We start from the raw sequence: 57,671 nt of genomic DNA, 5'->3' as shown, positions 1-57,671 counted from the left end.
CGCGCAATGGACCAATAGATGCTGGCGTCCATCAGCAACCCTTCCTGCATGGATAAGCTGGCCAGCGTAAGCAGGTGGCCGCGGATGGCCGCGTTGATGGGCACCGCAACCGGCTGCCGGAGGTAAGCCAACGCACCGCGGGCATACCGGCGGGTCCATCCCCAATCCAATACGAAGGCAAAAAGCAGGTGCCGCCCGGGCCGTACTCCCACCAAATGGCTGCCTGGGCCAGAAAGCACACGGAGATGTTCATCGGCAGTAAGCTGCAGCGCCACACCGCCATCATGGTCGTAGATGGCGAACGCCCCTGATAGCGGGTAAAGCCAGCGTAGGTCGCGCCTAAGGCACTCCACCCCGAACCGCAGCGGCTGCTTGGTGAATACTTCAATGAGGTAAACGTAGGCATGGCGGGCATCGTACGTCTGCATGCTTATCCACCAATCGTCGCCGCGCCAGCTCCGCTTTTGCGAATAAGGCACGTGGTAGCTGGTACCGGCAGGAAGTCGGGCAGCGACGGTTGCCCGCGGATAGTATTCGGGTATGTGAATGCGCAAAGAAGGTAACATGTGTTTGCGGTTTGTAACTTGGTTGCGAAGCGGATACGAAATACGGCGGATCACGGCGGCTTTTCGGCCGACGTACCGGCTGTATTGGTGGACGACGTGTGGCATGCCGGCGGTTCGACCATGCTGGTTGCCGCTACGCCGGTATCCCTCCGGGCCTGCTCGGACGGTTCCGGCGGCAGACAAGTTGAATCTTTCAAATACGGAAAATAAAATGCGGTAAGGTTGAGCAAGATCATCAATCCGGAAAATGCGTAAAGACCCAAGCAAAGGGCAATGCCAACATGCATCGCTACCGTAGCACCCAATACCCAGGGCCGCGCGGGCCGCCACCAAACCAATACGGCATACAAAAGCTCCAATGCGACCACACCCCAGCCGAGGACAGTCCACAGCCAAGGTGCCGGCAACAGTGCCACGCCCTGAATAATCGGCTCGCCGATGGGCTGCTGTATGGCTTTCCATAATGCTTCTCCGTTGTGCCAGGTGGCACCGATGGCTTTGTTGAGCCCGCCGAAAAAATACACGAAACAGAGATGTACTTGCAACAACCTTAGGATATACATGCCCCATCGCACATGGTAAACGGCACAATAAAAAAGCGCGGATAGCGCCAGGAAATCAAACCCATAGTTGTAAATGGGTACGGCCATGAAAAAGATGCGGTGCAGGAGCAGGAGTGCCACCGCGGCCAACCGGACCCGCCACCCGGCGATGAGCGCCACGCAAGCACCGAGGTAACTGCCAGCAAAGGCGTATACGGTCAGGCTGGCCGGCAACCCGAGGTGGCGCCCGGCTAGCAGGGAGAAGTCGTATATCGATAGGCCCCCGCCGCGCGGGTGCACGCGCAACAATTCGGCATCAAACAGGCCGGAAGCGCTGAAAAGTTGCGGTGCGTACGGCAGCAGTGGAACAAATGCCGCAAAGAGTACCGCGCCCAGCATGCGGTGATACCAGCCGTACCACGCGCCGGGTAAGCCGCGATCCACCTTATCGCTCCGTCGGTATGGAAGTAGCAATCGGCTCATCAATCAGTAGTGTCGCGTAGGCGGAACGTGTGGTGTGTAGCCGGGGCAATCCCACCACGTAGGTACGCCACCTGATGGCATGCGCTGCGTGCGCATCGGCCATACCGACGGCCGCTTGGCGGGCCAGTACCCGCGTATAGCGGATATCGAGCGTATCCGTTTCGTATAGCCGTAGCTTTTCGGGCAGCAGATGCCGCAGCGAACTGGTAAACGCGCGGTAGCGCACGGCTCCCGCCCCCCGTGCCCATCCGGGGCGCGTCAGCGTATCGCATTTTCCAGTAGCGCCGGAGCGGGCAACTACTTCGATCACGTAGGGACTGGCTACCTGCGGCGCGTAGAACCCGTAGCCGGTCGCAATGCCCGTGAAGCGCGCATAGGCGGCGATGGGTGGCGCATGGCCCATGTACCGCAAGCGGTCGAAAAAGCGGCTCGACGTAGTGGTCTCAGCCGCGGTGACTACCATCACGGACTGCCGGAACCCCACCACGTTGTACAGCACCACCATTCCGATATGAAAAATACCGACCACCCAACCAAACCGCTTCCACCAAACCATACTACCTGCGCTCGTGGCTCGCTAATACCGCAAGTAGGGCTTCGCGGCGTTCCTGTTCAGCAGTAGCGGTAAGGTAACCTCCGGCACGCAGGGGCAAAAAGAATTTCGTATCCAGACAGGGGAACCCGTCGCTATCCATTGCTCCCTCCATTCCCGTGAAGACGGGGCCGTAATTGGCGGATGTATGCGCTGGCCTCATCCATCCGGATACGGCTCCCGTCAATAACAAAACAGCCAATGCCGCCGTAAATCCATACTTTTTCGTGTTCATGATCTATTGTTTTTGTTAATAATTAGCCTAAACTAAACCATTAACTAAGGCGCATTTTTTTTATGTGATGAACTCCATGGAACGGGGGACGGGCTGGTCTTTTTTTTGGATGTTTATTCCATTTGCTTTAACTTGGTCTGCTCGAAACTATAAAACCAACAAAAAATGGGGTATTATGATCAGAGCAATTGCCATTGAAGACGACCCTTTGGCCTTAACTCAACTGGAAGACCGCTTGCGTGCCGTACCGGATATCGAGTTGGTGGCCTCATTCTCAAAAACAGCCGATGCACTGAAATTCCTGCGCGAAAACGGTGATGTAGATTTGATTTTCTGCGACATCGAATTGCCGGAAGTAAGCGGCTTGGAAGCGGCCAGATGGCTGAAGAAACACTGTACCCACCTGGTATTCGTAACCGGCCACAGCAATTACGCTTTGGACGCGTTCGGCGCATTTGTACCCTACTTCATCGTGAAACCGATTACGGCGGCCGACCTGCAGGACCTGATGGAAGAGCTCTTGGGGGCAGATCCGGAACAACACCCCATCCGGCTGAAATTCGGCAAACTGCTTTTCTACGATGGCGGTACGAAAACATATACGCCCGCCTTGCCCCACGAGGTGGTTAAACTGATCCAGGAAGGAAATTACCTGAATGTGCATATCCGAGGCCGCGATGCGCCGGTAGTGATCCGTTACACGGCAACGGAGGCGGCTTCGTTGATGGAACCGTTCGGCCTGTTTCTCCAGGTAAACCGGGGTGCCATCGTCAACCTCGATGACGTCACGCAATTCGAGCCCGACTTGGTGCATGTCGGCTCCAAGTCTTATAGCGTAGGCATCACGTACAAAGAAGCCTACCAGCAATTCGTGAAAAGGTACCAAGTGGGCAAGGGCAACGGCATTCCTTAAGGCAGCATGAGCACGCTTACAGACCGGATACCCTTTCTGGGTTACCAGTTGATCGGCTGGCTGTTGTGGGGCGCAGTGCTTTGGGCGTATATGCACAAAGCGGTAGCTCCCCATGCATTTAACGGGGTGGGCGACTGGGCCATCATGATGGGTATCCACATCGCGACGGCCAATCTGACGGCCTTTTTAGTGGGGCCGCGCGTTACCGCCCATTGCCAGAACCACCGGTACATACGCGCCATACTGACGGGAATGCTGTTTCTAGCCGGCATTATGGTATTTGCCATTGGGCTGAGCATTGCGGTGCAGGCAATGACATTTAGCATTGGCGAACACGCTCCGCCGGAACCTGAGGTGGTCAATACTTGGCAAACGCTGCTCGTATTGTTTGTCGGCGTCATATTGGGGAGCCTATACTACGCGGCATTGTGGTTGCGCCAAGCCACCCGGCTGGATAAGATACAATACGAAGCCCTTGAACGGGAGCTCCAAAGTGCCATTGACGAGCAAACGCTCGAACGCCTAAACGGCCAACTGGTGCCGCACCTGATCAATAACCTGATGGACACCCTCAATTACACCGTGAAGTGGCGGCCGCACAAGGTGCCATTCATGGTGTATGCAATTACTGAATTTACCAAGGCCTATGGCCGCTTCGGCAGGCACAGCCTTATTCCACTTGCCGACGAGCTGGCCCTGCTTGAGTTGTATATCGACGTTATCCGCATCCGTCTTGGATACGCACCCCACATAAAGATCGATGCCGCAACGACAAATGGCCGGGTGCGCTGCATCCCCATGCTGCTAGTCTTATTGGCCGAAAACATGAAAAAATATGCCGTATTGAATGACAGTGGCCAACCGGCGGTAATCTCCGTCCGGGTGAATGGGAGGCGCCTCACGGTACACAGGTCCAATAAAAAAAGCCATGCCCGGGCCGTATATAGTACGCATACCGGCCTCCAAAACCTATCAGAGCGACTCAGGCTCCTTTGGGGCGAAGATGCCTGCATGAAGGTATCGGGACTTGCCGAGACTTCGGAAATCTTTTCGGTGGACATTTGTTGCCATACCGAGCTTTTCGCTTAATTTAGCATTCGGACGACGTTTTGGTTTTATCTGCCGGCCACCTTCCGAGCGGTGGCTACGGCTGCCTTGTGGCCTGCCGGAAGCGCCCGGCAACAAGCACATGTTACTTATGAACCGCATCGTAGACCTTATTTCAGCCTTGCTGAATACCATTATAGACATTCTGAAGAAGATACTTGAACAACTCATCCGCATGGAACAAGGGGGTAACAGCGGGGTTGCCGCCTTGCAGGAACCCGGCCCGCAGCGGCCCGACCCCGACCGATTATACAGTGCAAAATATGCCGCAGATCGCATCGGTGTGGGTGAACGTACCATTTACCGGCTCACCCAACGGGGTATGTTGCCGGTGGATTCCTACGCCTTAGGCATGCGCCAGTTCCGCCATAGTGATATCGAGCGGTGCAGGCGGTATTACCGCGGGGAGTAGGGTTCGGACCGGTTTCGGACAAGCTTCGGACCGGCTTCGGACCTCCATGCTGAAAACGTATGGATTTGATTTGTACTGAGACTGGACTTGGATTGGCGGCGCCAGTAGCTGTCCAAACCAAGGCCAGTCCTGGTTTAATCGCTTCACCCTAGCCGACCCGAAGGCAATCCGAAGCCAACCCCGCCAATACCCCAAGGCCGGTCTACAGCGCCCCTGAATCCTGACAGCATTGTGCCAAGATACTGTCCGAGTCGCTCGAAATCCTGTCAATATACTGACTATCAGCTATTTAATGTTGTATATTCCCAAAGGCATACCTACGTTTGTGTCGTTGGCGTTAGGCTGTCGGCAGACAGGACGCCCACATGAGTAGAAGTTAAATCTAAAAAATTAATAACATGGCAAAATTTCTCAACGGTGCAATTGGCACCTTTTCAGGAAAAGTAGGAAGCATCATCGGTAGCAGCTGGCGCGATATCCACTACATGCGGGGCCTATCGAAAAAGCGCACCAAGCCTTTCTCCGAGGCGCAGCTGGCGCAACAACAGCGATTTAAGTTGATGGGGAAGTTTCTGCTTCCGCTGAAGGGACTATTTGAAATCGGCTACGCCAAGGTCTATATGGGCCAGTCTACGCTGTTCAATCAGGCAATGGCGAACAACCTTCCGGCAGTAACGGGCGACTACCCGGATTTCACCATTGATTACAGCAGGGTGGAATTCAGTAAAGGCAGCTTGTTGCCCCCTCGGGGCATTACGGTAGCGGCCGGTGAACATGAGGTAACGGTAAGCTGGCGCCCTTCCATTACCACATTCGAGGGCAAGGCAGACGATGATGTCTACATCCTGCTGTACGATACCGAGCTGCGGCTTTTCTACACCACCGATGAGGTCGTGCAGCGGTCGGTGGGCCAGGCCGTCATCGCGGTCGATGACGATACGGTGGGCCACTCGGCTGAAGTGTGGCTGTTCTGTGTGAGCCGCGACAGCTCGCAGATCTCCAATACGGTGTATGGCGGATCGGTGGTACTGGCGTAAAAATCCAATTTATTTTATCAATAACGGACTGGGGCGCTTGCCCCAGTTCTTTAACTAAAAATGAACAATGGCAAGATTAGCAAATTTATTGGCTTTTTCGGGCGCCTTGGGGGATATTGTGGGTTGCAATGGCCCCACGGGATTCTATATCCGCAGCCGGCCGCAACGCTCAGAAAAGGCTCCGTCGCCCAAGCAGCGCGACGCAAGAAGCAGGTTGGCAGCCGTGATGCGGTTTCTCAAACCCCTTAAGGAAATCATCTATATGGGGTTTGCCCATGCACATCCCTCGCGCTCCCGCACCACAGCGATGAATGCGGCAGCTTCCCACATGCTTAATTACGCGGTGGAAGGTTCGTATCCGGATATAACCATCAATCCGGCAGCGGTAAGGCTGAGCCGCGGCACGTTGGCACCGTTGCCCAATGCTGCATATGAACAGGTTGGATCAGCAGTTACCCTTACGTGGCATCCCATGCTACCGCGGTTCAGTGGTAATGCGGACGACCTGGTTATGGCGGTATGCTACAACCTGCAAGAGCGGTCGGTCCTTGTCGTCGAGGCCATACGCAACGATGGTTTTGCTACGCTCGACCTCGTTGAACTGCCGCTTAATAGCACCTCGTTGATTTATGTACTGGTGGCCGACAGGGATAAAAAGCAGTTCTCGAACAGCCAGTTCTTGGGAAAGGTGGAGCGATGAACAACATGCGTATCATCCGCGTGGCGGAGGGGAAGCACAGTACCCTGAGCCACTTCTACATCGGTGATCTCTTTCGTTGTTACCTGCTGGAAGACCGTGTGCGTGAGGAGAAGGTCGCGGGGCAGACCTGCATCCCTCCTGGGGAATATGGCCTTTCGCTCAACTACTGGGCAGGGATGAACATTAAGTATGCCAAGCAGTACCCGGTGCTGCACGAGGGCATGGTAGAGATTACCGAAATCCCCAACTTCCAGCTGGTGTTCTTCCATACGGGTAACACGCATACGGATACGCGTGGCTGCCCACTCACGGGGTCGTACTGGTCCCTGTTGGATGGCGACTACCAGGTGCTGGGATCGCGGGCGGCGTACGAGTTTGTGTATCCGCTTTTGGTGAGTGAGATAAGGAAAGGAAATGATCGATTGGTGATTGAAGGTGCGTTTTAGCTGTTGCAACGCGACTGGGAGAGGGTGTTTTAGCTGTTGCAACGCGACTGGGTGCAAGCACCCTAGGCCGCTTGTGCGACAGCTAAAACATTGGGGAATAAAGGAATGGGTGTAGGGTGTTTTTGACTGACGCAACGCGTCTGGATGCAAGCATCCTAGGCCGCTTGTGCGATAGTCAAAAACACGAAAGGAGAGATATAGGAAAGGCAAAGAGCAAAAAAGCAAAACATGAAAGAAACAACAAAAACAGTCGACCTGCCCGAAGCTGGGCAGACGACACTTTACGACAGGATCAAGGAAACGCTGGCGGTGGCCAGCCAGTTAATTATCGCCTCACCGGTGAAGTTACCGCCCAAGGTGGTGGTCGTGGCGCGGTACCTCGCCCTGGCACTGGGTGTGCTGGAGGCGGTGGAAAATGGCGTGCGAATGAAAGAAGGAGAGGCTGATGAAAACGACTAACACCCAGCTGGGTATCGGCACGGGCGGCGGTGCACTGCTCAGCGTGTTGGCCCAACTCGGTATGCACGACATGGTCAGAACCGCCGTGTTGGCCGCTATCGGTGCAGCGGTAAGCTTCGCTGTAACGTGGGCTTTGCAGCGATGTTTCCGAAAACAATAGCCCGCTCAGCGATGAAGCCCATTAAACCTTAACCTCAGCCCCCGCCCTGCCCGGTGGGGGCTTCTTTCAAAGATGCGCTAGCGCCTGAAACACTCCCTGGGAAAAGTTACACAGGAACCGTTACAATAATAAACTACCGCTGTTTCTTCTTTTGGCCGAGATCAGCGCGGACTTTCTGGTTTTGGCAGAATTCGTAACTTGCGCGCGTTTAGTTTTTTACAAGACCATCTTATGGAAGAGATAACCATTACGCCAGGCGGCATCGCCGAAGATCACCGCGGCCGTATCCGGTTTGTCAATGATTTTGATATGACGGCGGTGAAGCGATTTTATATCATCGAGAATAAGGACACCGAAACCATTCGTGGGTGGCGGGCACATCGGATCGAACAACGTTGGTTCTATGTGTTGGATGGTGCGTTTTCCATGAAAACGGTGAAGATTGACGATTGGAGCAAACCTTCCAGGGAATTATCGGTGGATGAAACGATTATGCGCAGTGAGGAACAGCAGGTTGTACACGTACCGGTCGGTTACGGGACGGCTTTCAAAGCACTGGAACCGGGGAGTAGGCTACTGGTGTTCGCCGACTATGGCATCGAGCACGCGAAAGACGATGATTATACATATCCAGCAGATTACTTTGTAAGGGGGGAGTTTTGAGACGGCACCGATTAAAATAAAAGTGGAATATTTTTTGCTTCTTTGTAGGCACATTGTCGACTATGCATATCAGACATTTACTTTGTAGCCTGTGCCTCTTTGCATTCCCGGTGAGTTTTTCATGGGCGCAGACACTGCCCGTGGGTAGCCCCCTGATAGAAGACTACTACCGGAGAATGCAGCTGCTGGGTAAGGTAGATTCAACCATCTCGTTCAGCGTGCGGCCGCTTACGGCCGATGCGTTGGGGAAAACCAACATATATGACCCCGACGGGGTATTGGGCGACAAAAGCTACCTGCACCGGTTCCCTGACGATGCGGGCTTCGTTCAGCTGATGCCCGCAGGATTAGATTACAACCTCAACGGCAGCTATCCCTATGGATGGAACGATGGTTCGTTGGTACCGACGCGTGGCGGCCAAGCACGCTTTTATGGGGGCATAGTAGCCAAGTATCGTTTCCTCACCCTGCAATTCCGCCCCGAGATTGTGTTCGCATCCAACGCGAAGTATGAAGGGCTGGGCAAAACGCCGGGCTACGGTTGGGCCTGGTACCATAGTATCGGCAACGTGATTGACATGCCGGAGTATTTCGGTGAGGGGGGCTATAGCCGTGCCCTACTGGGGCAGTCGAGCTTGAAAGCGACCTTTGGTGCGGTAAGTTTCGGCGTCTCTACCGAAAACCTCTATTGGGGACCAGGCCGTTACAATGCCTTGCTGATGAGTAACAACGCGCAGGGGTTTCCGCACGTTACCGTACATACCAGCAAGCCGGTGCAAACCGCTATCGGCTCGTTTGAGGGGCAACTCGTAGGCGGTAGCCTTAAGGCGTCGGGCTTCCCGCCGTCCATATCGGGCGAAAGCCAGCACCACGAGATGTACTACGTGGAGAAGCCCGACGTAAACCGTTATTTTACGGGGTTTGTGGCCAGCTACCAACCCAAATGGGTAAAGGGGCTCTCCGTGGGCATCATCCGCTCGTTTGTGGTGAATAGAGACCATATGAAGGGCGTGAGCGACTTCCTGCCCTTCTTTAAATCGAATGTGAAAGAAGCGACCTACCTCGACATGGGTGGGGTGGAACGTACCAGCAGTGAGGTGCGCGACCGTTACGGGTCGGCATTCTTCCGCTGGGTAATGCCGGCAGGCAAGCTGGAAGTGTATGGCGAATACGGGCGCAACAGCAAGGCCGAGAATGGGCGCGACTGGATGGTACAGCCTACCTACTCACGCGGCTACGTGCTGGGTTTCCGCAAGTTGGTACCGCTTGGCTTTTGGCCCGGCGACTACCTGGAGCTGGGCGCCGAAGCAACCGAACTCTCCATGAATAGCACGTACTTTGCCAAAGGGATCCGCTGGGAGTATCCCACGTGGTATACACACCCCGTGGTACGCGATGGCTATACCCACCGCGGCCAAGTGCTGGGGGCGGGTATTGGCCCGGGAAGTAATGTGCAGACCGCCAGCATCGGTTGGGTACGCGGAATAAAGCGCGTTGAGTTCTCGCTGGAACGGTATATGCATAACGAAGACTTCTTTTACATGTTTGTGGCGGATATCCGAAATTCATGGGTAGACTTCGGGTGGTCGCTCCAGGGCGAGTGGGATTTTGACGGGCTGCTGGCCTATGCGAAGATACAGCGCGTGCACAGCTACAACTACCGCCACGAGTTTTTTATGCCCGAAGGGAACACGTTCTGGAATTTTGAACCGCAAGACAAGATTAATTTTCTCATGCGATTGGGCGTCGCCTATCGGTTTTAAGCAAGCACCACGATGATCGGATACCAAGATATAAAAAGAGCCGTTACTGCGGTAGGGGTGCTGGTAATGGTGAGTAGCGCCGTGTTGCAGGCACAGACCATCACAGTAGGACTCCCCGTACTGGAAGATTACTATCGCCGGCAACAACTGCTCGGCAAGGTAGACTCTGCTATATCGTTCAGCATACGGCCCATTACGGCCCAAGCATTGGAACAACACCGATACCTGCACTACCCCGATGAAAGCCGGACCGATGTGGTTTGGCAGAGCGGTGACGGCCACGGCTTCCTGCAACTGCTGCCCGTGGTGTGGCAGAACCAGCTGAACACGGCCTACCCCTATGGGTGGAACGACGGGCCCATGATTCCCGCGCGGGGATTGCAGACCTATCTGAGTACCGGCTTTTTTGCGAAGTACCGCTGGTTGAGCATCCAGTTCCGGCCAGAACTGGTATCGGCGCAGAATCGTGTATATGAGGGGTTTGGAGGCGAAGCGGGGCCGGATAGGGCTTGGTACAACCGCATCGGTAACCGGATTGACCTGCCGGAGCGCTTTGGCAATGGCAGTTATACGAAAGCCTACTTGGGGCAAAGCAGCATCCGGCTCACGCTAGACCCCATATCGGTAGGGTTCTCCACCGAAAACCTGTGGTGGGGCCCGGGGTTGCATAACGCGATCCTGATGAGCAATACCGCGCCTGGATTTGGCCACGTAACGCTGAATACGTCCAAGCCCATTAAGACCTATATTGGCTCGTTCGAGTTTCAAATCGTAGGGGGGCACCTCGAGAAATCGGGCTATCCGCCATCGCTCCTTGGTGATACGGCAACCCATCACCAGTACCAACGAACGAAACCGGAAGGCTGGCGGTACCTATCGGGCATCAACCTCACCTACCAGCCGAAATGGACGCCGGGCCTGTCCTTCGGGTTTATCCGCACCTATAACACCAATCAGAAAGACATGGGGCGCGGAATGAAATATTATGCACCGTTTTTGGAGGCCTTCAGTAAATCGAAGGTGGAGACAGATAGCAATAGCAACAATCACATTCCGCGCGACCAGATGCTTTCGTTCTATTTCCGGTACGTAGTGCCCAAAGCCAACGTGGAATTTTATGGTGAATACGCCAAGAACGACCACAACTGGGATAAACGCGACGGGATGGGGCAGATAGACCATACCCGGGCGTACACGTTCGGGTTGCGTAAACTGACACCGCTGCATAACCGCTGGGGCGGATACCTGCAATTGGCAGGCGAAGTGACCCAGGTGGCCGTAACCAATACGCGGGCGATACGGTCGGCAGCACCCTGGTATGTGCATGGTGGTGTTGCCGATGGCTACACCAACCGCGGACAGCTGCTGGGTGCAGGCATCGGCCCGGGGGGCAACAGCCAAACCGTGCAGGCCGGCTGGGTAGATGGGTTGAAACAACTGGGCCTACAGGTGCAGCGCTTGGTACACAACGAAGATTTTGCGATAACAAACGTGCACGACTTCCGCCGCAACTGGGTGGATGCGAGCATAGCGGGCTATGGCTCGTGGGACTACAAGCAGTTTATCTTCAACGCGCACCTGCAGTACATCCACGCCTACAATTACCAGTACAATTTCCAGGCAGCGCAAGACAATAGCGATTACTGGGGCTTCGACCCGCAGGATAAGAATAACTTGCACCTGAAATTCGGAGTGATGTACCGGTTTTAGGGGTGAGGAAGGGGTATAATGGTTCAAGGTAAGTTTTTACTGCAAAGATGGGCCTTTTCAAACCGGGGCTCGCTTTATACCCTCGGTACAGACTATTTTTCTTATTGTCAACGCTTTACGAAAAACAAGATTGTTGGTAGGAAGGGAGCTGGTAAATAGAGGCGGCTTTTATACTACTTCTTTTTGAAATGCCTAGTATTTGAAATCAACCGTTTGCCCTGATGCACAGTTAATATATTCACCCGGATCTCCCACGTCTAATATTGAAATAGGTATTACACCGGGCGGCATCGCCGAAGATCACCGCGGCGGTATCCGGTTTGTCAATGACGAATGCCGACAATTCTCCCATTGCTAGTGGATGATATCTTCCATTTGTAATGGAAGATTATTATATTTGTGCTGAAAGTAATTATAACCAACATGTTGCGTCAAGAAGAATTGAAGGTCATCCTAGATGAACAGCAGGTGTCTTTCTATCAAAAGAAAGACCTAATTGCGCGGAATGCGATGGATTCTATACAGGTAACTTATTGGATGACATCTTGGTGCGGGATATCGCAGTGCGACATGCTGTTCGCGATGTTGTCTCACTGAAGCAATTGGCCGTATATTTACTGTCCAATGTCGGTACGCTTGTATCGGCTAACAAGTTCGCCGGGTTGTTTGGCATCAAATCCAGCACCACGATTCTCGAATATTTCAATTACTTCGCTGATGCGTACCTCTTAGAATTTGTACCCCAATTTAATTACTCCCTAAAATCACAGGCACGCAACCCCAAAAAGGTCTATGCGATTGACAACGGCTTGGTTGATGCTGTAGCCACCTCGGCTAGCCGAAACCTCGGCCACAGGCTTGAAAACGCTGTATATCTCCATTTGCGTACACGTTATTCGGAAATCTATTATTTTAAGGAGAAAGGCGAATGTGATTTCGTAGCCTTCGAAAAGGGACAGATCAAGCAAGCTATACAAGTTTGCTATCACGTAAATGACACTAATTTCAAGCGCGAATATGACGGGCTATTACAAGCACTCGATTACTTCAACCTTGATAATGGCCTGATCGTCACAGCAGATCAAAGTGACCGATTCGAAGCGGCAGGTAGGGAAATTGAGATGGTACCTGCACATCGTTTTTTTGAATCTGTCGTTTAAACCAGTCAATCTTGAGGGGAATTGCCGGGGCACGAAACAAATCTGCTTTCCAGCGGGCAAACATGAATCAAAAATAGCTGATGCGACACATCATCTTTTGACGCTGAAACCCCACAAAATGAAATTAATTAAGCTGTCGGGAGGTTTATATCATCAATTATTCAATGATTTCTCATACTTTTAGAGCTGTAAAGTTGTCATATAGCATGGAACTAAAAATATCGGTTACGAGTTTTAAGAGCAACATCAATCAAATGAATAACACGAAGAGAAAGAATATGAGAACAACACAATTTTTGGTAATGGCATTATCCGCGTTGGTTTTTGCTTTCGCGGGATGCTCAAAAGATAGTGACGATAACGGTATACCAGACAACGGTTTGACCGCGGAACAACTGAAAGCGGAAATCCTGGGGAAGTGGACGTTTACTTCCGGTATTTCCTTGCAATCAGGACTGGCCAAGCAATCAACAAAAAAACCACGGTTTGCAGGGTTACGTAACAACATAGCAGAAGCCCCTCGGCAAGGAGCTACAAGTGGCTTTATTGAATTTTTGGCAGACGGTACCTTTTTTATCCTCGATGCACAGGGTAACTTCTTCGCGGGCGATTATACCACAAAAGCAGGACAGGTCATTGACCTTTCGGATTTTGGTTCCATTAAGGAAATCAGGATTAAGGATGGGGGCCTAGATTGCACGATTACCTACACCCGTTTAGGCCAAAATCACACATTGGAAATCCATGCGGACAAAGCGGCAGACATTCCCGCTGGTGAACGCACAACACTCCTTTGCCGGACATGGGAAGTGGAACGTATTATAGCGGGTTGGGATGAGCAAGAACTCGCACAGGAGGGCGTTGCGAGAATAACAGCAACATTTTCACCGTCTGGAACCTATGTTTTCCGGTTTTTCCGTGCAAATGGTGATTTGGTCCTCGCCGAGGCTGAATATTGGAAATGGCATCCAACAGATACCAATAGATTTGTGTATTGGACAACGGAAGATGTAGGCCAGATTGATAATGACGAGAATGCTGTGCGGATACTAAAACTCACGCAATCGCAACTGGAAGTGGCCTCATATGACGGAGATGACGTAAATACCCACCTGGTGTTCAAAGCATCCAATAACTAAATCATGAATAGAACCGGGGGTTGAGCCCTCTAGCGAATTACCGGTGGATGAAACGATTATGCCAAGTGAGGATCAACGGGTCGCGCACGTGCCCGTAGGTTTCGGGACTGCTTTCCAAGCGCTGGAGCCGGGGAGTAGGCTGCTCGTGTTTGCTGATTATGGCATCGAGCATGCAAAGAACGATGACTACACGTATCCAGCAACCCGGATACATGGTTCCCAAATTTCACAAGATTATGCAAAAATCGGTATTGTACAGTAGCCTAGCCGTCGCGCTATGTGCTATTCAGCTGGTATTAGGATGCTTATCGGCGTATGGGCAAAAGCCCAACGTGATTGTTATACTGGCCGACGATTTGGGCTGGGCGGACCTCCCGATATATGGCAACACATTCAATGAAGCGCCTAACCTTAGTCGGTTAGCCGAGCGGGGCATGACATTCAGCAATGCCTATGCCGCGGCACCGGTATGTTCGCCCACGAGAGCAAGCATAATGTCTGGCCAATACCCTGCCCGCGTAGGGGTTATTGATTTTATACCGGGCCATTGGCGGCCTTATGAAAAGGTCATTGTCCCCACCAATAAAACACAATTTCTGCCCGGCGAGATTACGACCATGGGTGAGATGATGAAAGCTGCGGGCTATACGAACGGCTATTTTGGGAAATGGCATCTCGGGTTTCAGCAAGGGTGCCATCCGTTCGACCAAGGCTTTGATGAGGCATACTGCGCCGATGGTGGCTTTTATAACCCGAAATTTACGCCCGCCCTCGAACCTCCGCCCCAAGGGCGCTTTTCCGATATCATTACGGATATGGGGGTCGATTTCATCCAGCGCAACAGCGATAGCCCATTCTTTCTCTTTCTAGGACATTACGATGTACATGTACAGCTTAATGCCGATAAGCCACTCATCGAGAAATACCTGGAGAAGATGCCGGCAGCGGGCTATCCAAGCAATGCGGTGTATGCTGCGATGATCGAACACCTCGATAACAGCGTCGGAAGGGTGATAGAGACCCTCGATTCCCTTGGCCTATCGGACAATACCTTGATCGTATTTTATTCCGACAACGGTGGGCTTAACCGTCGCTTCGATCGGATTCCACTGCTCGATAAGGCTGTGGAGCACTTCTATGAAGGCGATAGCTTGCAGTACGTCGCCTCCTCCAATGCACCCCTGAGCGGAGAGAAAGGGTCGTTGTACGAAGGTGGAATACGGGTGCCGTTGATTATTTCTTGGCCTGAGAAAGTGCTCTGCGGCACGGAATCCGATGCAATGGTCACGTCTCCAGACCTCTACGCCACGCTGGGAGACCTGGTAGGTGCGCCGCTGCCTGCCAAACAGGAAATGGATGGGATAAGCCTTAGGCGCACCTTGCTAACCGGTAAGGAACCGGCTGGCCGAACGCTTTTCTGGCATTACCCCGTTTATCACCACAGCACGCCTGCTTCCGCGGTAAGAAAAGGTGATTGGAAGCTTATCGAATTTTATGAAGATAACAGCATCGAATTGTATAACCTGAAAAAGGATATCGGGGAAACCGAAAACCTAGCGGGCAAACGAAAAAGAAAAGCCACTGAATTGAGATCGTTGCTGCACGAGTGGCGCCGGGCCGTAGCGGCCGAGCTGCCCGTAGCCAATCCCGCATTTGATGCGGCAAGAAGGGAGCAATGGGGGATACACCCCGATAGGAAATGAATATTGAACATCTGATGGTCAATGGTTTATTGGTTGTATAAGCTAAATTAGTTCACCTGGAATACTGTTGATGAACAGGTTTGCAGTTTGGCTGCCGACCGTTGGTCCTTGGCAGACAAATCCGATTTAGACGTAAGGTTAGCTTTTGTGTTTAAAATCCATTAATTTGCACGATCGGATGGACAAAAAGGCATACCAAGATAAACGGGATGAAAACGTACTGCTCAGTAGGCTGCAGCGGGGCGACCGGGTTGCGTTTTCAGAACTGTACAACCGTTTTGCCGACTTCCTATTGGCTTATGCTTATAAGGTGACCCAGGATGAAGACGAAGCGAAAGACATCGTCCAAGCCATCTTTGTCAACCTTTGGACGAATCGGGAACAGCTAGCCATTCATGGACCGTTCTTCAACTACCTGTTGAAAAGTGTCCGTTACGGGTTCTATAAATCAATCCGCCACAAACATGTGGTCAGTAAATACGAAGACGACCTGCGACAATACCTCAGGGAGGAACGGGACACGACCGATGAGTACATCCAGGAAAAAGAGTTGATGCAGCGGTTGGAACGGCTGGCCGAAAGTTTCCCGGATACGATGGGCAAGGTGTTCGTGATGACCTACTTCCAGCAACTAAGTCCAGCGGAGATTGCCGAACAGCTGAACATTTCCGTACGAACGGTGCAGAACTTGCTCAGCCAGGCAGGAAAGCGCGCACGGCTTAGCATCGGGCTGGCCCTGGCATTGTCGATACTCGCTATGCAATATGCTGATAGCCAATTGAATGATGGGAAAAGTGAAAAAAATGCCCATATGGGCGTGAAAAAATAGGCGGATAGGGTTCATGATTATAGGGGGGTGAATTAATGCCCGGCAATATCATGGATGAGCCCAGAACACTTATTGACAAATACCTGGCCGGAAAATGTACCGCCGAAGAGCGCGCGCAGTTACTGGCCCATTTCAATCGCTATTTCGATCAACAACGGGATGTGCTCACCCCTGACGCGCTCAGTAAGCTAAATCAGCTCACTTGGAAGGCTATTGATGAACAGGTTTGCAGTTTGGAAAACACTGCCCCAGCAAATAAAAGCCAGTTGTCTAAGGCTCCTCGCCGGGTACTTCGCTGGCTCCCATATGCGGCAGCCATCCTATTGGCTGTTACCGCCACCTGGTATATTTTCCCTGACCGTAAGACCGATGCCGAGGATGCAATGTCGACGGTGGACATCGCCCCGGGTGGCAACAGGGCTACGCTTATCCTCGCCAATGGAAGAACCATCGATCTGAGTGAAGCCCAAACGGGAATTGTAGTGGATCATAACGGCATTGTGTATGAAGGGGAAGCCGTCGCAATTGCTTCCCTGAACCCAACCGACATACATGAACTCCGGTTGACGACGCCTAACGGCGGAACCTATCAGGTGACGCTCCCCGATGGTACCAGCGTTTGGCTCAACGCAGCATCGACGCTGACCTATCCCTCGGTTTTCAGTGAACACGAGCGAATCGTTACCCTGTCGGGTGAAGGATATTTCGAAGTCGCCCCAGATGCCGATACGCCATTCAAGGTGCGGAGTATGGGCCAGCTGGTAGAAGTGCTAGGCACCACGTTCAACATCTCGGCATACCCTGACGAAAACGAAACCAGCACCACGTTGGTAGAAGGTAGTGTTCGCATAACATCATCTGGCAAAGCGAGAGGCGAAATTTCCCTGCTGCTCTCACCGTCGGAAAAAGCCACACTTAAAAGTGGCCTGCTTTCTAAACGGGCTGTCGACATCGACAGCGACGTGGCCTGGCGCAAGGGGTTGTTTGCATTCCGGTCCGAACGCTTGGAAAGCATTATCCGCAAGGTGGCGCGTTGGTATGATGTCGATGTGGAATTGCGCGGTGATATCAGTGACCATACCTTCACCGGCACGGTTTCACGATATGAAAACATCAGCGGCGTGCTGGAAACGCTGGCCCTGACAGGCCTCCTTTCATTCGAAATGGAAGAAGGCAAACTGGTTGTCAAATCTAAATAATGTTAAACCCAATTAATAATTAACCGATATGTGGAAATATACCTGATAAAAAACCGGAGCTGAAAAGTGGTATGCCGAGCAACGAAAACGGAATCCCGGGTCGAGTCAGGATTCCGCCATGCGTTCTGGTGAGTACCCGTCGTATGTAAACGAGTTAGAATCGCTAACCAAAACAATCAAATGTATAAAAATTTCATAAATATTGATTTATGCCTGCGGATGCGTGGCATAAAAAGAACCTTGTTGCTGATGAATCTGACTGTCGTCTTGCTAACTGCCAGCTTGCTCCAAGCACTGGCTATGGGCACGATCGCACAAACCGTTACGCTCTCGGAAACGAATACGCCGTTGGTAAGCGTACTGGATAAGGTAGCCAAGCAGAGCGGCTATTATTTCCTCTACAGCGATGCCAGCATGCACATGGCTACGGCAGTGACGATCGAACTGAAAAATGAACCGCTGGAACGGGCCTTGCAACACCTTTTTAAACGGCAACCGTTTGACTATGCCATTAAGGGGAAAACCATCGTTATCAAGTCCCGCTCGGCGGGGCCCGGCACCGGGAGCGAATGGGCATCGTCCGTACAGCCTTACCAGATCAACGGCACCGTGACAGACGAAAAGGGGCTGCCGATTGCGGGGGTGACCGTCAGCGTGAAAGGTACCGCAGTTTTCACCACAACCGATGAGAATGGGAGGTACACCATTTCGATCGCTGGAGCGAACGGCGCGCTGGTGTATTCTAGCGTCGGATATGGTAAAGCGGAGCGCGCCGTGGGCCAGTCGCAGGTTCTCGACGTTACCCTCCAAGCGGTCGTTTCCGATCTGGACGAAGTAGTCGTGGTGGGTTACGGCACGGCCCGGAGAGGTGATCTAACAGGAGCCATCTCATCGGTTAAGTCGGCTGTTTTCGAACAGTCGCGGCAAAGCTCCTTCATCAATAACATCCAGGGGCGCGTGGCGGGCCTGCAGATCAGTACGGGAACCGGCGAGCCGGGCTCGGGATCGAAAATCCTCATCCGCGGGGCAAATTCGCTGGTAGGGGATAGCCGGCCACTAATTGTGATCGACGGTATCCCGGTAAACGAAAGTGAAGCACCGGTAGCTAACTCGCGTTTCGGCGCCAACGCACAACGTGATCCGCTCAGCTCGATCAACCCGGCCGATATCATATCGGTGGATGTGCTGAAAGACGCTTCATCAACCGCTATCTACGGTGCAAGGGGAGCCAATGGTGTCATCCTAGTAACCACGCGGCAAGGACAGGCAGGAGCGGCCAAGATATCGTACGACGGGCGTTTCTCGCTTTCCCACACCGCCGTACGGATGGATATGCTTGGCCCCGAAGATTGGATAGACTACCGCAAGGACTGGGTATTGTTCCCGGATGAAAAGAATATCATCTATGGCTACTTCAGTGATTGGTTGTTTTTCGAGAACCCTTCAGAAATCGAGCCATCCAAGAAAATTCCCCGCGACGTATATGCGTTTGCACAATACGATTGGCAGGATGAGATGTATCGCGATGTGGCCAATGGCTCGGCACATACCGTATCGGTGAGCGGCGGATCGGAGTCGACCAAGTTTTACGGGAGTCTGGGCTACAACAAAGAAGAAGGGCTGTTCATCAACAACGGATATTCGCGGTTAAACGGCCGCTTGCGCCTCGACCACACCAAAGACCGCCTTTCGTTATCGCTGGGCTTAAACGGCACCTATTCCAGCTACGAAGGCGCAGTCCAATCAGGCGATGGGTATGCCAATATCGGGGTGCTGCAAACGGCAATCGTCTCCCGGCCGCTGGTTTTTGAAAACCCCTTGGCCGTGAGTACCCAAGGTGGCTGGCGTAAGCCGACCGACAACCTCAAGTACGTGGACCGGAATATCGGAACGCCTAATTTGTCGTCCAACCTGGTAGTCAATTACCGGCTGCTCGATGGGCTGTACCTCGGCAACACGCTCAGCGGCAGTATGGTCACATCAAAGGTAAATGAATACTACAGCAAGAAAACCCCTTGGGGTTATTACCTGGGTGGCCGGGGTGCGATTTCGGGTAGCGACTGGTATGGATGGACAAATTTCACGACACTGAGTTACGAGCGGGTATTCGCCGACCAGTCGAGACTCAATGCGTTGGGCGTTTTTGAAATCAGCGGAAGCAGGTATGAGCACCATCATATTGTAAAAAGCGGCTTTGCCGATGAATCGACCGGCATCCACGATATTGGGAAAGGCGAAGAGCTGCAGTCCGCCGGTTCCGGAGCAGGCCTCAACAACCGGCTGTCTTACCTGGGCCGGCTCAATTATAACATCAAAGACCGCTACTTATTCACCACCAGCCTGCGGATCGACGGCTCCGACCGCTTCGGCGGAGACCAGCGTTATGGCCTCTTTCCCTCTGCCGCATTTGCCTGGCGGCTATCCGAAGAAGCTTTTTTGGATAAACAATGGTTGGACGACCTGAAGTTAAGGGTCAGCTACGGTGCTACCGGCAACTCAAATATCCCCGAATTCAGGTATATGGCGCGCATGGGTAACGTTTTCTACGACGATAAACTAGGGATGGTACCGGTTTCATTGCCCAATCCGGACCTGAAATGGGAAACCACCATACAATATAATGCGGGCCTTGATGCCGCCTTATTCGACAACCGCCTGCGGGTGAACGTGGACCTGTATGAAAAGCGCACCACCGATATGCTGTACAATGCCATCGTTCCCGCGCAAAGCGGCTTCAAAACCCAGTGGCAGAACCTGGGTGAGGTGAGCAACAGGGGCGTGGAGGTATTGCTGGCCACCACCAATATGCGCAAGGATAGATTTGTCTGGGAAACCACGTTGATCTTCAGCCTGAACAGGAATAAAGTGTTGCGCATCGCAGACGAGCTGACCACCGCTCCGATCGGTGCCGGGGTATCTACTACATCCTACATCAAGCAAAACGTGGTGGGCCGGATCATGGTGGGCCAGCCCATTGGGGTGATGTATGGCTACCAGCTGGAAGGTATCTACCAACTGGATGATTTTTCCGGCTGGCAGGACCGCACCGGAACCTTCGAGCCCAACGACCCCGAAATGCCCTGGCAGCTGCGCAACTGGGTGCTGAAGGACGGTGTAACCAACGCGGGCAACCTTGGACGGTTGCGCCCGGGTACGTTCAAATTCCGCAATAGCGACGGCTCGGCCGATCAGCTGATTACGGAGGATGATAAGGTCATCATCGGGAACAGCCAACCCCGCTTTTATGGTGGCTTGGGCAATAACTTCAGCATGGGGCCCGTGGAGCTTTCGGTTTTCCTGAACTATAGCCTGGGCGGCAAGATCTTCAATTCCACCCGCTTTGAGCTCGAAGGTGCGATGCCGGGCGAGTACTTCAATATCACACGTGATTTCTGGGAAAACCGATGGACTCCCCAAAACCCGACGAACCGATATCCGGCGTACAGCGATGAAAACAATTACAATGCCCTGGCTTCGTTACCCAACTCGTATTACGTCGAAGACGCTTCATACGTACGCCTCCAGACCGTTTCATTATCCTATATGCTGCCTTCCGCGCTGACCGGTAAGGCAGGTATCGGCTCGGCAAAAGTATATTATTCGGGAAATAACCTATACACGTTTACGAAGTACTCCGGAATGTCGCCCGAAATCGATTCGGGTAATCCGTTGCTACAGAATTTTGACACCATCGGGTATCCCCGGGCTGCAACACATGCCCTGGGTATTATGGTTACATTTTAAATTCAAAGAGGTAATATGAAAACGCTATATAAATTCTTATTGGCCGGTCTTACAGGGCTTTCCATGTCCTGCTCGGACTACCTGGATACCAAGCCGATTTCTTTCACAACCATCGATAATTTCTATCAAACGCCTGAAGATATCGAGATTGCCCTGCGCGGTGCGTACGGTAGGCTGGTAAACAGTTATGCCGTCAATGCGCGCGCAGGTATCTTCTTCGTTGGCGATATCGGCACCGATGAACTGATCGGCAACCCGTATTCGACACCGGATGCGGCGAGTAACATGGACCAGTTTATTTTTGGCCGTGTCGTGAAGACGAACCTCATGGCACGCGACCTGTGGGAAGAAATGTACCGCAGCCTGTACGGCTTAAACCTGTTGCTCGACAAGCTCGATGCGGTGCCCATGGATGAGGACAGGAAGGCGCAGGTGCAGGCCGAAGCCACGTTTCTGCGTGGATGGCACTACCTGTATCTGGGGATGGTTTACGGAGGCGTACCGGTTTACACCGGTGTACCGCACGAAAAAGATAGGGGGCGCGACCCACTTCAACGGGTGATGGAACAGGCGATGGCCGATCTGCAATATGCCTATGAACACTTGGACGACCGCCGTGTGCCGGGTGTGGCCAATCGGTGGACCGCATCGGGCTACCTGATCAAACTGTATTGTTACTTGGCTTCGAGTAAGAAGTTTGATGTGGGGCAGTCACTCGGTTTCCCGCTGAATTCGTTTGATTGGGTTGACGTGGACGGCTGTTATGCCACCGCCCGGCAGCTGGCCGACGAGCTCATCACGACCAGCGGTTATAAGCTCACCGCTGATTACCGGTCGTTGTTCATCGAAGGTTCTACGACGCAGCAAGCCGAAGAAATTCTTTTTACCATCCTACCTTCGCGCGGCAACAAGACCGGTTTTGCCCCGACATACTACCATTTTCCGGTGGGCTACTACGGTGGTGGTTGGGGCACATGCCGCCCTACCCAAGAGGTATACGACCGCTACGATACGCTGTATGACGCACGGGTTCACTGGGTGGTGGGAGGGCTCGCCACGGATCCGGGTACCGAGACCATCGACGGCACCGAGTACGTGAAGCCGCTACCGCTCAATCTTTCCAACGGCGTAGCTTATGATGGCGATTATAATGGCACCAAATTCCGCCCGGTCAGTGCCGCCGTGAGGAATACGGATTTTTATTTCGGATACTATCCCCTGCTGCGCCTGGCCGATATTTATTTGCTCAATGCCGAAGCGACGGCCCATTTCGATGGCGACGAGGCCGGCCGCGAGATGCTCAAAGCGGTACGCCACCGGGCACTGATTGCTTCGCGTACCGACGACGTCGGTACCCTGCAAGCGGCTTATCGGCGGTCGGACTTCATCCAGGAACTGCTCGACGAACGGTCGCGCGAGCTCTGTTTCGAGCAGCAGCGTAAATTCGATCTCGTCCGTTTCGGCCGCTATGTGTCAACCATCAAGGGAATCTCCACCACCCGGGGCGTGTGGAATGCTTTGAGCGCACGCATATTGGTCGACAACATTTCTGAATCGAAAATCTGGCTCCCCATCCCCGAAGAAGATGAAATCAGCAACCCGAATCTGTTACCGAATAATCCGGGGTATTAATTTAACCTTTCAAACATGACGACCAAGAAAAATCATATCACTTTTTATGCCATCGCCGGGCTACTACTCTCCGTTGCGGCATGGTCTTGCGGCAATAGCAAAGAGGCGAGTCTCGCCGAAGGGACCGAAACCCCGGTGAAGGTAGGCGCCTGGTATTTCGGCGGTTGGAGTTTCCCACCGGATGAAAATGGCCACACGTTTCACATCAGCCCTACGCTCACCACAGCATACAGGGACCGTGAGCCGGCTTGGGGATGGCGCGAGGACGTACCCGGCGTGATGGAACAGCAAATCAACTATGCTGCGGATGCGGGCTTGGATTTCTGGGGCTTCTGCTGGTACGACAACACCTTGCGGCCCGAAGACGCGGAACTGATGGATAACCTCAACACCGCGCTGGAGTTGTTCATGAATGCCAATAACCGCGATCGGCTTGATTTCTTTCTATTATCCTGTTTCCCCGTATCACCGGTCAATTGGGAACAGGTGTGCGATCGCACGATTGCCTATTTTGATGAGCCCAATTATCTCCGGGTGGATGGCAAGCCCGTCATCGCATTTTTCAATTTCGATGAGATGGTGAATGGACTGGGGGGTACGGAAGGCGTCAAATCCGCGTTGGTACGGTTCCGGGAGAAAGCATTGGAAGCGGGGCATAGGGAGGTCCTCATCGGTGCCCGTACCTTCCCGCGGCCGCAGGATCCCACCTACCAGGAAACCTACCGCTCCTGTGGGTTTGACTTCCTCACCACCTACAACAACTCGGATGATGGCCGGAAGCATGCAGGCAGCCATCCGTTTGACGCATTACTGGAAGGTGACCGGGCATCGTGGACGGGTATTACCGACCACACGCCCCTACCTTTCCTGCCGGTCGTAGGCACAGGCTATGACATGCGCCCTTGGGCACAGGATCATCCCACATTGCCTGCCTCGGATTATTGGTACACCGGGGTGACCCCCACGAAGATCGCCGAACACCTGGAAGCCGGTATCCGGTGGGTAAAAGAGCACCGCGCCAAAACACTGGGCGAAATGATCGTGCTCTATGCCTGGAACGAAAATGGCGAAGGTGCGTGGCTCACGCCCACCAAAGCGGAAGGAACGGCTCGTCTCGATCAGATCAGGCAGGTAATCGAGCGGGAGGCTGCCACAAACAATAAATAGCACGGATATGTGGTTCAACTGTTTTATAATCATAGCCGTTTGGCTATCTGCCCTGAACTTATCCGGGTCTGGAAATCACAGGCCAACGGCCGAGCCGCTGCGGGTGGTTGTTCTGGGCAACAGCATCGTTGCGCACCCGCCGGCCGAAGAGCTGGGGTGGCTGGGCAACTGGGGCATGGCCGCGTCTGTACGTGACAGCGACTTTGTGCATCGGCTGGAACGCCGCCTGCACGAGATGAATCCGCAAGGGACACTCGAGTATGGGAGTGTTTCCGGCTTTGAACGCGAATACCGGCACTTTGATCTGGATCTGCTGGCCAATTATCGCAACGCCGATATACTGGTGGTCAAGATTTCAGAAAATGTCGACCCCGATTCATTGGGCGAACGGCAATTCCTGCGGCATTACGGGCAGCTCATCGATTACCTGGCGCCGGATAACCGTACCGCAGTCGTCATCTGTGACGGCTTCTGGCCAAGTCCGGTAAATGATACCATACGCCATTTCGCCCGGCAGCGCGGATTTGATTTTGTACAGCTACATGACCTGTACACCAGCGATTCCACGAATTCGGCCCGGGGGCTGTTTGCGCATGAGGGTGTGGCCAACCACCCGTCGGATCGCGGCATGGCACACATCGCTGACCGCATATGGCAAAAGTTAGCCCCACATATCCGGCAACGTCAATTAATAACTAAAAACCAACTAAGCAATGAATAAAATCATTAAATGGAGTGCATATTCGCTCCTCTGGCTCGTCGTTTTCCAGTCGTGTGATACGATGGACGTTAGGGATTTCCATACCGTAACGTTCTATTCAAACGGCGGCACCAACCTGGCGCCGGCCAAGGTACACAGCGGTGAACGCCTTCCCAAAAGCCGCGTTTACCCCGATCCGATCGTAAGCGACGGCGGAACCTTTATGGGCTGGTATGCGGATGCAGACCTGGAGGAGCCCTATGATTTCAACCAGCCGGTTGTGGGCGATATCGCGCTATATGCCAAATGGTATTATAACACTTTTACCGTTCGTTTTGTCATGAACGGTGCCCCGGATATCCCGGAAAAGGAAGTCAGGGAAGGCTTTACGGTCAACGTTGAGCCACCCACGTATCCCGACCATATCTTCGCGGGCTGGCACGTCGACGAATCATTGACGACGTTGTATGACCTGGACGCACCGGTAACCGAAGCACTTACGCTCTACGCACGCTGGGTGATGCCTTCACCGTCGTCCTGGTTTGTTGTCGACGATGGTGTCTTGGTGCAATGTACGCCGCCGGATGGTGCCGAGGTGGTGGTCATCCCCGAGGGTGTTACCACCATACCCGATTGGTTCGTGTTGGCCAATGGACTAAATGAGGCTGGAAAGCCTGGCTTCCCAGCCGGTAAAGACATTCGCGAATTTATCCTGCCGCAATCCCTGGAGAACATTGGTTTCGGTGCGTTTAAGTTTGCGGCGATCAACCGGATCGAGATTCCACCCAAGGTACGCGAGCTGTTGCCGGTTACGTTTGACGGGTGCGATCAATTGACCAGCTTCACGTTTGCGCCGGGGAGCCAGTTGGAGCGTCTGGTGGATAACGCCAGCAATGAAGCGATTATCAGCGCGCCGGCGCTGACGGAGATCACCTTCCCGCCCTCGCTCCGGTTTGTGGGGAAGTACACCCTGGCAGGCTCTCAGGCACTCCAGACGGTGACGTTTGAGCGCGCGGAATCGCCCGTTATTTTCGATGGGTCGCTTCCCGGCGGTGGCGTCTGGCTGTTCGGTGGCCATTTCCCGGGCAAAATACGGATGCCGCTTGCCGTTGTCGATGGCTTTGTCAGTGAAATGAGAAAAGTGATGCAGGATTACGAATTTGATAACATGAGTGCAATAGTGGAAGGATATTAAGCTATAAAATCGTTAAAAAAGACAACGAGGGCGGGGTATATCCCGCCTTCGCTGCTGAATCGATTACGGTTCCGGTTCACCCTTTTCGGGGCTGTAGCACCCGTGGCCACTACTGTGGCGACTCTTAATGACGAAAATATTGGCGCTTATATTCAATCGGCGTAAATCCCACGATCCGCTTAAAATGCCGGAAGAAGTTCGACCGGTTACTGAATCCACATTCGAAACAGATAGCCTCGGTTGTATAATGCCGATCTTCGATTAACATGCGCTTGGCGTGGCTAATCCGCACTTCAATCAAAAAATCCTTGAATGTCTTCTTGGTCATCATTTTGAAGTACCTGCAAAATGAGGTTAGGCTGAGGTGCGCGACGGCAGCGATTTCGGGCAGCGAAATCTCTTCACGGTAGTGCGACAAGATGTATTGGTAAACGGCATTGATGCGATGGGCTTCTTCGAGATTGACGTGGCGCGTTGTCCACCCCATAGAAATCTGGGTAAGCTCGCTACTATTGGCTAGTATGTGCACCATATTGACAATCAACATTAATCGGTCCAATCCTTCTACAGACACCGACTTCTGCATGAGATCGACCACCTGTTTTTTTGTTTTTCCGTGTACGACAAACCCAAACTTAGCCCGTTCAAACAGCGAATGGATGGCAGCCGACTCCCGTTTTAGCATAAAATCCTTACCCATGAAATCGGGAAGAAATTGTACCACGATCGCTTCGGCGGTAATCTCCGGATTGCCCAAAAAATACTTTTGGTTACATCGCCACATGTGCGGTAAGTTTTCGCCGAGCAGCAGCAATTCACCCGCATCAAAACTGCTGATGTTGTCGCCAACAAAGCGTACACCTTTGCCACGGATAATGTAATGTAGCTCAATCTCGGGATGATAATGCCATATTGTTCCCAGATTGGGCAGGGTATGTTGCCTGCTCAGGTAAGGGTATTCTGCGTTGCGCGGCACGAGGTGGAAGTATGGCTTCATAATTCGTCAGTTCATTGGAAATGCAATGATACTAAAAAGTGTATACGTTTACAACGTGCCTATGCCGGGAGGATGACGAATGTTTATTATGTAAACTATTGATAAATAGTGGATTGTTTTTAATCGGGGTCATTGCGGGCGCACGGTGGCTTTTGCAACATGGCAAATGAGTATACATAGATGCTAAACAGTTGAACAATAATCCATATTGAATGGCGGTTATTTGTACTGCGATAGCCAATTGACTGATTTTATATACCGGCATATTGATTTATGAAATACCATGAGCCGAAAGCTATTTGCCGATTTGTTTTTTATAACGTATTGACCATCAAAATTATCAAAAGATATGGCAACTAAACATTTACTCGCTTTTTTGAGATGTCTGCAAAAATACCGCATTGCAGTCGCTTTAACGGTGATGTCCATGGTGATATTGGGCTGCGAAAAGCAAACATCAACAGCACCAAACCCGTACGACATTCCGCACGATGCCAGCAAGCCGCTCGAAGTTAGTGCAATTGGTCCTGAAAGCGGTGGCTACGGCACGCGGGTCGTCATCAGCGGTTCCAACTTTGGAAATGACCCGGACAAAATCAACGTTTATTTCAACGAAAAGAAAGCATTGATCTTGGGGGTGCAGAATAACGCCATCTATGCGATGTGCCCCAAACAGCCGGGAGACCATTCCACCATCAAAGTGACGGTGGAGGGGAACGGCAGCAGTCAGCCTAAAGAAGCTGAATTGACAAACACGCAATTCCGTTACCTCCTGAGGTCATCGGTTACGACGGTCGCTGGGGTTTTTGGTAAAAACCAAGCGATAGACGGACCGGCTTTGGAAGCTTCTTTTCAGCGTCCAGCGAAAGTGGCGGCCGATGAGGATGGCAGCAACATCATCGTAGTGGATGACCAGGCACACAAAATACGGTTGCTCTCTTTGAAAGATAATAAAGTCGTTACCGTTGCTTCGGTTTCCAATCCGTTTGCTTGTGTATTCAATACCCAATACGATAAGTGTTTTGTGGGGATAAGGGCAGCGAATAGACGACCGGAGCTTTTCGCCGTATTATCGAAGGAAAACAACTACATGACCCCGGTGATGGTGTATGATCAGAAGGATGATAACGGTAACTACATATTGGGCAACACGGATATGTTGAATATCGCCGCCGATGACCAATACGTATACATGATGTCGCTGCATGGTCAAAAATTGATTCGGGTAGACCAAAAAAGTGGAAAGGTAGAACTTATCGGCCAAAACCTCGACATTCCGGGTATTTCCAACCTCGCCTTTAACCCGATGGACCGGAAGATATATGCGATATCGGAGGTAACAGGGCGGTTAAACCGATTTGATCCATTTCATGTCCCCGCAGGGAGAACGACGCCTTGGATTACCAATAACGAAGTTGAATACGTGTTGGGAAATGGCATTGGTTCTGCAATCGAGGGATTTGGTGAACAGGTACGCTCTCCTTGTGCAGGGATTACTGCAGACCGGGATGGCAATCTGTACGGGGCAGATTTCACTAATCACGTCATTTGGAAATTCGATGTGAATGCACGCAGCGCCACGATATTTGCGGGAACACCCGGGGTACAAGGATATAAGGACGGTAAACCTGCCGAAGCGATATTGGGGCGCCCATTAGGTGCAACGGTAACCGCCGATGGCATTGTATATCTGGGGGAAACCACCAACTTTTTGATACGCTGCGTATCTATCCAATAATTCAACCTGATAATCAGTATAACGTTATGATGGAATATAAATCTATGGAATACCTGAAGAAGCTGTTCGCACTGCTTTTGGGTGTCATCATGAGTATGACTGTTTTTTCCCAAACAGCCATAAAGGTAACGGGCGTAGTAACCAATACGGAAAACGAAGTAATCTCGGGTGTAAGTATCCTTTCCAAAAACCAGCAGGGAACGGCTACTTTCAGCAACACGGAGGGAAAATACGAAATCACCGTGGATCCCGAATCGGGGCTTATCTTTTCTTATGTGGGGTACAAAACGCAGGAAATAGCCACGGGAAAGGCTGCCGGTCAGGTAATCAATGTGGTCATGGAGCCTAGCGAAGAGCAGCTGGAGGAGGTGACCATCGTAGGCTACGGCACGCAACGGAAGGTTAGTGTCATCGGTGCTATTTCGACCGTTAAACCGAAAGAACTCCAATCCGGAGCGGTAACATCGGTGACCAATGCATTGGCTGGCCGTGTATCTGGATTGATCGGCGTACAGAGCAGCGGTGAGCCAGGTGACGATGTATCGGAGTTTTGGATCCGCGGCATCAGTACATTTGGTGGGGGAGCCAGTGCGCTGGTATTGATCGACGGTATCGACCGTGGTGCCGGGGCCTTAAGCCAGTTAGCCCCAGAGGATATCGAGAGTTTTTCAATCCTGAAAGACGCTTCTGCCACAGCGGTATACGGTGCAAGGGGAGCTAATGGGGTTATCATCATCAATACGAGGCGTGGCCAGGAAGGCAGAATATCCATCAATGCCAATGTAAAGACCATGATGGAGTACCTACCGCGCCTCCCGGCATACTTGGGGGCTTATGACTATGCCAGTCTCGCTAACGAAGCCCGGACCGTTCGGGGAGACCGATCTGTATATTCACCGGAAATATTTGACATCATCAAATATAACATGGACCCCGACCTGTACCCCGACGTCAATTGGCAAGACGTGATCTTAAAGGACCATACCTACGGTGCCCAAGGAAATGTCAATATTTCGGGCGGTGGTAAACTGGCCCGTTATTACATGAGTGGCTTTTACCGCACCAATGATGCCATTTACAACCAAACCGGGATGGAACGTTACAATTCCAATGTGCGCCGAAACCAGTATTCATTCCGTAGCAATATCGATGTAGACGTGACCAAATCGACGCAGGTCTCTCTCCTGATTTCTGCAACGTTGGTTGACCAGAACCGCCCGGGCATTGGAACTACCGCCAACATTTGGCAGGCGCAGGCCAACCTCACCCCGCTGCTGGTGCCGATCAGATATTCCAATGGCCAATTCCCATCGTATGGGTCGGGCATCAACACCTCGCCCATCGTCCAGCTTAATGAAACCGGCTTTCTTACCAACCGCGATAACCGGATTGAGTCAGTAGTGAAAATCGAGCAGGATTTGAGCAAATGGCTGGATGGGTTGAAAGTGGCGGGGCTGGTATCTTTTGATCTTTTCAATAACCATTTGACCTCGCGGACTAAAATGCCTGATTTGTACCATGCGGTCGACCGTAGCTGGGCTACCGGCGAGCTGCTTACCGAAAGGGTATTAACACAGACGCCGATGAAATTCGCCACGTCTTCATACGGTACCCGTACCGCGTATGTGGAGGCCAAAGCGGAATACAACAAAGCCATTCAGGATATACACCGGCTTGGGTTGCTATTCCTCTACCAGCAGCGCGATAATCAACGAACAGACGTAAGCGATGAACTGTTATCGATACCCAAGCGAAATCAGGGGATAGCGGGGCGCCTTACGTACTCTTTTGACGATATCTACTTCATCGAGGGTAATTTTGGCTATAACGGTTCAGAAAATTTCCCCAAAGGCCAGCGTTTCGGATTTTTCCCATCGATCGCATTGGGTTATGCCATCTCGAATTATGAATTCGTGCAATCGCGGTTTCCGTTTATCGATATGTTAAAACTGAGGTATTCCTATGGCCTGGTGGGTAATGACCAGATTACCCGGAACGGGGCGGATGTGCGCTTTCCATACCTCACCACCGTAAACACGGAAGCCCGGGGATATGCGTTTGGCGACATTGCTTCGCAGGTACCGGGTGTGAGCGAAGACGTGCTTGGCTCAAGCGGTTTGGTATGGGAAAGTGCTGTAAAACAGAACCTCGGTCTCGACCTGCAAATGTGGAATGCTTTCAGCTTGACGGTGGACGCGTTCATGGACCGCCGCGACAACATTTTCATGGTAAGACAGACCTTGCCGGGAATGATGGGTATCAATTCGGTCGTATGGGGCAATGTGGGCAGAATGAAAAGCTGGGGAATGGACGGGACAGCTTCCTATTCCCGTAGGATTGGGGAGTTTGACATTGAAGCACGGGGTAACCTGACCGTTACACGGGATCGAATAGTAGATTATGATGAACCGCCCGTACGGTACCCGTATCTGGCCAATAAGGGATCCAGTAATGGCGTAACACGCGGGTTGATTGCGCTTGGATTGTTTAAAGATGAGGCAGACATCAGCAACAGTCCGAGCCAGTTCGGCACGGTGCTTCCCGGCGACATCAAGTATCAGGATGTCAATGGCGATGGTGTTATCGATAGCTACGATATTGTACCTATCGGCAACTCACGCATCCCGAAGGTTCAGTATGGTTTTGCCGGAAGCGTATCGTGGAAGGGGATTGATTTCAACGTGTTTTTCCGGGGGCAGGGTAAGGCCGACTTTTTCCGGGGAGGCATTGGTTATTATCCCTTTTCGGGGGGCGAAACGGGCAACGTGCTCAGCATCGTCAATGACCCTAGGAACCGGTGGGTACCCATGGAATATGCTGTGGCGCATGGCATTGACCCGTCCTTGGCTGAAAATCCTGACGCCCGGTTTCCACGCCTTACCTATGGTGAGAATATCAATAACAACCGGCCCTCCACCTTCTGGTTGGCAGATGCCAGTTTCCTGCGGTTGAAAACATTGGAAATTGGGTACAGTTTTCCGCGAGCGTGGGTTGAGCGAATAGCCGCCAGCTCCTTCCGGATCTCTGCAATAGGTGATAACCTTTATTTATGGGACAAGGTAAAGTATTCAGACCCCGAACAGGCGAGCAGTAACGGGGCCGTTTACCCGCTGACGCGCTCGTGGTCGCTGGTGTTGCAACTTTCGTTTTAAACCGTAAGCTATCTCATTATGATACGAAATTATATAAAATCAACCAAGAGGAAATTGGTGTTCTTTGCATCGGGCATGTTAATGGCAGTGAGTGTGCTCTTTCATTCCTGTTCAAATTTCCTTGATATCGATCCTTATATCACCGACTTGTTTACCCTGGATACTGTTTTTGCCAAACGGGTCTATACCGAAAGGTACTTGAACAACGTATATTCTTATTTGGTGGACAATGGTACGTCCTTGGGCAGTGGTTCCATGTCAATGCCCTATCCGTTCATTTCCGATGAAGGCAGTGTGGCCTATAAGCGGGGACTGAGTGAATCGCATAACCACAATTTTTTTACGAACAACGAGATGACACCTGAGCTGTTGAATAATTTCAACCGATGGGGGGCTTTCTATGAAGGTATCCGGCGAGCGAATACGTTTATTTCGCGGGTAAATGAATGCAAGGAAGCTACCGAGATCGAACGCATTGAATGGACAGGCGAAGCCTTGTTTATAAAGGCCTCGATTTATTTTGAACTCATGCTGGCGTGGGGGCCGGTGCCGATTGTGCCAGACGTGCCCTACGGCCTGGACACCCCGCTTGACGAGCTTATGACAGAGCGGAATACCTGGGACGAATGCAGCGATTACGTGTGTGGTCTACTAGAGGAAGCCATTCAGTGGCTCCCCGAGCAAGTGATGGATAACTCGAACATGGGGCGGGCCACCAAAAATGCGGCGAGGGCATTGTTATCGCGTGTTACGCTGTATACTGCAAGCCCATTGTTCAATGGGCAGAATGCGGAGTTTTCCGGATGGCGGAACGAGGCGGGCGTACCTTACCTCAATCCGCAAAGAGACTTAGAGAAATGGGCAAAGGCCGCGGCAGCCGCCAAACGTTTGGTTGATCTTAAACCCAACGACCTCTATACGGTGGCTAGCATGAACAATACCCCATCGCTGCCGCCTAACGTGGAAAGTGCTCCTTTTCCGAATGGTGCCGGCGGCATAGATCACTTCCATTCGTACGCTGATATGTTTAATGGGGAAAGCACGAATGTTTCAGAAAATGTTGAGGTGCTTTTCAGTCGCCAATCTTCCGATGTCAACACATTTGCCCGTTATATGGCTCCACACGTCATAAACGGATACGCTACATTTTTCGTTCCCCAGGATATGGTGGATGCATACTACATGGCCGATGGGCGCACAATTGATCAAGCGAGTGCCGAGTACCCCTATGAAGCGGGCTTCACCAGCAATGAAATCACGTGGTCGGGCGAAAAAAACAGCAATGGGTTTACGCTTCTCGGCGGAACCTACAAATGGTACGCCAATCGGGAAATGCGCTTTTATGCCAGTATCGGGTTCAATAATTCATGGTATCCCTCTACATCCACTCCACCGCAGAACGTGGATAACCGGGATGGGAAAACCGCCAAATTCTATGCCGATGGTAAGAGTGGTAAGGACTATGCACAAGCCGGATCGGGATTCACAGGTATCGAGTACCCGATGACCGGATATGTACCCCGCAAATTTATCCATTACGAAGACTCGTGGATGGAAAGCGGCCGGCGGAAATATAAATACAACATTGTGTACCGCATGGCTGAAATTTACCTGAACTATGTGGAAGCCATGAACGAACTGGAAGGTACGCATACGATTGGCGAGATTACCGTGTTTCGGGATGAAGCCGAAATGCGCCGCTGCTTTAACCTCATTCGTTACCGGGCGGGTTTGCCCGGAATCACTGCCTTGGAAACCGCTGACCGGCAGAAAATGCGGGAACTAATTGAGCGCGAGCGGCAGTTGGAGATGGCTTGGGAAAACAGGCGCTACTTTGACCTGCGGCGGAACAAAAGAGCCGCCGTATTCGAAAATCGGCCGGTGCGCGGATTGAATATCAGTGCCCGGGAAGCCGAGCGCGATCAATTTTACAACATCATCCAGGTGCGGGAGCTGCCCTACCTGTATAAAGTTTTCACGGATCGCCAGACCTTTTGGCCTATCCCGAAAGCAGAGATTGACAAGAATCCAAAACTGGACCAAATGCAGGGTTACTAACCTTTCGATAACCATAGTTAATTCTCAAAATGAAAGTACATCATATGATCAGGCTCACCTTACTTTTCTTATCGGGCATAATGCTTCACTCATCGTGCACGGAAAAAGTTGATTTTGGCGAGCAGTATAAAAAGACCGTTTATATGGTAAACAGCAATAATCTGTTGTATCAATCTGCGCACCATTATGGCCAGGAGAATGTGGCTGTTTTATCCGTATATTGCGCTTCGTCGCAACCGATAACTGAGGATGTGATCGTACAACTTAAGTTCGACCCTTTCTCGCTCGATTCGCTCAATGACATCCGGTCGTTAAGCGACCCGGACTATACGGTGCGCGAGCTACTTCCCGAAGGTCATTATGAACTTCCTGAAACCCTATCGGTCACCATCAAGGCAGGTAACCAATACGGAACCATAGCGATTCCGATTCGTACCGAAGGGCTCGATCCCTTTATACCCTATGCCTTACCCTTTTCCATCGTATCGAACAGTGCGGCGTACGATATTAATCCGCAATTGCGATCCATCGTTTATGAGCCGTTTATGGTAAACGGTTATTCAGGTGATTATACCGGCATCTCTTCCGAAACGGAAACGGTTTCACGTACCATCCAACCGCAATTGAAAGCGTTGTCTGCAAATACGGTGCTCTTGCCGATCCATAACTTGCCCGGCGATCTGAAAAAACTAGAAACGAACTTTATGGTACTGACGATCGCACCCGATGGCACCACGGTTTCCATAACGCCTTATGGGAATGCAGATGTGGTTGATTTGGGGGGGAATTATTACGACAGCGCACGCCAACATTTTGAGTTGCACTATCAATTTACCGATGGTTCGGGTAATACCTTTAGCATAAGCGAAAGTATCTCCCATATAAATGCACCAGTTAGTGAAGAAGAGGAACTATTATAAATACCCCCATCAAACAATTATATCGGTTATGAACAAATTGATTATTTTTTTCTGTGTTGTTTTCGTACTTCCTTGTCTTGCTCAAAACGACCGTGATCTTCGTAAAGTGCGGAACCTCAAGCATGAGGCTAAGTTTCAGAAAATGAGTGCTGCAGAATTGAAGGATTATGAAACCAAACTCATGCGACAGGTTGCCGACCTGGCCTTAATACCGCCCGAAATCAACACGTCGCCACTTCCGGAATACGACTATGATACGCAGCATTATGTCATGTCGCTCACCATCGAACGTACACCAGGTGGCCGTATTTGGCTGGCATGGATCGGTGAATGTGACTGCCCCAGTTCATACTTGTTGGCGGCTTCCAGTGACGACAATGGAGAGACCTGGTCCAAGCCCCGGCTGGTCATCGATGGGCGCTCATCGGCTATTCCCATACAACGGACAGTTATTATTGGTAATTTTTGGACCGATCCAACAGGGAAACTCTGGTTGTTTTTCGACCAGACCCTCAACCACTTTGACGGTAGGGGTGGGCTGTGGGCGATTACCAGCGACAATCCAGACGATGAAAACCCGGTATGGTCTGCGCCGAAACGCATATCGCACGGTGCAATGTTGAGTAAGCCTACCGTGCTTTCTACCGGGGAGTGGGTGTTGCCATCCTACTTGTTGCAGAACGAGGGCTTCGGCCCGTTCAAAGGAACGTTCCCGGAGCTCGATCCGTACCGGGGGGTAAATGTACTGGTGTCTACAGACCAAGGGGAAAGTTGGAAATTACGGGGTATACGTACCTTCCCGAATCCGGACTGGCACGAAGCCATGATCGTGGAAAAGAACGATGGCCAATTGTGGATGACGGCACGGACACGAAAAGGCATCATGGAGTCTTTTTCGCCCGACAAGGGGTACACGTGGTCTGAGCCTGATTTTACCGCGGCTGATATCCAGCACCCCAGTTCGCGTTTCTTTGTCAGGCGATTATCTTCGGGCCGACTCTTATTGATCAAAAACGGCGCTGCGTTGCATAAACACGAGGGCCGCAATCAGTTTAGCGCTTGGCTTTCGGAAGATGATGGTAAGACTTGGAAAGGCGGATTGGTTATTGATGATCGCAATAAAGTAACCTATCCGGATGGATTTGAGGCACCGGACGGCACCATCTATATTACGTACGACCATAACCGCGGGCCCGGTGAAATAGCGCTCGCGAAGTTCACCGAAGCCGATATCCTTGCAGGTCGGCTTGTCAGCCCTCAATCCAAACTGAAGATGACTGCTGTTCGACCGCTGAAAAAAAAGAAATAAAGTTGGTATTTGTTAATTAAGGATTCACCCATGGGAGACCAAATTTAAAATCGTACATGAAAAAGAAGCTAGGCACACTGTTGCTGTTAACCAGCGTCTTGTTGATGGGCTTCGCCCAACCGGCCCGTCAAGGCGACACGCTTTACAATGGGATTATCTTGCCCGAACAGTGGCCTCCCAAAGACCGTAATCCCCGTTCGGCTGTACCGATGGATGTCCCCTATCTTACTAATCCGCCGGCGGTCATCAATATCGACGTGGGGCGGCAACTATTCGTAGACGATTTTCTCATCGATAAAACCGACTTGGTACGGACTTACCACCAAGCTAAGAAGCACCCGCTGAACCCGGTTTTTAAGGCGGAGACCGTCCATGAAAAGGTTCCCGAAGGTTCTCCCGAGCCAGGCTATCACGACGTTACCTACCTGGGGCATGGTGGCGTGTTCTACGATTACGGCGACCGGATTTTTAAAATGTTCTATACCGCCGGCTGGCGGGGTGGATTGGCGATGGCCACCAGCACCGATTTGTTGAACTGGGACCGCCCGGACCTCGGGATGGTCGACCAAAATATCATCTTGCCTCCAGGCTGGCTTTACGCCGGTGGAGATAATGCCGTTTGGATCGACAACCAGGCTGTCAACCCGAATGAAAAGTATAAGGCGCTCATCGAGCGGGGTGGGCATCTAAAAGACGGGACGAGCCACACGTTACATGTGTCGCGCGATGGGCGCATTTGGTCGCAGGGGCGACTGGCCCAAAGCGCTGGAGACTACTGTTCATTTTTTCATAACCCATTTCGCGACAAATGGGTGTATAGCATAAAAAAGGGTGGATTGGGCCGCGCCCGGTGGTACCACGAAAGCGATAGATTCCTGGAGGGACGCGATTGGGATAACGCTGTCTTTTGGTTAAATGCTGATTCCCTAGACGAGCCAGATCCGGGCGTTGGCGACCCAGCCCAACTCTATAGCCTCAATGCGGTTGCGTATGAAAGCTTGATGATTGGCGAGTTTTACATCCACTTGGGCCCCGACAACCGGATTGCACACCAAGGCAAGTTCCCTAAGATTACCGAGTTGAAGGTTGGCTTCAGCCGGGACGGCTTCCATTGGCACCGGCCGGATCGCCGCCCGTTTATCAATGCTACACGGAAAGAGGGCGATTGGGATCGTGCCTACCTACATGGTACCATGGGCGTGTTTTTAGTCAAGGGTGATGAGCTATGGTTCCCTTATTGCGGTTATTCCGGCATCGCCAGTGATGGGTCGCGTGGTATCTATACCGGTGCAAGTATTGGAATGGCCACGTTACGCCGGGATGGGTTTGCCTCGATGGATGCAGGCCGGAAAAAAGGGTCATTGCTGACGAGGCCGCTTGTCTTTAACGGCAACCACCTGTTCGTCAATGTAGATTGCCCCGACGGTGAGCTTCGTATAGCTGTGCTAGACGAGCATGGGCGTGTTTTAAAGGGGTTTTCGGAAAAGGAATGCACGCCGATACAAATCAACAAAACGCTGTACAAGGTGTCATGGGATAGCGGCGAGGACTTGTCGGCATTCAACGGCAAACCAATAAAGTTTCGTTTTCAGCTAACCAACGGCAAATTGTATTCCTTTTGGGTGAGCCCCGACCAAAGTGGCGCAAGTTACGGTTATGTCGGAGCAGGTGGGCCCGGATATGGGGGAGTACTGGATGATAAAGGAATTCATGCTTATTGATTTTTTATAAAACTATCATGTTTGGAGGTGAATTAATCTGATCGCTTCATTGCCGTTAAAAACAAATTATTCGAATGAAAAACGGACTAAATATCTTTGTAAACCTGTATCCAGTTTGGATTATCAGTAGTTCTTTTCTAGGTTACGTGTATCCACCAGCGTTCGCTTGGTTTTCGGGGTATTGGATGGTGGGAGCATTAGCGTTGGTTATGCTCGGCATGGGCCTTACCTTACACGTGAATGACTTCAAAGAGCTTACTAAAATGCCCTTTGCCGTTATTTTGGGAGCGATGTTACAGTATACCGTCATGCCATTTTCTGCTTATTTCATCGGTAAGTGGCTGCAACTCGAACCCGCTTTAGCCGTTGGGCTCATCATTGTGGGGTGTTGTCCGGGGGGTACAGCATCCAACGTAATCACGTACTTAGCACGGGGCCATCTGGCGTTATCCATCATCATGACTACGGTATCCACCATGCTTGCCATTGTAGCTACGCCGTTATTATGCCAGCTGTTGGCTGGCCAATACGTGCCTGTCGACGCTTTGGGGTTATTTTATACCACCGTACAGGTTGTACTGATTCCGGTAGCGTTGGGCGTATTCATTAATTACAGATTCCCCGATTTTGGGAAAAAGGTTTCGCTGGCCGGTCCCGTTGTTTCGGTGTGGGCTATTGTTTTCATTGCTGGAAGCATCGTTGCCCAAAGCGCTGGAACCATAGCAGACAACGCTTTGAAACTATTTATCGCAGCTGGTCTGCTCCATATCGCTGGCTTTATTTTGGGTTACCTATTTACATGGATATTCCGGTACAACCCGGCTATATGCCGTACGGTATCCATCGAAGTTGGCATGCAGAACGGAGGTCTGGCGGCCGTTCTGGCAAAGCGTAATTTCCCCATGGAACCCCTGTCAGCGGTTCCTGCCGTTTTCAGCAGCGTGATGCAGACCTTGATTGGCGGTTTATTAGCCGCCTATTGGCGCTGGCAGACGGCCCCCAACCGAAAAAGTAAAAAGGAAATTCCAATGGACCGAGACCTACAGGAACCTTGATAATTTTAGCGCATACACATTACATGGCAAGCAGAAAAGCAGTTTACTACTGGAAATCAGATCGGCCCTACACGCTAGGTAACACACATAATACGTCGGCAGATGAACACCGGATTATTGAAAAGCAACTGGAGGAATATTTAACCACTAACTATCGAAAAGACCTGAAGAGCCTCTCGGTTGCGGGTGGACAGGGTAATCACGTCACCTATTTGGCCGTTTACCCGGATGCGCGTTACTTTGTTAGACTAGAGAATGGCCCTGAGAAAGATGACTATATGATTATCGAGTCGGCTATCTTGACGCAGGTTAAGGCGCTGGGCGTGCCATCGCCAGACGTGTACCTGACAGACACTTCGAGATCGAAGGTACCCTTTGCTATCCAGGTAATGGAGTGTATTGCTGAGCAAGATCTCAACGTGCTGGAAAAGGCAGGCTTGTTAGATACAGTGGGCATTGCATCCGACATCGGCCGGAATATCGCGATATGGCAGTCCATTACCCCTGAAAAATATGGGCTTTTCAATTCGATTGCGTTGGAACAGTCTGGCAAGCTCGAAGGCTACCACGACACCTATGCTCAATACTTTTTTCTCAATTGGGATGTTCATCTCGATTTTCTGTGTACTTCGGAATTCATTGATGCACAATTACGCCGTGAGCTACAGGAGGTCGTAAGCCTGTCGAGCAGGCTGTTGAATCTAGCTGACGGATGTCTTGTACATAAAGACTTAGCATTATGGAACATCTTAGGTAATAATGAGTGCGGAATCAAGGCGTTCATCGACTGGGATGATGCGGTATCGGGCGATCCCACGGACGACCTATCGCTCTTAGGTTGTTTCCATTCTGGAGAAGTCGTTCTAGCGGCGGTGAGTGGTTATCAACAGGTTCGACCCCTTCCGGTCGATTTCGAACGCCGATTTTGGCTTCATTTACTTCGCAATATCATTTTCAAATCGGTCATACGTGTGAAAGGCAATTATTTTGATAAGTCGGACAAGTTTTTCTTGAACAACCCAGGGCATAAAAGCCTGAAGCGGTTCACTATCGACCGGATTCACGCCGCATGCGATGGCCTAAAGGGTAACAAGTCAATTTCATCCTTATGAAGAAGTCAAAGCAATTTTTAGATCAGCCGATTTGCTGGGGTACCTGGATAAGTACCGGATCGCCCGTTGTCGCCGAACTGGCAAGTCAATATCCGTTCGACTGGCTACTTATCGATTTTGAGCATGGAGCCGTCTCAGACGCCACCCTACCGGAAATTTTACGGGGTATTTCCCATCACCCTCATCTATCGGTGATCATTCGTGTGCCAGATTTTCAACCGTCACTGATTTCCAAGGCTTTAGATTGGGGTGCAGACGGTATCATGCTTCCCCATGTCCGTTCCGCCCAAGATGCGGCTCGGTGTGTGGCTGCAATGCGTTATCCACCACGGGGCAAGCGGGGATATTCGTCGTCGGTGCGAGCCTACGGTTACGGCGTCGCTCCACCTACTGTTCCATCAGATATTCAGCCCCTGTTATTTGCTCAAATCGAAGATTTAGAAGGTGTTAACCAAGCGCAAGCCATTGCGGCGGTAGACGGGGTAGATGTGTTGTTCGTTGGTCCAGCAGATCTCAAAATGGCGCTGGAAGCATCCGATGCGGAAGAAAAACCAACATACGGCGATGCCTTACAACGCGTCAGCGATGCCGCCAACGCCTATGGAAAACGTTCAGGCATTCTTGTGCGCGACCAAGGATCGTTACCGCAATTGCTCGCGTGTGGTTATACATGTATCGCCATTGATTCAGATATCGCAATTTTGCGTGCAGGATATGAGCGATTGATTTCAGCACGGCGTAGTTAAAATTAACCTAAATCTTTTCGATTATAACGGTGATCTCCACCATGCTTCGAATGCGAATCTTTGACATCGCAATTTGCGATGTCAAAGAAAGGATGAGGTGGACGAGAACGCTCCAATATATATTTACGGAGGATGGGGTGCTATTGAAAAAACGTAAATTCGCCGGTACGTTGTGTCCCGTTAGAAACCTCATAAATTGCTGTATGATGTCGGTTGCTTCGCTTAGCTTTCATCCGCTTGCCGTCTGCATTGATAACCCGAACACGGGCATTGCTTTTTTCTGGAATTCCCACTACGATATCCATGTCATCCCGTTCGCCGCTTACCGAATAAGTAATCCGCGTGAAAGTCGCCTCATAGTCGATGTGTAAATCTAGGCGGTTCCCGTTGGGCAATAGGAGTCGTTCAAGCGAAATCGTTTCGCCAACCAAAGATGTGTCAAGATTTGGCCTAATGCGGATCGTCTTTTTCCTTTGGTCGAAATCGACGCCAAAAATCTTCTCGACGAGGATTTGAATATATTGCGCAGCGGACCAAGCGTACCGCTGTACACCATGGCCGCTCCCATCCGTCGGGTTGACGAATTCGGTATAATTGTTATTGAACATACGAACCGTTTTCAATGCCAGGTAAGCGGATAGGTCGTACCGGCCGATGTCTTCCAGCCCTTGGATAATGACCTCGTTTCTCAAACTCCAAACACTTCCTGACCAAGCCGGAGCACCGTCATATGCGCCCTTGGTCTCCGTATAGATGGGTGCAGTCTTGGCTACGCTCGTAACCGCATATTTTGACCAATTGAAATGGGCATCATCCGTAAGCAAATCAACCATCCGGCTAATTCTTTCTCGGGGTGCAATATGCATGCGCAAAGGATCAAAGGTATAACATATCAAGATGCTGTCTCGCTTTTTATCTTTTACATGGTACGCATAATAGGCGCCTTTAGCCTCGTCCCACATATACCGGTTTATGGCCGAGCGAAGCTCCATTTGATACGTGGTATAACGATCGTAATCCTCCGCGCGGCCGAGGTCTTTCGCCAGTGCAGCCACGATATGGCAAGCAAGAACCATTTCAACGTTTAGATCCACCTGTGCCACAACTTTCAGTTGATTTTCTACCGGAGGGAAAGACTCTTCAAATACACCCGTGATCAGTCCGGTTTCGACGTCTCTCCGTGCATCGGAAAACCACCATTCCAGATATGATCTTAACATCGTGTACACGGATAATTTAAGTTCCGCGTCTTCTGATTGTTTAAGTACCGCGTCGGCCGCCTGAAATAGTTTGGGTAGCGAACTACAGACCGGGTAATTTGGCACTTTATCATGCCCGTAGAGCGGAATCCGCCCATCGTCTTTCTGGACACTGGAAAAGCCCCTGAGCATGTTTTCCGAAAAACGTTGATCGACCCATTTGGTTGCATGTAGACTGAGTGAGGCATCAAGCTGCCACCAACACCCACCGTAATGCCCACCGGGCGCTATAAAGGGCTGACTGAAGCCGAATCTAGGCTCTTCGGTAACCAAGCATTCTCTCAATACATTGAACGCATCGTTGAAATCGGCTTGAGAGATACCCGGAAAACTAATTTTTGGAATGACATCGCGGTCGTTTATTGTAATGATTGGCTGGCTAAAGCAGAGCCAGGGTAACATACAAAGAATGAACAAAACAAAGATATTTTTGAAACTCATAATTCCGCTTTTTATAACAATCGTTGAACCGTTGGGTACTGTTGCTACGATATATGCGCAACAGTTTTAGTACGGCGGCGTTCCCATAACCGTACGAAAACCTCCTGCACGATTTCTTCCGCAAGCGCTTTGTCACGGCAATAGTTGTAAGCTATCGCTAATAATTTGCGAATATAATGCTGATAGATCTGCGTGAATGCCTGATGATCATCATTTTTGAGCCGTAATAAAACCTGCTTTTCATCTAATTTCGCAGGAATTTTAGTATTCATTTAGGTACATCTCGTTGGTTATGACAAACAAAGATAGTTAAAAGATCGGTATTTGATATTTCTTAAGGCAGGACAGCGCGTGATGGGCGGAGCTTTCAAAGCTAACCAATTATAAACTTAAATTATTAAAAAACAAATTTTACTAACTGACTACACAGGGCAAACGCATTAAAAATTCAAGAGCAACATCAAATAGTTAAGATCCCAAGCGGCGATATTCTTTTTCCTTCTGATACTGAAGCAATCAGATATTCAGCCCTTGTTGTTTGCTCAAATCGAAGATTTAGAGGGTATTAACCAAGCGCAAGCCATTGCGGCGGTAGACGGGGTAGATGTGTTGTTCGTTGGTCCAGCAGATCTCAAAATGGCGTTGGAAGCATCCGATGCGGAAGAAAAACCAACATACGGCGATGCCTTACAACGCGTCAGCGATGCCGCCAACGCCCATGGAAAACGTTCAGGCATTCTTGTGCGCGACCAAGGATCGTTACCGCAATTGCTCGCGTGTGGTTATACTGTATGGCCATTGACTCAGATATCGCAATTTTGCGCACCGGGTACGAACGGGCGATTTCAACATTTTTCACGTTTTCCGAGCGGCGAGCAAAATAGGGTGCAATACAACTAGCGCGGTATGCGTCCCGGCTACGTTTGCTAAATTTGGCTACTTTTTTTTATCTTGTTGGGATTTAAAAAAAGGAAAACGATGAGATTGCTGATATGTTCGATGTTGATAGGGGCCGGTCTTTGGCTGGGTCCCGTCGCAGCTGGCGCACAAGACGAACCTAGGGCTGATACCACGGCCGCTGTTTCCGAGCAATCGGAGAGTCTGCGTAATCTGCTGGAACAGCAACGGCTAGATTCCATCAAACGCAAGGAGCTGGAAAATCGGCTCCTGTCAATCGAGTTGGGCGATCGCCGTGAAAAGCAACGGTTGCTGGAAGAGATCAATCTATTGAAAAGCCGCGATTCGATTATCCTGGCACAGCGGAAACAGAAAGTTGATTCCCTGCGTGCACTGAACCAGGGGGTGCCTATCGTGCCTTTCAGGGATACCGTCTTCATCATATATACCAGCTTAGGTAGCTACTCGGCAAAGGAGAGAGCGGCAGCCGTAGAGTCCCGCATCAAGGCGCTGGCTAACAATTATGAGTTTGGTGTTGACTCGCTGCAGTTGGAAGAACAGGAAAACCATTTCCTGGTGCGTTGGCGAGACCAGATGGTGGTGAGCGTGAACGACCAGGATGCGCTGTGGATGAATACGGATGTAGCGTCGCTTGCAGACCATTACTTAGCCGCGATCAAGGAGTCCATTGCAACATACCGCGACGAGACGAGCATGAAGAGGGTCTTGATGGGGGTGTTGCAGGCGGTGTTGATTGTTCTCGTCGTTTTCCTGCTGATCAAAGGAATCACTAGGCTAGCTGGGTTTGTGAAGCGGAAGGCGCTGGCCGCCAAGCAAACCTGGTTTAAGGGCATCCGGATGCGTGGCTATGAACTGGTTTCGGCAAACCGACAGGTGAAGGCGGCTTGGATCATCATCGATATCGCGAAGTGGCTGTTGATTCTAGCCCTAATTTACCTGGCCTTGCCCCTACTATTCAACCTCTTCCCGGCAACCCGTGGCTACGCGCCCGTTTTGCTGGGTTATTTCCTTGCGCCGATTAAAGAAATTGGCTTAGCAGCGGTGGATTATTTCCCCGACCTGATAACCATTGCGGTCATCTGTTTCATGTTCCGTTATTTCTTGAAGCTGCTGAAGTTTTTCGCCCACGAGCTCCAAAATGGTGCACTCACCGTACCGGGCTTCTACGCCGATTGGGCAATGCCTACCTACCAAATTCTGCGCGTATTGTTGCTCGCTTTCATGGTTATCGTTATTTTTCCTTATTTGCCCGGATCCGAATCGCCCATATTCAAAGGGGTGTCTGTTTTCATCGGCGTACTGTTCACATTCGGCTCTGCCGGAGCGCTAAGCAATATCGTGGCTGGGTTGGTGTTGACCTACATGCGCTCGTTTACTGTGGGCGACCGTGTGAAAATCGGTGAGGTAACGGGGGATATTATTGAAAAGTCGTTGCTGGTTACGCGTATAAGGACGGTCAAGAACGAAGTGATTTCGGTGCCCAACTCCCAGGTGATGAACAGCCATACCATCAATTACAGCATGGATGCACCCGAGAAAGGACTGATCATCCATACCAATATTACCATGGGTTACGACATCACGTGGCAGCGCGTGCATGAGTTGGCCACCCGGGCCGCCGCTAAGGTGGAACTGTTGGAATCTGACCCTGCGCCGTTTGTGTTGCAGAGCAGCCTGGACGATTTTTATGTGACCTATCAAGTGAATGCCTATACAAAAAGCCCAAATAAACAGGCAATTATTTATTCGGAATTGCATAAGCACTTGTTGGATGAATTCCATGGCGCGGGTATCGAGCTGTTGTCGCCGCACTTTAGGGCGGTACGTGCCAATGATACCAGAGAGATGCCGGATCAGGGGTGATAGACGTTGCAGCTCTCAATGCAAGAGACAGCGCTGATCCACGATTACATGGATGTAGACGTACGAGCCGTTTGGAGTGTGCCATAGCCCAAAGGTTGATTGAACAAGAACGTACCAAGGTATATTCCCGAAAAGCTATGGCCAGCCAGAAAGATGAAGAAAAACGGTCTTGATAACACGATGATTGCCGATATACTGGAATTGCCGATTGAGGAGATCGAGAAACTGTAGCGGGATACGCCGATGTTATTGGTCGATGTTGCCGAGAATCTTTACATAAATTTCGTTTTAATTCCGTCGGGCAATTGCATAAAACTCGCACCGATAACTTTCAATGCACCATTAACGCGTTTCCATACCCTAAAATAACGAAATTTACCTGCTATTGGTGTCCCTGCCACTTTTCCCTTCGCGGTCATCGTTACAATGGACAGTGCCGTGTCGTCCACTATTTTAATGTCGTTGATATCGGTTGAAGCATCTTCAATTATCATTGTTTTCGCTCGATGTGCAGCGAGGTCCATTTCTTTCGTTACAATCTCACCTGTTGGAGCAATTGCGATCAGATCATCGTGCAGGAGCTGGTCAAGTACATCCACATCACTGGCACATTGTGCCGAAAAGAGCTTGTTCTCCGCTATAATTATGTCATCTCTGTTAATTTTTGTTTTTGCCATGTTCGTTTGTTACGTTGTGCTCAATTTCCGAATCCACAACTTTTCCGCTAAGCTATAAAACACAAAGTATATTTCGGCTTGCCGTAAGACAAGTTTTTATTTTTTAAGGTTCGACAGCAATTGTTAATAACCACCGCTTCATAACCTGTCGTTTCGGTGGACTCCCGCCAATCGACCGAAGATGATGCGCGCTTAAATGCGGGTATTGAGCCATCCATAAGCGTATGACCCGGCGGAAGCCCCAAAGCTACGTAAGCGTCTTTCAGGTGGCTGAGAGACACAGCTAGCGGAGCTGCATTAGAAACTCCCGGATGGTGAGGTGGATAATACCTTGGTAGGTATTCCCCGAAAAGGAATCGTTGGATACCACATACTTGGGGTAATTATCGTCTATTTTAAGGAGATTCCCAAACTCACGGGTAATGGTCTCTTGTTCCACTAGGCTGAGCGCCACCTGGACATATACCTTTTCGCCACGGCGCTCACCCATGAAATCGATTTCTAGGGCTTGCAAGGTCCCCACCTTTACCGAATATCTGCAAAACGTTAAATGGTTGTAAACAACGTTTTCCAGTAACTTGCCCCGGTCAGCAGCCGTATACCCGCTTATGGCATTGCGTATCCCTGTGTTTTCAAAATAGTATTTGTTGCCTATCTCAAAAACGCGCTTGCCAATCAGGTCATACCGTCCCACCTCGTGGATGATGAATGCACTGGCCAGGTAGGAAACGTATTGCTGTATTTGATTAGGTGCGAGGTTAACTCGCTGCGATTTAAGGAAATCACTGATTCGTTTAGCAGAGAAGAGGCTGCCGATTTGCCCGGCAAGAAACTGGATCAATTTTTCCAGAAACTGGGTGTTGCGGATGTTGAATCGGCTTACCACGTCGCGGTACACGATGGTGGAATACACACCCTTGATGTATTCAAACGCATGATCCGCTAAAGGAAGGTTGACCAAGTAGGGTAATCCCCCGAAACGCATATATAGCTCTAAATGGGTGTCTTCATCAGTGAGGCCGTGGAAACGCAGAAACTCCGGATAGGATAAGCTATATACGGTAAACTCAATATAGCGCCCACTTAAGTAGGTGGCGAGTTCGCCAGAAAGCATGGTCGCATTACTACCCGTAATGTAAAGGTCATTCTCCGTGCTTAGCAACAGTGATCGCAGTGCTTTTTCAAAATTTTCAATATCCTGTATCTCGTCGATAAAGATGTAATTGCGCTGGTCTTTGCGTAGTTGGGCCGTTACAAAATCGTTCAAGTCGTTCGCATTCCGGATTGCATCAAAACGTAGGTCTTCTTTGTTGATATAGATAACGGAGGCCGAGGGTTCTTGCTGAAGAATATGCTGCATTAATTGGAAGAGAAGGTAACTCTTGCCTACCCGGCGTTGGCCGGTTAACACTTTGATTAGATTTTGGCCAACAAATGGTAATACCTGTTGCAGATAATGGTCGCGTGGGATGATATTTGCAGGGACTTCCATTTTAATTATACTTTAAATTCTATGCAAATATATAAGAGTTATAATTATGATTATAATTTATTGAGTTAATTTGTTGATGACTTTCGTTGTATTATCTGGTATCGGGGATTCCCGAGTTCAAGACATTTCTCGTCGTTTTCCTGCTGATAAAAGGGACCGCTAGGCTGGCCGGGTTTGTAAAATAGATAAACTTCCGAAACGCCGGGTTTCGAAACAGTCAGTTCCGAAACCTGTGTTTCTATTAGACAAACGTAATTAAAAATAGAATCAATGCAAAGTATTAAATCCGGCCCTGATAGGTCAGCGCGGTATCCGGCGTTTTTTAGAAAGCACCTGAAGGATAGGCACAATAGCGACCACAACAAGTGGGAATGAGAAAATCAGGATCGGATTTTTGGCAAACAGTGTAAACGTGTCTTCCTCGCACATATACTGAAAAATATTGATGACCAAAGCCACAATTTCCAATACCAAAACGATACTGACCAACAGTACGCTTTCCATGTTATCATTCACAAACATGGAAAACGAGAGGTTAACGTGATACAAAACGCCCAGGAAACCGAAGATTAAAAATAGGGAAACCAGTATGAAGAAATAGATTTCCCAGTAATTTTCCTGATAATCGGCCACTAAGACGGGTGATACGCTGTCCATCGTGAATTCGGTCAGGTTGGCTTCACGTATATCCCAACTTCCGGGGAAATAGCGGGCAATGTAATAGTGGCTGCGCAGTTGCGCGATAAAACCCGGCGTCAACGAGTCACGCTCGATGAGCTGCAATGGCAGCAAATAATCCCGCGTGGTGCTGTCGCCTGCTAACTTGGGGCCAGCATCGTGTGCGTCTGCCCGCTCCTGCAAATAGGCCGTAAAATCCCCGGAAAACAACGCAACATGCGAACACTCAATCGCCAACGCATAGAGCACGTCGTGGTGCTTTACCAGATCGCCGGCGTGAGACAATACCAAATCGAGCTGAACATCACGTTCGAACTTGAATGATGTGCTCGCGTCCATCAACACACGGACGGACTTCATGAACTGCACAAGCTCCCTTTTACGCTTGTAGTTATACTCAGGGAGAAAGATGAGTAGGCGCTGCGGACCCTCCAGTTGTTTCAATTCGTTAAACATGGCCACCAAGGCCCGTTTAATCAATACCGTGTCGCGCAGAAAGAGTTCCGTCTGCAACCGATCGTCCACCCGGAACATCACCGTCTTCTGCCAATTATGCACTAATGAATCGGGCACGCGGGAGCGTACTTCGGGGCGTTCGCTGTCCGGATTCAAGTAGACCTCGCTGACCACGAACGTTGGCGAAAGCTGCTGCAACTTATCGTTTCTGACAAAAAAATTGTAAAAAAGCCGATAATTGGCGGGGTCTGCCTTTTTAATGGAATCCAATTTGGTTTGGTAAAGATCGACGTCTTGGAGCAGGAGGCTCAGCTGAAAATCCTCTCCGAAGTGACCTTTCAGGAATTCTTCGAAGCGATGGACGTAAATGGTGTCACGTACGGTGTCCCGGGGCAGTTCCTGAATCCGTTCAAAAATCTCTTCGGTTTCCATGTAAAACTTCGGAAACTCTTCGTCTTCCGGCAAGAAGATGTACACGGTATCCCGTCCATTATCCTGCGCCATTGTACTTAACGGCAATACCATGCCCCAGCATAACATGACCAACAAAACAAGCCTAATTTTCATGGGGACGACGTTTAAAAATCCACTAATTTACCTTCCTTTTCTTCTTCCTTGCGGATACCATCTTTAAGAATCTGCAAGGTTAACTGCGGCTTTTCCATACCGTGCAAGCGGATGGCGCAGTGTTGAATAACATTGACCATTGTGCCCCCGGAGAGCTCCACCTCCGCCACTTCATGGAGGAAGTCAGCATCGTGTCCCACCAGCCACTCCGGTGGCAACATCCGCTGCCACAAGGTGTAGCGCAACCGGCTATCGGGTAGTGGGAAATGGAGCACCTGCTGGAAACGGCGGAGGAAAGCCTGGTCGAGGTTGTCTTTTAAGTTGGTGGCCAACACAACCACGCCGGGGAAACTCTCTACGCGTTGCAGCAGGTAAGCAACCTCTTGGTTGGCATACCGGTCGTTAGACGACTGGGTTTCCGTCCGTTTACCGAAAAGGGCGTCCGCTTCGTCAAAAAACAAGATCCAATGCCGGTTTACCGCGCGATCGAAAACTTTTGCAAGGTTCTTCTCCGTCTCACCGATGTATTTCGACACCACCATAGACAGGTCTATGCGGTAAACTTCCATGCTGTGCCGCTTGCCCAATAAGGTGGCAGCCATGGTCTTCCCTGTGCCGGGAGGACCGTAAAAAAGGCAGCGGTATCCCGGTTTAATAAGCGCATCTAATCCCCATCGCGCTCGGATGGTGTGCCCGTTTTCCAGCCAAGCGGAAATATCATCCAGGCTCTTTTTAAGCTGCTGCGTAACGATCAGGTCTTCCCATTGAAGGGCCGTACGCAGGGGTGCTGCCGGAAAATCTGACGACCACGACGCTACGGCTCCCACCGCCCCGGTTTGCAGCACCTGCTGTAAAAACCAGCCCGACACCACGAGCCGCCCACTCAAAAAAGGCTCGCCTCGCTCTTGGCCTTCCAGGGCGAGCACATCGCGTGTTACAAATACGTGGTCATCGGCCAACATCCGGTATAGCCGTCGCTTACGGGGGTCGTCACCATACCCCAACAGGAATGCGGCGGTTTCGCCGGTGGGAAGAAAGCCGGTATGCCGTATGCCTTTCCAACCGCCAAATTCAGTATACGGCCGGTCCAGGTTTTTATTACGCACAAAAAAGAGGTCGAGCTCTTTGGGGGCAAGGTGCGGCATCAGGGCCAGCAACAGCAGAATGTGCTCGTCCATATCCAGCGGTCTCCCCAATAGGGTGGCAAAAGGGCTCTCTTCGGGCATGCCGAAGTTTTCTTCAATCGGCAACGTGCGCTCCTGCTCGAAGTAATCCGCAAATGCGGCATGTACCACTTGCCTGAAAAAATTAATCCACGCTTCCATTATGTGTTACGTTTTTTGCGTTTATCTTTAACCTGCCTGCGCAATACAATGACGAAAGGTACCCGCTCGCTTTTGCTGTTGGCCAGGTAACCATCAATGGCCTGCTCCAGCGCGGCCAGCCGCTCATCGTCCGGACGCTCGTGGTATCGTTCCAACGCTTGGTCAATTAGCGTTATTTTTTTCCGCTTCGTTTCCTGTCCCAGAAAACGAGACTTCGTTGTGGTCGCGGTGATAAATCGTTCCAGGCTCATCAGCGGCGCCTCACGGGCCGTAGGAGTGGGGCCCGCATCGGGAACGGCAGCATCCGCCTCGCTGACCATGGTTTCGAGGGTGTCCAAATCAGGCATTTTCAAGTTGCAAAGGGCCTCTTCCTGATCGTCTAGCAGCTGAACCTCATCGGCAATGCCTTCCTGGAGTTTATCGGGGTTAAGGGCCACCAGCGTTTCCAGCGCCCGGGATACGCGATCGATGCCAGTCTCCACCTCATCGAGGGTGGCCCCGCATTGCTCCAGTTTTTCCCACAGCTTATCCAGCTTGCTGGCCTTATTGAATGCCGCCATCCGCTCGTTGATATCCGGCGCTTCCAGGTTTTCGGGCCGCATAAAATACGCCAGTTTCTTGTCCATCGTCGTGATGTATTGCTTCCTCAGTTTTTCAAAACGCTGGTCCGCTTTCACACGCTGCTCTTCCATTTCCCTCAGCCGTGCCGCCTTGATGGCCCGTTCTTCGCTCAATAACGCCCTCCGCTCGTCACCGCTTCCGTAAATGTAGCGGTCTGACCGTAGCATGACATCTACATCCTGCCCCTCCTTGGTCACGATGGGCACCTTTGTTGCGCTGCTGGTATCCAACATGGGCTTCTCGGCCATCGAGCTCACCAGCTTATCATCTTCCAGGCTTTTCTCGCCCAGCTGTCCGTCCATCCGGTAATGGCCCAGCACCCATTCTGCTGCTGTAAATTCGTACAGCTTTTTCTCAAAAAAGTAAAGGGCTTTGGCCTTGATGACAATCCCTACGGCGGCCTTCGCCTCCGCTTCGATCTTATATCGGGCCATCAATGGCGCTTCCTTGGCAAACGACTTCCGTTCCCGGTCCCATCGGGCAGCTCCGGATATATCGGCTTGGGCATCTGCCGTTGCCGACCCTTCGGCAAAAGCCCCTGCGCTGAGGGCAATGAGCGCTTGGCTGCCCGCCTGTACACCCAGCTCCAACCGCAAAGCCACCCTGCCATGGATGCCTACCCCTCCTGTTACACCCCACACGCCATCTTTGCCCTTGGCAGCAACACCCAGTGCCAGTCCCAACGACGCTTCGGCACCTGCCGACCCGTAAACCTCCAAGCCCGGCACCACCGGATAGGCTATGCTAACCGATAGCGGTAGGGCACCGGCAAAATCGGCGAGCGAAAACGTCTTCTCGCCCTTGAGCGCTGCTTCCAGCTGCTTGAAATCGACCGACCCGCTGATGCCCAATGCGTTGAACGACAGCGGCGGTATGTCGGGCTCGAATTTGCCGATGCGAAACCCTTCGGACGAAAACCCGACATCGTATACCGTAAACCCGATGCCACTGACCGGAAGGAAGTCGAAAATCCCCGAATTGAACCCCGATATCAGCTTGCCGGCATCCGCTTCGGCCGTGCGGTCGCCGTTCAGGTGGAGGCGCAGTCCGGCTTCAGCCACCGAAAAACCGGCGTTACCAACCGTCGCATTCTTCACGTCGACGCTGAATACGGAGGTGCGAAGCTGGAGGCTTTCCACCGATGCAGAGAGGTCATTTTCCGCAAACGTTACCCGAATATTCTCCGCGTTGGCACTCACTTCGGGATGCTGCACATCCACCACTACACTGGCCTGGGCGGTGATGGTATACCCGTCGCCCGCTTTCTCCACGTCGAATCGCGTACCGTTTAACATCAGCCCTTCAATGATCTTCAGTTGCTCGGGCCCTACTACCGAAGCATTGGTGAACTGCACACCATCCTTGCCGATTACGACATTTGATATGCTCCCTTGCACGTCCACCGATGGCAAGAGGAGATCGGCTTTTTCCATGCCGAACTGCCGCTTTTTGTGATCGTATGTAATGCCTTTTGCCGAAATACTGAACGTATCGTACGCTACACGAAATTCGCCGCCCGAGAGTTCGATTATCGGCTCTCCGGCCTCCGTATCATAGCCGATATGGAACTTACCCGTGGCGTCTACGTGTTTGAAATCAATCTTGGGCGTTGCTTCCGCATCGATCACGGCGTGCTTGCCATCGGCTTTTACCGTGCCCTTTACATCGTTCAGGGTGACGTGGTCGCCGGCGAGTTTGATGGCTTGGTTCGCTTTAAAGCCGCCTTCGCCTACCACTTGGTCGTTATTGATGACCAGCTCGTTGATGAAACCCGTTAAATCGAAACCGATGGCTTTATTGAAATTGATTGCCGCATCGCGGAGTAAAAAGCCCTTACCCTTGTCGAACGAAGCTTCGCCGACAGTGACCGTGCCGGTGGATTCTTTGAAATTCTTCAAAGCGCCATGCATAAAAGTCCCATCCCGATCCAGTTCAAGCGAGAGTTGTCCCGTGGCAGCCCAACGGAACAAGTTGATCGTTGCCTGGCCGGCAAACGTCATGCCCTCTCGTCGGTCGTACGAAGCCTTCATGCCCGACAAGGCAATGGTATCGCTGAATACCCCGAATTTGCCCAGGGCAAAGCGGGCGTGGTCTACCCCCTCATTGGTTGCCCTTAAAAACGTCATCTCCAGCTTCTGGACTTCAAACAATTTAGGCACCGCCACATTATCCAGGATGTTAATGGTCTCGTCGAGTTCCATGATTGCGCCGCCTGACCAAGGAAATATCAAGGTAAGCCGCCCGTCTTCACCGAGGCTTTTTTGCACGCCGAACATCCGCATACCGAAAGCGAAGTCGGCATGCAGTCCCCCTTCCCGCTGTTGTTTACCCTCCTCCGTGGTTTTGGCCAGTTTGAACCCTTTCACTTCCACCCAGATAATCCGTAGGTCGATCTTGGCTAGTGATGCTTTGTCGTCCGCCTGGTCAGCAGTTGCACCAGCCGATTCCGCTTTTGGTTCATCGCCTTCCTCGGCCGTAGACCACCATGAATTATATAAACCCTTTCCGACTTGCCAAATACTGGAAATCGGATTATTGGCCGCTTTGATAAACCATTTCAGTTTATCCACGGCTTGGACCACCATCGTATTTTTGACCGACCGGTCCGCGTCTACCAACAAGCCTTCGAAATACGAAAATGCACTGCTGGGAAGCGCATACATCACTTTGCCGGTGATGAACAATACCCCGGTGCGTACAGGGGCGGGTAAGCTGTCCCAGATTGTCACCGCTGTAGACAAGGCATTGGTAAATCCGGTCAGCTTGTCGACCGCCATGCGGTAGGATTCGAAAGATCGCAGCATATCCAGCGCCCGGCGATCGGAATAAGCGAGGATAGCCGTCAGTCCAAACTCGCTGAAATACTTCCACAGCACTTGTTTGGCAACCGAGCCGAAAAGGCCATCACCGTCTTTCAATAACGCTTGCTCATCGATGGAGGCCGACTGCAAACCCTGTTCGTTTCGTTGTTCCGGAATTCGTTCCCGCTGGAAAATGCCTTGTCCATGGTCGGCCAACAGCGTTGCCATGTCCGCTTGCCGGTCCGACGATGGCTCGGGGTCTATAGGTATGGTTTTGTCCCGTTCGTTAGCTGTTGTCTTCATACTAGCGCCATTTAACCCAAAGCCCTTGTTTCATCCATCGAAAACGGATGACACTGAAATCCCAGGGCAACGAATCCAAAAGCATGTCGTAGGCTTTTCCTTCGACGTGCAGATTCCGTTTGTCCTCGTTATCCGCTGTTAGTCGACCGCCTCGCTGCAGGAACGCTTGCCGCAACGCTTCGACCGTAGAAGTATTCAATTTTTTCCAGTGCTGCAACACCGCCGCCAGCAGCCCGTCGGCCAACGCCGTTTCCTTTTCGGACAGGTCGATATGCCGGGGGATTGGTATGCCGGTTTGGAAACCACACAGCAATTTATCCAGCGATGCCGCGTATTCGGGGAATGGCCGGATGCCGTACACCAGGTACTGCATCAAGAAGATGGCCCGTACTTGATGGTCGCGATCGATGAAACCGCCGCCACCGTTTTCGAGGTAGCCCGCTTGGGCGAACAATTTCGGCAGGAACGGAGCTAAGATCACCAGGCCTGCATTATCTACGAAGGTGGGCTCGCCCGCTTGATCTGCCATGGCCAGCGCCACGGATTTCTCCAGGGCATCGGTAGATAGGCCCGTTGCGTCCAATGGCATCCTGTTGGCCACACCGGCCAAGAGGGGTATAGTGCTGGATAGTTCCAAGAGGGCCTGCAACAGCTCTTGGCTCTGCCGTTTCGCTACTGCGGCTTTCCACAGCATGGCGATCCACTCCCATAAGGCGGTTTGCTGATTGTAAAGATGGGGATGGCGGATGATATTTGCCAATAACTGCACCCACTTTGCACGGTCGTACGACAGCCCTGCAATCGTCTTTAGGCGACGATATACCGTAAGCTCTGCGGCGATCAGTTCCTCCAACAACGCATAGGGCAAACCGTCGATCGCAGCACCGCGCCGGTTGAGGGCGGTGCGGAGTAGGGCTGCTTCGGCCGTGCCGTACACCTTTGCAAATCGTTCGTACATCCGCTGCCGCGCCATGCGTTGGTTCGCTATGGAGTGCTGTTCGCCGTGAATCGCTGAGATGGCGGCAAACAAGTCGAAAGGCACCCGGGATCGAACACTATCCAACCCTTCGTACAGCGCGCTTACGAGCGTTTCGAAAGCGATGTGGTAATGTGCGGCCAAACCGCGGATGATACGCCACACGATTGCTTTCTTGTTGAACACCTGGTGCTGGGTTTCCAACATCGTTTGGTAAATGAAAATCCATTTTACCGCACGGAAGTCCGTATCGCCAATCAGTGCACCGGCGCGATGCTGCCCTAGCGCAGCCAACCGATCGGCATACGCCATCAAGAAGGTGGCGTGGTTGGGGTACATCAGCGTAACCAAGCGGTGGTGTTGTTCTTCGGTGAAATCCTGCGCTAGGTGGCGCAGGCGATGGATATTGCCGAATATTCGATTCCAATGGGAGGGGTTGTCAACCAACAGGCTATCAGCTGTGCCTCCTGGCTGTATTACACCCGATGAGGCCGAAAATGTACCCACCCACTCGTCCAATACTTGCTTAAGCCGTACGTTTGCATCAACATTGCCCATTGTACCGTGCAACCACTGCACAACCACCTGTACATCGAGGTTATACCGGGCCGAAATACCCGATAACACGTCGTGGACGAAATAACGGTGGTTGAATCCCCCCATGGCGTAGGGTGTGAGCAGTGGGAAAATAATTTCCCATTTCAGCAGCCTGAATGCAGCACCTGCGCGGCGACCTATGATGGCACTGCGCTGTTTGTCCAACAGCGTGGCGTAATCGATGACGAACGACGCCTCCGGCGGCGTCTCCATGACCATATGCACCAGCGAATGAACATCCGGTTCGGCCATACCCCGGATAAAATGCCTAGTGGATTCCGCCGTGGCCAGCATGCGGAGCAACATGGCCCGGTGCGGGTAGTCGGCGGGTCCCGGTGTGGCTACGGCTTCGGCACGTATCGCTCCAAGCAACGATACAAGCTCGGCGGAAATACTGCCCACGTGACTGAAACGGCCGATGTCGACGGTCAGCTCATCGACCAGCGCTGCATAATTGGTATTGTATTGCCCCGCAAGCCGGGCTATAGTCCATTTCAGAAAGCTTTTCTTATCGAAATACGAGCGCCGGTCGGTAAGTACATAAGCGAGGATCACCTGCCAAGCCGCTATCCGGAATGCCTCACCAGTTACCGCTGTTGCCGGCTTTTCTTGGTGTGTCTTCGTCAGGGTCTTGACGTATTGCCGTAAGAAGTCGCGTGCCGTGGGATGGATCAATGCCACGCTGTCTAGCAGCTGGTCGTCCGTAAACTGCGCGGCCAACCGTTGCCGCAACGAAGAGACGTGCCCCATCCGCACCAAAAAATCTTTGAACGCCAACGCATGGTGCGTCAGCACGTGGCGGAACATTTCATTGATGTCGCGTACGCGCGATGCCAAGTGCCAGGGCAGGCGCCCGGTCATCAGGAAGGTACACCATCCTTCAAACCAATCCGCGTGTTCGGTGCGCTGTTCCAGCGAAACATGGCCATGAGGCGTGTCGAACAACGACGCCAGTGCTTGGCGCAGTGCCTCGCGGAAGCGATGCGGGTATTCCCGCTGAAACTCCATGTCGGTCAGCGTACCTACATCTACGGTCAGCGAAGGTACATGTACCACGATTCCCGCTTCCTGATAGATCCGAAGCTCCTCGTCGATAATCTCCGGCAGCAGTTCCCCAATCAGTTGGTCGCAGCGGTGGTTGAAGAGTTGGCCAAACGCCGGATCGTCGGTTTTCATCGCTATGCGCAGTACATCCACTTGGTTCATAGGTACCTCCTCAATAGCGTTGAACCTTGTATCACGGCAGCTACCTGGCTCGTCCGCCAGCCTTCCTTCCACCGGAAATATTCCACATCCATCGCCTCCATCTGTTTCACGGACAGCCATGTGAAACGGACAAGCATATGCGCGGGGAGGCGTTGTTTCCACCAGTTCTCCAGCCACGCTTTTCCCTGTATGCCCTGCCATGCTGCGGGCAGCGCGACCGAAATGGTCAGTTGGTCTTCCGGGGGTAAGCCACGCTCGTTGAGCAACAAGGTGTGCTCGATGACGTAACACGCGTAATATCGGCTCTGGAAATAGCGAAGGTAACGTTGCAGGGCATTGGCCAGTTCCACCATCCGGGATCCCGATGGTGATTCCATGATGCCTACCCATTGTTTTTGCGATGCCAGCACCAAACACAAGGTGTAGC

General features: G+C 51.5%; 49 protein-coding genes (2 of these 49 running past the window's edge). 34 read left to right on the top strand and 15 right to left on the bottom strand.

Going from position 1 to position 57,671, the window contains the following annotated elements; genetic code table 11:
• The 4 genes in view from VNQ80_RS09385 to VNQ80_RS09370 are tightly spaced (at most 50 nt apart) and all read right to left on the bottom strand, a layout consistent with a single transcriptional unit that may run on beyond the window.
• Window positions 1-566, bottom strand: the 5' portion of a protein-coding gene (locus tag VNQ80_RS09385; protein ID WP_325637802.1) for a helix-turn-helix transcriptional regulator. 388 nt of this gene lie to the left of the window's left edge; 566 of the gene's 954 nt are visible here — the first part of the coding sequence; it begins with the start codon at window positions 564-566; its stop codon lies beyond the left edge, outside the window.
• A 50-nt stretch (window positions 567-616) separates the two neighbouring features.
• Window positions 617-1,591, bottom strand: coding sequence for a hypothetical protein (locus VNQ80_RS09380; RefSeq protein WP_325637800.1), 975 nt, complete (start codon window positions 1,589-1,591; stop codon window positions 617-619).
• Complete coding sequence (locus VNQ80_RS09375; RefSeq protein WP_325637798.1) at window positions 1,554-2,147, bottom strand: hypothetical protein; 594 nt, start codon at window positions 2,145-2,147, stop codon at window positions 1,554-1,556. The genes VNQ80_RS09380 and VNQ80_RS09375 overlap by 38 nt, the downstream gene beginning before the upstream one ends.
• Before the next feature lies 1 nt (window position 2,148).
• The gene (locus VNQ80_RS09370; protein ID WP_325637796.1) at window positions 2,149-2,418 is read right to left on the bottom strand and encodes a hypothetical protein; all 270 of its coding nucleotides are present in this window, start codon (window positions 2,416-2,418) and stop codon (window positions 2,149-2,151) included.
• Window positions 2,419-2,593: 175 nt separating this feature from the next.
• Here VNQ80_RS09370 and VNQ80_RS09365 point away from each other — a divergent pair, with 175 nt between their 5' ends.
• The 14 genes from VNQ80_RS09365 to VNQ80_RS09300 all read left to right on the top strand — a co-directional run bounded on the left by VNQ80_RS09365 (window position 2,594) and on the right by VNQ80_RS09300 (window position 14,087).
• A complete protein-coding gene (locus VNQ80_RS09365; RefSeq protein WP_325637794.1) occupies window positions 2,594-3,331 on the top strand; it encodes a LytTR family DNA-binding domain-containing protein in 738 nt (245 codons plus the stop codon).
• 6 nt (window positions 3,332-3,337) lie between these two features.
• Entirely contained in the window at window positions 3,338-4,420 is a 1,083-nt protein-coding gene (locus tag VNQ80_RS09360) for a histidine kinase (RefSeq protein WP_325637792.1), read from the top strand.
• A 109-nt stretch (window positions 4,421-4,529) separates the two neighbouring features.
• Window positions 4,530-4,850, top strand: coding sequence for a hypothetical protein (locus VNQ80_RS09355; protein ID WP_325637790.1), 321 nt, complete (start codon window positions 4,530-4,532; stop codon window positions 4,848-4,850).
• A gap of 398 nt (window positions 4,851-5,248) precedes the next feature.
• Window positions 5,249-5,887: a DUF6266 family protein gene (locus tag VNQ80_RS09350; RefSeq protein ID WP_325637788.1), complete on the top strand. Its 639-nt coding sequence runs from the start codon at window positions 5,249-5,251 to the stop codon at window positions 5,885-5,887.
• A gap of 67 nt (window positions 5,888-5,954) precedes the next feature.
• The gene (locus VNQ80_RS09345) at window positions 5,955-6,587 is read left to right on the top strand and encodes a DUF6266 family protein (protein ID WP_325637786.1); all 633 of its coding nucleotides are present in this window, start codon (window positions 5,955-5,957) and stop codon (window positions 6,585-6,587) included.
• The gene (locus tag VNQ80_RS09340) at window positions 6,584-7,033 is read left to right on the top strand and encodes a DUF5675 family protein (RefSeq protein ID WP_325637784.1); all 450 of its coding nucleotides are present in this window, start codon (window positions 6,584-6,586) and stop codon (window positions 7,031-7,033) included. The genes VNQ80_RS09345 and VNQ80_RS09340 overlap by 4 nt, the downstream gene beginning before the upstream one ends.
• A 228-nt stretch (window positions 7,034-7,261) precedes the next feature.
• Window positions 7,262-7,492, top strand: a complete 231-nt coding sequence (locus tag VNQ80_RS09335) for a hypothetical protein (RefSeq protein WP_325637782.1) — start codon at window positions 7,262-7,264, stop codon at window positions 7,490-7,492.
• Window positions 7,479-7,652, top strand: a complete 174-nt coding sequence (locus VNQ80_RS09330) for a hypothetical protein (RefSeq protein WP_325637780.1) — start codon at window positions 7,479-7,481, stop codon at window positions 7,650-7,652. The genes VNQ80_RS09335 and VNQ80_RS09330 overlap by 14 nt, the downstream gene beginning before the upstream one ends.
• A gap of 231 nt (window positions 7,653-7,883) precedes the next feature.
• Window positions 7,884-8,315, top strand: a complete 432-nt coding sequence (locus tag VNQ80_RS09325) for a WxcM-like domain-containing protein (protein WP_325637778.1) — start codon at window positions 7,884-7,886, stop codon at window positions 8,313-8,315.
• A gap of 62 nt (window positions 8,316-8,377) precedes the next feature.
• A complete protein-coding gene (locus VNQ80_RS09320; RefSeq protein WP_325637776.1) occupies window positions 8,378-10,078 on the top strand; it encodes a capsule assembly Wzi family protein in 1,701 nt (566 codons plus the stop codon).
• Between the two features lie 12 nt (window positions 10,079-10,090).
• On the top strand, window positions 10,091-11,788 hold the full coding sequence (locus VNQ80_RS09315; protein WP_325637774.1) for a capsule assembly Wzi family protein: 1,698 nt from the start codon (window positions 10,091-10,093) through the stop codon (window positions 11,786-11,788).
• Window positions 11,789-12,211: 423 nt separating this feature from the next.
• A complete protein-coding gene (locus VNQ80_RS09310) occupies window positions 12,212-12,385 on the top strand; it encodes a hypothetical protein (RefSeq protein WP_325637772.1) in 174 nt (57 codons plus the stop codon).
• Window positions 12,352-12,948 carry an ATP-binding protein gene (locus tag VNQ80_RS09305; RefSeq protein ID WP_325637770.1) on the top strand — a complete coding sequence of 199 codons (597 nt, stop codon included), beginning with the start codon at window positions 12,352-12,354 and terminating at the stop codon, window positions 12,946-12,948. The genes VNQ80_RS09310 and VNQ80_RS09305 overlap by 34 nt, the downstream gene beginning before the upstream one ends.
• 278 nt (window positions 12,949-13,226) lie before the next feature.
• A complete protein-coding gene (locus VNQ80_RS09300; protein ID WP_325637768.1) occupies window positions 13,227-14,087 on the top strand; it encodes a hypothetical protein in 861 nt (286 codons plus the stop codon).
• A gap of 37 nt (window positions 14,088-14,124) precedes the next feature.
• Here VNQ80_RS09300 and VNQ80_RS09295 read toward each other — a convergent pair whose 3' ends face one another.
• Entirely contained in the window at window positions 14,125-14,259 is a 135-nt protein-coding gene (locus VNQ80_RS09295; RefSeq protein ID WP_325637766.1) for a hypothetical protein, read from the bottom strand.
• Window positions 14,260-14,269: 10 nt separating this feature from the next.
• Here VNQ80_RS09295 and VNQ80_RS09290 point away from each other — a divergent pair, with 10 nt between their 5' ends.
• The 8 genes from VNQ80_RS09290 to VNQ80_RS09255 all read left to right on the top strand — a co-directional run bounded on the left by VNQ80_RS09290 (window position 14,270) and on the right by VNQ80_RS09255 (window position 26,256).
• Window positions 14,270-15,790: a sulfatase gene (locus VNQ80_RS09290; protein ID WP_325637764.1), complete on the top strand. Its 1,521-nt coding sequence runs from the start codon at window positions 14,270-14,272 to the stop codon at window positions 15,788-15,790.
• Window positions 15,791-15,968: 178 nt separating this feature from the next.
• A complete protein-coding gene (locus tag VNQ80_RS09285; protein ID WP_325637762.1) occupies window positions 15,969-16,619 on the top strand; it encodes an RNA polymerase sigma-70 factor in 651 nt (216 codons plus the stop codon).
• 50 nt (window positions 16,620-16,669) lie between these two features.
• The gene (locus tag VNQ80_RS09280) at window positions 16,670-17,818 is read left to right on the top strand and encodes a FecR family protein (RefSeq protein WP_325637761.1); all 1,149 of its coding nucleotides are present in this window, start codon (window positions 16,670-16,672) and stop codon (window positions 17,816-17,818) included.
• A gap of 249 nt (window positions 17,819-18,067) precedes the next feature.
• Complete coding sequence (locus VNQ80_RS09275; protein ID WP_325637759.1) at window positions 18,068-21,562, top strand: TonB-dependent receptor; 3,495 nt, start codon at window positions 18,068-18,070, stop codon at window positions 21,560-21,562.
• A 15-nt stretch (window positions 21,563-21,577) separates the two neighbouring features.
• A complete protein-coding gene (locus VNQ80_RS09270) occupies window positions 21,578-23,194 on the top strand; it encodes a RagB/SusD family nutrient uptake outer membrane protein (RefSeq protein ID WP_325637757.1) in 1,617 nt (538 codons plus the stop codon).
• A gap of 15 nt (window positions 23,195-23,209) precedes the next feature.
• Entirely contained in the window at window positions 23,210-24,361 is a 1,152-nt protein-coding gene (locus tag VNQ80_RS09265) for a glycoside hydrolase family 99-like domain-containing protein (protein ID WP_325637755.1), read from the top strand.
• Between the two features lie 7 nt (window positions 24,362-24,368).
• Window positions 24,369-25,082, top strand: a complete 714-nt coding sequence (locus VNQ80_RS09260; RefSeq protein ID WP_325637753.1) for an SGNH/GDSL hydrolase family protein — start codon at window positions 24,369-24,371, stop codon at window positions 25,080-25,082.
• A complete protein-coding gene (locus VNQ80_RS09255; RefSeq protein ID WP_325637751.1) occupies window positions 25,075-26,256 on the top strand; it encodes an InlB B-repeat-containing protein in 1,182 nt (393 codons plus the stop codon). The genes VNQ80_RS09260 and VNQ80_RS09255 overlap by 8 nt, the downstream gene beginning before the upstream one ends.
• Window positions 26,257-26,380: 124 nt before the next feature.
• Here VNQ80_RS09255 and VNQ80_RS09250 read toward each other — a convergent pair whose 3' ends face one another.
• Entirely contained in the window at window positions 26,381-27,253 is an 873-nt protein-coding gene (locus VNQ80_RS09250; protein ID WP_325637749.1) for an AraC family transcriptional regulator, read from the bottom strand.
• A 349-nt stretch (window positions 27,254-27,602) separates the two neighbouring features.
• Between VNQ80_RS09250 and VNQ80_RS09245 the strand changes: the two genes are divergently transcribed.
• The 9 genes from VNQ80_RS09245 to VNQ80_RS09205 all read left to right on the top strand — a co-directional run bounded on the left by VNQ80_RS09245 (window position 27,603) and on the right by VNQ80_RS09205 (window position 41,064).
• Window positions 27,603-28,991 (top strand): IPT/TIG domain-containing protein, encoded by a 1,389-nt coding sequence (locus VNQ80_RS09245; RefSeq protein WP_325637747.1) that lies wholly within the window; start codon window positions 27,603-27,605, stop codon window positions 28,989-28,991.
• A gap of 26 nt (window positions 28,992-29,017) precedes the next feature.
• Window positions 29,018-32,143: a TonB-dependent receptor gene (locus VNQ80_RS09240; RefSeq protein WP_325637745.1), complete on the top strand. Its 3,126-nt coding sequence runs from the start codon at window positions 29,018-29,020 to the stop codon at window positions 32,141-32,143.
• Window positions 32,144-32,161: 18 nt separating this feature from the next.
• Window positions 32,162-34,201 carry a RagB/SusD family nutrient uptake outer membrane protein gene (locus VNQ80_RS09235; protein ID WP_325637743.1) on the top strand — a complete coding sequence of 680 codons (2,040 nt, stop codon included), beginning with the start codon at window positions 32,162-32,164 and terminating at the stop codon, window positions 34,199-34,201.
• Between the two features lie 29 nt (window positions 34,202-34,230).
• Window positions 34,231-35,121: a BT_3987 domain-containing protein gene (locus VNQ80_RS09230; RefSeq protein ID WP_325637741.1), complete on the top strand. Its 891-nt coding sequence runs from the start codon at window positions 34,231-34,233 to the stop codon at window positions 35,119-35,121.
• Between the two features lie 28 nt (window positions 35,122-35,149).
• A complete protein-coding gene (locus VNQ80_RS09225) occupies window positions 35,150-36,430 on the top strand; it encodes a sialidase family protein (RefSeq protein ID WP_325637739.1) in 1,281 nt (426 codons plus the stop codon).
• A 56-nt stretch (window positions 36,431-36,486) separates the two neighbouring features.
• Window positions 36,487-38,151, top strand: a complete 1,665-nt coding sequence (locus VNQ80_RS09220; RefSeq protein ID WP_325637737.1) for a hypothetical protein — start codon at window positions 36,487-36,489, stop codon at window positions 38,149-38,151.
• A gap of 74 nt (window positions 38,152-38,225) precedes the next feature.
• Window positions 38,226-39,206, top strand: coding sequence for a bile acid:sodium symporter family protein (locus VNQ80_RS09215; protein ID WP_325637735.1), 981 nt, complete (start codon window positions 38,226-38,228; stop codon window positions 39,204-39,206).
• 23 nt (window positions 39,207-39,229) lie between these two features.
• The gene (locus tag VNQ80_RS09210; protein ID WP_325637733.1) at window positions 39,230-40,318 is read left to right on the top strand and encodes an aminoglycoside phosphotransferase family protein; all 1,089 of its coding nucleotides are present in this window, start codon (window positions 39,230-39,232) and stop codon (window positions 40,316-40,318) included.
• Window positions 40,315-41,064: an HpcH/HpaI aldolase family protein gene (locus tag VNQ80_RS09205; protein WP_325637730.1), complete on the top strand. Its 750-nt coding sequence runs from the start codon at window positions 40,315-40,317 to the stop codon at window positions 41,062-41,064. Before VNQ80_RS09210 ends, VNQ80_RS09205 begins: the two co-directional genes overlap by 4 nt.
• Window positions 41,065-41,204: 140 nt before the next feature.
• Here the strand turns inward: VNQ80_RS09205 and VNQ80_RS09200 are convergent, their stop codons facing one another.
• Together VNQ80_RS09200 and VNQ80_RS09195 are read right to left on the bottom strand one after the other, a co-directional pair.
• Window positions 41,205-42,764, bottom strand: a complete 1,560-nt coding sequence (locus tag VNQ80_RS09200; protein ID WP_325637728.1) for an MGH1-like glycoside hydrolase domain-containing protein — start codon at window positions 42,762-42,764, stop codon at window positions 41,205-41,207.
• A gap of 44 nt (window positions 42,765-42,808) precedes the next feature.
• A complete protein-coding gene (locus tag VNQ80_RS09195; RefSeq protein ID WP_325637726.1) occupies window positions 42,809-43,036 on the bottom strand; it encodes an RNA polymerase sigma factor in 228 nt (75 codons plus the stop codon).
• A gap of 259 nt (window positions 43,037-43,295) precedes the next feature.
• Here VNQ80_RS09195 and VNQ80_RS09190 point away from each other — a divergent pair, with 259 nt between their 5' ends.
• The 3 genes from VNQ80_RS09190 (at window position 43,296) to VNQ80_RS09180 (ending at window position 45,776) form a co-directional block, all read left to right on the top strand.
• Window positions 43,296-43,664, top strand: a complete 369-nt coding sequence (locus tag VNQ80_RS09190; RefSeq protein ID WP_325637724.1) for an aldolase/citrate lyase family protein — start codon at window positions 43,296-43,298, stop codon at window positions 43,662-43,664.
• 78 nt (window positions 43,665-43,742) lie between these two features.
• The gene (locus tag VNQ80_RS09185; RefSeq protein ID WP_325637721.1) at window positions 43,743-45,545 is read left to right on the top strand and encodes a mechanosensitive ion channel family protein; all 1,803 of its coding nucleotides are present in this window, start codon (window positions 43,743-43,745) and stop codon (window positions 45,543-45,545) included.
• A 99-nt stretch (window positions 45,546-45,644) separates the two neighbouring features.
• Window positions 45,645-45,776 (top strand): hypothetical protein, encoded by a 132-nt coding sequence (locus VNQ80_RS09180; RefSeq protein WP_325637719.1) that lies wholly within the window; start codon window positions 45,645-45,647, stop codon window positions 45,774-45,776.
• Between the two features lie 41 nt (window positions 45,777-45,817).
• On the opposite strand, the gene VNQ80_RS09175 is transcribed toward VNQ80_RS09180, so the two are convergent.
• The 7 genes from VNQ80_RS09175 to VNQ80_RS09145 form a co-directional block, all read right to left on the bottom strand.
• The gene (locus VNQ80_RS09175; protein ID WP_325637717.1) at window positions 45,818-46,222 is read right to left on the bottom strand and encodes a nuclear transport factor 2 family protein; all 405 of its coding nucleotides are present in this window, start codon (window positions 46,220-46,222) and stop codon (window positions 45,818-45,820) included.
• Between the two features lie 283 nt (window positions 46,223-46,505).
• Window positions 46,506-47,714: an ATP-binding protein gene (locus VNQ80_RS09170; RefSeq protein ID WP_325637715.1), complete on the bottom strand. Its 1,209-nt coding sequence runs from the start codon at window positions 47,712-47,714 to the stop codon at window positions 46,506-46,508.
• 300 nt (window positions 47,715-48,014) lie between these two features.
• Window positions 48,015-49,415, bottom strand: coding sequence for a hypothetical protein (locus VNQ80_RS09165; RefSeq protein ID WP_325637713.1), 1,401 nt, complete (start codon window positions 49,413-49,415; stop codon window positions 48,015-48,017).
• Between the two features lie 11 nt (window positions 49,416-49,426).
• Complete coding sequence (locus tag VNQ80_RS09160) at window positions 49,427-50,740, bottom strand: ATP-binding protein (RefSeq protein ID WP_325637711.1); 1,314 nt, start codon at window positions 50,738-50,740, stop codon at window positions 49,427-49,429.
• Window positions 50,740-54,465 carry a hypothetical protein gene (locus tag VNQ80_RS09155; protein WP_325637709.1) on the bottom strand — a complete coding sequence of 1,242 codons (3,726 nt, stop codon included), beginning with the start codon at window positions 54,463-54,465 and terminating at the stop codon, window positions 50,740-50,742. Before VNQ80_RS09155 ends, VNQ80_RS09160 begins: the two co-directional genes overlap by 1 nt.
• Before the next feature lies 1 nt (window position 54,466).
• On the bottom strand, window positions 54,467-57,214 hold the full coding sequence (locus VNQ80_RS09150; RefSeq protein WP_325638188.1) for a contractile injection system tape measure protein: 2,748 nt from the start codon (window positions 57,212-57,214) through the stop codon (window positions 54,467-54,469).
• A 26-nt stretch (window positions 57,215-57,240) separates the two neighbouring features.
• Window positions 57,241-57,671, bottom strand: the final stretch of a protein-coding gene (locus VNQ80_RS09145; protein WP_325637707.1) for a hypothetical protein. The gene runs 1,396 nt beyond the window's last position; only the last 431 of its 1,827 coding nucleotides appear in the window; the start codon falls outside the window, past its right edge; its stop codon occupies window positions 57,241-57,243.

Source organism: Parapedobacter sp. (genome assembly GCF_035556095.1).
GTDB lineage: Bacteria > Bacteroidota > Bacteroidia > Sphingobacteriales > Sphingobacteriaceae > Parapedobacter.
This window is presented reverse-complemented; position numbering and strand designations above follow the sequence as displayed.

Bases quoted from the DNA above. Each gene is read 5' to 3' on its own strand.
- VNQ80_RS09380 (WP_325637800.1), bottom strand. From the start codon at position 1,591: ATGAGCCGATTGCTACTTCCATACCGACGGAGCGATAAGGTGGATCGC.
- VNQ80_RS09375 (WP_325637798.1), bottom strand. From the start codon at position 2,147: ATGGTTTGGTGGAAGCGGTTTGGTTGGGTGGTCGGTATTTTTCATATC.
- VNQ80_RS09370 (WP_325637796.1), bottom strand. From the start codon at position 2,418: ATGAACACGAAAAAGTATGGATTTACGGCGGCATTGGCTGTTTTGTTA.
- VNQ80_RS09365 (WP_325637794.1), top strand. From the start codon at position 2,594: ATGATCAGAGCAATTGCCATTGAAGACGACCCTTTGGCCTTAACTCAA.
- VNQ80_RS09360 (WP_325637792.1), top strand. From the start codon at position 3,338: ATGAGCACGCTTACAGACCGGATACCCTTTCTGGGTTACCAGTTGATC.
- VNQ80_RS09355 (WP_325637790.1), top strand. From the start codon at position 4,530: ATGAACCGCATCGTAGACCTTATTTCAGCCTTGCTGAATACCATTATA.
- VNQ80_RS09350 (WP_325637788.1), top strand. From the start codon at position 5,249: ATGGCAAAATTTCTCAACGGTGCAATTGGCACCTTTTCAGGAAAAGTA.
- VNQ80_RS09345 (WP_325637786.1), top strand. From the start codon at position 5,955: ATGGCAAGATTAGCAAATTTATTGGCTTTTTCGGGCGCCTTGGGGGAT.
- VNQ80_RS09340 (WP_325637784.1), top strand. From the start codon at position 6,584: ATGAACAACATGCGTATCATCCGCGTGGCGGAGGGGAAGCACAGTACC.
- VNQ80_RS09335 (WP_325637782.1), top strand. From the start codon at position 7,262: ATGAAAGAAACAACAAAAACAGTCGACCTGCCCGAAGCTGGGCAGACG.
- VNQ80_RS09330 (WP_325637780.1), top strand. From the start codon at position 7,479: ATGAAAACGACTAACACCCAGCTGGGTATCGGCACGGGCGGCGGTGCA.
- VNQ80_RS09325 (WP_325637778.1), top strand. From the start codon at position 7,884: ATGGAAGAGATAACCATTACGCCAGGCGGCATCGCCGAAGATCACCGC.
- VNQ80_RS09320 (WP_325637776.1), top strand. From the start codon at position 8,378: ATGCATATCAGACATTTACTTTGTAGCCTGTGCCTCTTTGCATTCCCG.
- VNQ80_RS09315 (WP_325637774.1), top strand. From the start codon at position 10,091: ATGATCGGATACCAAGATATAAAAAGAGCCGTTACTGCGGTAGGGGTG.
- VNQ80_RS09310 (WP_325637772.1), top strand. From the start codon at position 12,212: ATGTTGCGTCAAGAAGAATTGAAGGTCATCCTAGATGAACAGCAGGTG.
- VNQ80_RS09300 (WP_325637768.1), top strand. From the start codon at position 13,227: ATGAGAACAACACAATTTTTGGTAATGGCATTATCCGCGTTGGTTTTT.
- VNQ80_RS09295 (WP_325637766.1), bottom strand. From the start codon at position 14,259: ATGCTCGATGCCATAATCAGCAAACACGAGCAGCCTACTCCCCGGCTC.
- VNQ80_RS09290 (WP_325637764.1), top strand. From the start codon at position 14,270: ATGACTACACGTATCCAGCAACCCGGATACATGGTTCCCAAATTTCAC.
- VNQ80_RS09285 (WP_325637762.1), top strand. From the start codon at position 15,969: ATGGACAAAAAGGCATACCAAGATAAACGGGATGAAAACGTACTGCTC.
- VNQ80_RS09280 (WP_325637761.1), top strand. From the start codon at position 16,670: ATGGATGAGCCCAGAACACTTATTGACAAATACCTGGCCGGAAAATGT.
- VNQ80_RS09275 (WP_325637759.1), top strand. From the start codon at position 18,068: ATGAATCTGACTGTCGTCTTGCTAACTGCCAGCTTGCTCCAAGCACTG.
- VNQ80_RS09270 (WP_325637757.1), top strand. From the start codon at position 21,578: ATGAAAACGCTATATAAATTCTTATTGGCCGGTCTTACAGGGCTTTCC.
- VNQ80_RS09265 (WP_325637755.1), top strand. From the start codon at position 23,210: ATGACGACCAAGAAAAATCATATCACTTTTTATGCCATCGCCGGGCTA.
- VNQ80_RS09260 (WP_325637753.1), top strand. From the start codon at position 24,369: ATGTGGTTCAACTGTTTTATAATCATAGCCGTTTGGCTATCTGCCCTG.
- VNQ80_RS09255 (WP_325637751.1), top strand. From the start codon at position 25,075: ATGAATAAAATCATTAAATGGAGTGCATATTCGCTCCTCTGGCTCGTC.
- VNQ80_RS09250 (WP_325637749.1), bottom strand. From the start codon at position 27,253: ATGAAGCCATACTTCCACCTCGTGCCGCGCAACGCAGAATACCCTTAC.
- VNQ80_RS09245 (WP_325637747.1), top strand. From the start codon at position 27,603: ATGGCAACTAAACATTTACTCGCTTTTTTGAGATGTCTGCAAAAATAC.
- VNQ80_RS09240 (WP_325637745.1), top strand. From the start codon at position 29,018: ATGATGGAATATAAATCTATGGAATACCTGAAGAAGCTGTTCGCACTG.
- VNQ80_RS09235 (WP_325637743.1), top strand. From the start codon at position 32,162: ATGATACGAAATTATATAAAATCAACCAAGAGGAAATTGGTGTTCTTT.
- VNQ80_RS09230 (WP_325637741.1), top strand. From the start codon at position 34,231: ATGAAAGTACATCATATGATCAGGCTCACCTTACTTTTCTTATCGGGC.
- VNQ80_RS09225 (WP_325637739.1), top strand. From the start codon at position 35,150: ATGAACAAATTGATTATTTTTTTCTGTGTTGTTTTCGTACTTCCTTGT.
- VNQ80_RS09220 (WP_325637737.1), top strand. From the start codon at position 36,487: ATGAAAAAGAAGCTAGGCACACTGTTGCTGTTAACCAGCGTCTTGTTG.
- VNQ80_RS09215 (WP_325637735.1), top strand. From the start codon at position 38,226: ATGAAAAACGGACTAAATATCTTTGTAAACCTGTATCCAGTTTGGATT.
- VNQ80_RS09210 (WP_325637733.1), top strand. From the start codon at position 39,230: ATGGCAAGCAGAAAAGCAGTTTACTACTGGAAATCAGATCGGCCCTAC.
- VNQ80_RS09205 (WP_325637730.1), top strand. From the start codon at position 40,315: ATGAAGAAGTCAAAGCAATTTTTAGATCAGCCGATTTGCTGGGGTACC.
- VNQ80_RS09200 (WP_325637728.1), bottom strand. From the start codon at position 42,764: ATGAGTTTCAAAAATATCTTTGTTTTGTTCATTCTTTGTATGTTACCC.
- VNQ80_RS09195 (WP_325637726.1), bottom strand. From the start codon at position 43,036: ATGAATACTAAAATTCCTGCGAAATTAGATGAAAAGCAGGTTTTATTA.
- VNQ80_RS09185 (WP_325637721.1), top strand. From the start codon at position 43,743: ATGAGATTGCTGATATGTTCGATGTTGATAGGGGCCGGTCTTTGGCTG.
- VNQ80_RS09175 (WP_325637717.1), bottom strand. From the start codon at position 46,222: ATGGCAAAAACAAAAATTAACAGAGATGACATAATTATAGCGGAGAAC.
- VNQ80_RS09170 (WP_325637715.1), bottom strand. From the start codon at position 47,714: ATGGAAGTCCCTGCAAATATCATCCCACGCGACCATTATCTGCAACAG.
- VNQ80_RS09165 (WP_325637713.1), bottom strand. From the start codon at position 49,415: ATGAAAATTAGGCTTGTTTTGTTGGTCATGTTATGCTGGGGCATGGTA.
- VNQ80_RS09160 (WP_325637711.1), bottom strand. From the start codon at position 50,740: ATGGAAGCGTGGATTAATTTTTTCAGGCAAGTGGTACATGCCGCATTT.
- VNQ80_RS09155 (WP_325637709.1), bottom strand. From the start codon at position 54,465: ATGAAGACAACAGCTAACGAACGGGACAAAACCATACCTATAGACCCC.
- VNQ80_RS09150 (WP_325638188.1), bottom strand. From the start codon at position 57,214: ATGAAAACCGACGATCCGGCGTTTGGCCAACTCTTCAACCACCGCTGC.